39 protein-coding genes and 1 pseudogene are annotated in these 43,209 nt (G+C 45.0%); 23 read left to right on the top strand and 17 right to left on the bottom strand.

Annotated elements, in window-relative coordinates:
* Nucleotides 1-775: 775 nt before the first annotated feature.
* From R7F64_RS21085 to hemC, 4 genes are read right to left on the bottom strand one after another with little or no spacing between them, the layout of a single operon-like run.
* Entirely contained in the window at nucleotides 776-1,957 is a 1,182-nt protein-coding gene (locus R7F64_RS21085; RefSeq protein ID WP_005383375.1) for a heme biosynthesis protein HemY, read from the bottom strand.
* Complete coding sequence (locus R7F64_RS21080; protein ID WP_318072062.1) at nucleotides 1,957-3,168, bottom strand: uroporphyrinogen-III C-methyltransferase; 1,212 nt, start codon at nucleotides 3,166-3,168, stop codon at nucleotides 1,957-1,959. The genes R7F64_RS21085 and R7F64_RS21080 overlap by 1 nt, the downstream gene beginning before the upstream one ends.
* A gap of 17 nt (nucleotides 3,169-3,185) precedes the next feature.
* On the bottom strand, nucleotides 3,186-3,914 hold the full coding sequence (locus R7F64_RS21075; RefSeq protein ID WP_318072061.1) for a uroporphyrinogen-III synthase: 729 nt from the start codon (nucleotides 3,912-3,914) through the stop codon (nucleotides 3,186-3,188).
* A gap of 2 nt (nucleotides 3,915-3,916) precedes the next feature.
* A complete protein-coding gene (hemC, locus tag R7F64_RS21070) occupies nucleotides 3,917-4,855 on the bottom strand; it encodes a hydroxymethylbilane synthase (RefSeq protein ID WP_005383388.1) in 939 nt (312 codons plus the stop codon).
* Nucleotides 4,856-5,201: 346 nt separating this feature from the next.
* On the opposite strand from hemC, the gene R7F64_RS21065 reads away from it, so the two are divergent.
* Nucleotides 5,202-7,730: a class I adenylate cyclase gene (locus R7F64_RS21065; protein WP_042523920.1), complete on the top strand. Its 2,529-nt coding sequence runs from the start codon at nucleotides 5,202-5,204 to the stop codon at nucleotides 7,728-7,730.
* Nucleotides 7,731-7,799: 69 nt separating this feature from the next.
* Here the strand turns inward: R7F64_RS21065 and cyaY are convergent, their stop codons facing one another.
* Complete coding sequence (gene cyaY / locus R7F64_RS21060) at nucleotides 7,800-8,114, bottom strand: iron donor protein CyaY (RefSeq protein ID WP_047104004.1); 315 nt, start codon at nucleotides 8,112-8,114, stop codon at nucleotides 7,800-7,802.
* 74 nt (nucleotides 8,115-8,188) lie between these two features.
* Between cyaY and lptM the strand changes: the two genes are divergently transcribed.
* The 7 genes from lptM to R7F64_RS21025 all read left to right on the top strand — a co-directional run bounded on the left by lptM (nucleotide 8,189) and on the right by R7F64_RS21025 (nucleotide 15,434).
* Nucleotides 8,189-8,305 carry an LPS translocon maturation chaperone LptM gene (gene lptM / locus R7F64_RS24560; protein WP_005378746.1) on the top strand — a complete coding sequence of 39 codons (117 nt, stop codon included), beginning with the start codon at nucleotides 8,189-8,191 and terminating at the stop codon, nucleotides 8,303-8,305.
* 61 nt (nucleotides 8,306-8,366) lie between these two features.
* Nucleotides 8,367-9,620: a diaminopimelate decarboxylase gene (gene lysA / locus R7F64_RS21050; protein WP_005378745.1), complete on the top strand. Its 1,254-nt coding sequence runs from the start codon at nucleotides 8,367-8,369 to the stop codon at nucleotides 9,618-9,620.
* A 10-nt stretch (nucleotides 9,621-9,630) separates the two neighbouring features.
* Nucleotides 9,631-10,461 (top strand): diaminopimelate epimerase, encoded by an 831-nt coding sequence (dapF, locus tag R7F64_RS21045; protein WP_005378744.1) that lies wholly within the window; start codon nucleotides 9,631-9,633, stop codon nucleotides 10,459-10,461.
* A complete protein-coding gene (locus R7F64_RS21040) occupies nucleotides 10,455-11,186 on the top strand; it encodes a DUF484 family protein (protein ID WP_182016945.1) in 732 nt (243 codons plus the stop codon). The genes dapF and R7F64_RS21040 overlap by 7 nt, the downstream gene beginning before the upstream one ends.
* On the top strand, nucleotides 11,152-12,084 hold the full coding sequence (gene xerC, locus R7F64_RS21035) for a tyrosine recombinase XerC (RefSeq protein WP_005378742.1): 933 nt from the start codon (nucleotides 11,152-11,154) through the stop codon (nucleotides 12,082-12,084). Before R7F64_RS21040 ends, xerC begins: the two co-directional genes overlap by 35 nt.
* An 8-nt stretch (nucleotides 12,085-12,092) precedes the next feature.
* Nucleotides 12,093-12,809 carry a 5-amino-6-(5-phospho-D-ribitylamino)uracil phosphatase YigB gene (gene yigB, locus R7F64_RS21030; RefSeq protein WP_047104010.1) on the top strand — a complete coding sequence of 239 codons (717 nt, stop codon included), beginning with the start codon at nucleotides 12,093-12,095 and terminating at the stop codon, nucleotides 12,807-12,809.
* Nucleotides 12,810-12,947: 138 nt separating this feature from the next.
* Nucleotides 12,948-15,434, top strand: coding sequence for an EAL domain-containing protein (locus tag R7F64_RS21025; protein ID WP_318072060.1), 2,487 nt, complete (start codon nucleotides 12,948-12,950; stop codon nucleotides 15,432-15,434).
* Between the two features lie 83 nt (nucleotides 15,435-15,517).
* Here R7F64_RS21025 and R7F64_RS21020 read toward each other — a convergent pair whose 3' ends face one another.
* The gene (locus tag R7F64_RS21020; RefSeq protein WP_054575535.1) at nucleotides 15,518-16,114 is read right to left on the bottom strand and encodes a tRNA-uridine aminocarboxypropyltransferase; all 597 of its coding nucleotides are present in this window, start codon (nucleotides 16,112-16,114) and stop codon (nucleotides 15,518-15,520) included.
* Nucleotides 16,114-17,664, bottom strand: coding sequence for a COG3650 family protein (locus R7F64_RS21015; RefSeq protein WP_213906368.1), 1,551 nt, complete (start codon nucleotides 17,662-17,664; stop codon nucleotides 16,114-16,116). Before R7F64_RS21015 ends, R7F64_RS21020 begins: the two co-directional genes overlap by 1 nt.
* Before the next feature lie 47 nt (nucleotides 17,665-17,711).
* On the opposite strand from R7F64_RS21015, the gene R7F64_RS21010 reads away from it, so the two are divergent.
* Nucleotides 17,712-18,182 carry an EVE domain-containing protein gene (locus tag R7F64_RS21010; RefSeq protein WP_005378735.1) on the top strand — a complete coding sequence of 157 codons (471 nt, stop codon included), beginning with the start codon at nucleotides 17,712-17,714 and terminating at the stop codon, nucleotides 18,180-18,182.
* A 50-nt stretch (nucleotides 18,183-18,232) separates the two neighbouring features.
* Here the strand turns inward: R7F64_RS21010 and R7F64_RS21005 are convergent, their stop codons facing one another.
* Nucleotides 18,233-19,057: a Cof-type HAD-IIB family hydrolase gene (locus R7F64_RS21005; protein WP_017636084.1), complete on the bottom strand. Its 825-nt coding sequence runs from the start codon at nucleotides 19,055-19,057 to the stop codon at nucleotides 18,233-18,235.
* A 244-nt stretch (nucleotides 19,058-19,301) separates the two neighbouring features.
* The gene (locus R7F64_RS21000; RefSeq protein WP_005378733.1) at nucleotides 19,302-20,312 is read right to left on the bottom strand and encodes an alpha/beta fold hydrolase; all 1,011 of its coding nucleotides are present in this window, start codon (nucleotides 20,310-20,312) and stop codon (nucleotides 19,302-19,304) included.
* A 65-nt stretch (nucleotides 20,313-20,377) separates the two neighbouring features.
* Here R7F64_RS21000 and rhtB point away from each other — a divergent pair, with 65 nt between their 5' ends.
* From rhtB to R7F64_RS20965, 7 genes are all read left to right on the top strand, one after another.
* On the top strand, nucleotides 20,378-20,995 hold the full coding sequence (gene rhtB / locus R7F64_RS20995; protein WP_005378732.1) for a homoserine/homoserine lactone efflux protein: 618 nt from the start codon (nucleotides 20,378-20,380) through the stop codon (nucleotides 20,993-20,995).
* A gap of 24 nt (nucleotides 20,996-21,019) precedes the next feature.
* Nucleotides 21,020-22,243, top strand: a complete 1,224-nt coding sequence (locus R7F64_RS20990; RefSeq protein WP_005378731.1) for an EAL and HDOD domain-containing protein — start codon at nucleotides 21,020-21,022, stop codon at nucleotides 22,241-22,243.
* A 154-nt stretch (nucleotides 22,244-22,397) separates the two neighbouring features.
* Complete coding sequence (locus R7F64_RS20985; RefSeq protein ID WP_005378730.1) at nucleotides 22,398-22,733, top strand: metalloregulator ArsR/SmtB family transcription factor; 336 nt, start codon at nucleotides 22,398-22,400, stop codon at nucleotides 22,731-22,733.
* Between the two features lie 41 nt (nucleotides 22,734-22,774).
* The gene (locus tag R7F64_RS20980) at nucleotides 22,775-23,776 is read left to right on the top strand and encodes an ArsJ-associated glyceraldehyde-3-phosphate dehydrogenase (RefSeq protein WP_005383630.1); all 1,002 of its coding nucleotides are present in this window, start codon (nucleotides 22,775-22,777) and stop codon (nucleotides 23,774-23,776) included.
* A gap of 12 nt (nucleotides 23,777-23,788) precedes the next feature.
* Nucleotides 23,789-24,283, top strand: a complete 495-nt coding sequence (locus R7F64_RS20975; RefSeq protein ID WP_005383629.1) for a cyclin-dependent kinase inhibitor 3 family protein — start codon at nucleotides 23,789-23,791, stop codon at nucleotides 24,281-24,283.
* 254 nt (nucleotides 24,284-24,537) lie between these two features.
* Nucleotides 24,538-25,755, top strand: coding sequence for an organoarsenical effux MFS transporter ArsJ (arsJ, locus tag R7F64_RS20970; protein ID WP_137282442.1), 1,218 nt, complete (start codon nucleotides 24,538-24,540; stop codon nucleotides 25,753-25,755).
* A 283-nt stretch (nucleotides 25,756-26,038) separates the two neighbouring features.
* A complete protein-coding gene (locus R7F64_RS20965) occupies nucleotides 26,039-27,052 on the top strand; it encodes an acyltransferase (RefSeq protein WP_258669000.1) in 1,014 nt (337 codons plus the stop codon).
* Here the strand turns inward: R7F64_RS20965 and R7F64_RS20960 are convergent.
* Nucleotides 27,049-27,378: a DUF2500 domain-containing protein gene (locus tag R7F64_RS20960; protein ID WP_005378719.1), complete on the bottom strand. Its 330-nt coding sequence runs from the start codon at nucleotides 27,376-27,378 to the stop codon at nucleotides 27,049-27,051. The two genes, R7F64_RS20965 and R7F64_RS20960, sit on opposite strands and share 4 nt — an antisense overlap.
* A gap of 327 nt (nucleotides 27,379-27,705) precedes the next feature.
* Here R7F64_RS20960 and R7F64_RS20955 point away from each other — a divergent pair, with 327 nt between their 5' ends.
* From R7F64_RS20955 to R7F64_RS20940, 4 genes and pseudogenes are all read left to right on the top strand, one after another.
* A complete protein-coding gene (locus R7F64_RS20955) occupies nucleotides 27,706-28,074 on the top strand; it encodes a hypothetical protein (protein WP_005378717.1) in 369 nt (122 codons plus the stop codon).
* 1,081 nt (nucleotides 28,075-29,155) lie between these two features.
* Complete coding sequence (locus R7F64_RS20950) at nucleotides 29,156-29,776, top strand: lysoplasmalogenase (protein ID WP_005389670.1); 621 nt, start codon at nucleotides 29,156-29,158, stop codon at nucleotides 29,774-29,776.
* A 69-nt stretch (nucleotides 29,777-29,845) separates the two neighbouring features.
* On the top strand, nucleotides 29,846-30,067 hold the full coding sequence (locus R7F64_RS20945; protein ID WP_005378711.1) for a YecH family metal-binding protein: 222 nt from the start codon (nucleotides 29,846-29,848) through the stop codon (nucleotides 30,065-30,067).
* A gap of 107 nt (nucleotides 30,068-30,174) precedes the next feature.
* Nucleotides 30,175-30,420: pseudogene (locus R7F64_RS20940) on the top strand (MarC family protein); the annotation flags it as partial.
* Between the two features lie 148 nt (nucleotides 30,421-30,568).
* On the opposite strand, the gene R7F64_RS20935 reads toward R7F64_RS20940, so the two are convergent.
* Nucleotides 30,569-31,174 (bottom strand): YhgN family NAAT transporter, encoded by a 606-nt coding sequence (locus tag R7F64_RS20935; protein ID WP_025558739.1) that lies wholly within the window; start codon nucleotides 31,172-31,174, stop codon nucleotides 30,569-30,571.
* A 683-nt stretch (nucleotides 31,175-31,857) separates the two neighbouring features.
* Here R7F64_RS20935 and R7F64_RS20930 point away from each other — a divergent pair.
* The 3 genes from R7F64_RS20930 (at nucleotide 31,858) to R7F64_RS20920 (ending at nucleotide 34,419) form a co-directional block, all read left to right on the top strand.
* Complete coding sequence (locus tag R7F64_RS20930) at nucleotides 31,858-32,025, top strand: hypothetical protein (protein WP_154218569.1); 168 nt, start codon at nucleotides 31,858-31,860, stop codon at nucleotides 32,023-32,025.
* 653 nt (nucleotides 32,026-32,678) lie between these two features.
* Nucleotides 32,679-33,305 (top strand): hypothetical protein, encoded by a 627-nt coding sequence (locus R7F64_RS20925; protein ID WP_259346076.1) that lies wholly within the window; start codon nucleotides 32,679-32,681, stop codon nucleotides 33,303-33,305.
* Nucleotides 33,298-34,419, top strand: a complete 1,122-nt coding sequence (locus R7F64_RS20920) for a hypothetical protein (RefSeq protein ID WP_182101335.1) — start codon at nucleotides 33,298-33,300, stop codon at nucleotides 34,417-34,419. Before R7F64_RS20925 ends, R7F64_RS20920 begins: the two co-directional genes overlap by 8 nt.
* Before the next feature lie 303 nt (nucleotides 34,420-34,722).
* Here the strand turns inward: R7F64_RS20920 and R7F64_RS20915 are convergent, their stop codons facing one another.
* The 6 genes from R7F64_RS20915 to R7F64_RS20890 form a co-directional block, all read right to left on the bottom strand.
* Complete coding sequence (locus tag R7F64_RS20915) at nucleotides 34,723-35,016, bottom strand: hypothetical protein (protein ID WP_318072059.1); 294 nt, start codon at nucleotides 35,014-35,016, stop codon at nucleotides 34,723-34,725.
* A 649-nt stretch (nucleotides 35,017-35,665) separates the two neighbouring features.
* Nucleotides 35,666-36,154 (bottom strand): hypothetical protein, encoded by a 489-nt coding sequence (locus R7F64_RS20910; RefSeq protein WP_318072058.1) that lies wholly within the window; start codon nucleotides 36,152-36,154, stop codon nucleotides 35,666-35,668.
* Nucleotides 36,155-36,536: 382 nt separating this feature from the next.
* A complete protein-coding gene (locus R7F64_RS20905; RefSeq protein ID WP_318072057.1) occupies nucleotides 36,537-38,666 on the bottom strand; it encodes an AAA family ATPase in 2,130 nt (709 codons plus the stop codon).
* Nucleotides 38,663-39,100: a VPA1267 family protein gene (locus R7F64_RS20900; protein ID WP_025558745.1), complete on the bottom strand. Its 438-nt coding sequence runs from the start codon at nucleotides 39,098-39,100 to the stop codon at nucleotides 38,663-38,665. The genes R7F64_RS20905 and R7F64_RS20900 overlap by 4 nt, the downstream gene beginning before the upstream one ends.
* Nucleotides 39,100-39,759: a gamma-mobile-trio protein GmtX gene (gene gmtX, locus R7F64_RS20895; protein ID WP_140274682.1), complete on the bottom strand. Its 660-nt coding sequence runs from the start codon at nucleotides 39,757-39,759 to the stop codon at nucleotides 39,100-39,102. Before gmtX ends, R7F64_RS20900 begins: the two co-directional genes overlap by 1 nt.
* Nucleotides 39,746-43,209, bottom strand: a 3,464-nt coding sequence (locus R7F64_RS20890; protein WP_318072056.1) for a VPA1269 family protein, incomplete at its 5' end; no start/stop codon positions are given. The genes gmtX and R7F64_RS20890, both read right to left, overlap by 14 nt.

Here is a 43,209-nt window from a genome sequence, read left to right as displayed (position 1 = left end):
GGTTGAAAGCACCGGTCTTGAAAACCGGCATACGTTAATAGCGTATCTAGGGTTCAAATCCCTATCTCTCCGCCACTATTAAGAAGCCTCGCTAGAAATAGCGAGGCTTTTTTCATTTCCGCACATCTTTATTACTCTATCTGTGCTTGCCAAAAATCAATTCCATATGCGATCTACTTTTGGACTAAGTAATATCGGTATCGGTATCGGTATCGGTATCGGTATTGGTATTGGTTGTGACGTTTTGATTTTTGCTAAGAAGTGCAGTTGCTTCTAAAGCTGTTCATCCTCATCACTGCATGCTGTCCCGATAAGGTTGTTGGAGATGCTTTGTTAAGGTGTTGAACCATCTATTGCCTTATCGTTCTCTTAAAGCACTACCATTGCTTCTCTAGCCCATTTTACCGGATAGACCGAACAAATAAGCATACTCAAATAGCCACTGTTTCACTGATGTATCTTTTTGTTTTACTCAGTCTAGCGACGCGTGTGCTCTATTGCCTAAATCTAGCTACGTCTTAAAACCATACATCAACAGGCTAAAGTTACGTATTCCTGCATCTTTTAAAATTGTTTTGGATTCTGCTGGAATGACAGGATCAGAGTAGTCAAAAGAGAAGAGGAAAGTGAAACGATAGTGAGTTGCTAGGAAGTTGAGAACTACTTGGGAGCCAATGAATTGGATAAACATATTGATGACTAAGGACTGAAGGGTTAATAGCAGGCAATAAAAAAGCCGACAGGTAAGCTGTCGGCTTGGTTAGGTCATCTTAAGTTAGTCATTCTGTACGAGCGTGAGAGCTTTACGAGAGACTTCGTGAGCAGCTTTGGTTAGATTTTGCTTCTCTAGTGTGTCTGCTAGGAATGCATAGTCAGAGACGTCAGAGCGAAGCTTTAAGGCGATCTCAAAGTGATCCTGGGCTTCTTGCCACTTCTCTTGACGGAAATAGAAGTGCGCTAATGCGCTATGGGCAGCGGCGTTATCCGGTTCTTTCTTCACTACTCCCTCTAAGAAGACCACGACAGGGTGGGTATCTGGCAGATTTAGATCTGGCAGTAGTTGATAAAGCTCTGGGGCTGGTTGTTTTTTTAATGCTTCTTTTAGCACGGTAAAGGCTTCTGCATCAGCTTTTCGTGTGATGAGTTCTCGAGCAAAACAGGCAACGAGGTGTGTGTCTTGTTTCACTTTACGTGAGAGGCTATTCCAATGGGAGATTAGCCCTTCGCTACCCTGTTGCTGCGCTACTTCATGGAGTAAGCCGCACTGCGCCTTTTGAATCAGCTCTGCATGTTCTTCGTCCGAGATGAGTTTTGCTTTGGTTAGTTGTGGCAAGAGGTCAATAAGAGGTTGCCACAACTTTAGCTGCATGTACGTTGTTTTCAGCAAGTTCAATACAATAGAGTTACTCGCATACTGACTTTTTAACGATTGCAAGGTATCGAAAGCGGACTCGAACTCGTTGTCGCGGATAAATTGTTTCGCTCGAGTCAGCTCTACTGCGAGATGGGCGTTCTCTTGTTGGCTCGCTAGCTCTAGATAGTGATCTCGTTTTGCTTTATCACCTTGACCTTGTGCGGCTTCAGAGGCAACTAAGTAGCAAAGCAGCGGCATATCGTGATGATTTGCCCAGCGAGTTACTTTTTTCTCAGCACCTTTCCAGTCACCTTCTAGAAGTTTAATAATGCCTTCATTGGTGTATCGGCGGGAATGGCGCATTTTGCGAACACTGAAGTAGTTCCATGTTGTAGAACTAGCATAAACTAACTTCTTAATCAGGTACTCAAGCAGAAAAAGACCTGCGAGTGCTGCGATAACGAAAACCACTAATGTCGTTACGCTCATCTCGATCGTTTTCTCGGCAATGGAGATGAGTACATAGCCTTGCTGACCAGAAAACTGGGTGCCAACAAATAGTCCTGCGCCTAGTACAACAAATAGGAAAATAAGACGAAACATTACTTATCCTCCATGCCTGTCATCGTTGTGACTTCACGACGTAGGCGTTCACGGATGACATCTGATAGTTGAGACTGACTTTGCAGTTTTGTTGGGTATTCCACTTGAATATTTTGCTGACTTAGCAGGTTAACCGTTTTGTTGAACTCTTTAACGGAATTATCGTCTTGGTTGAAGAAAGCTAATGCCCATTTGTCGGCTGTTTTTAGAGATGTGGTGTAAATTTCACCTTGTTCTTGGTACACCGCTTTTATTGCCGTTTCCAATTTGGCTTTGATGTTTTCTTTCAGGTAAAAGTGTTGCTCAGGAGAAAGCAGTGGAATGACGTTACCATCGCGCGTGCGGAAGGTAATGAAGTTTTCTGAAAAGTCCTTCAAAGAGGTCATTAAGTTATCTTGCCAGTTTGCGATATCTTCAGACACTTCAGTGTTTTCTACGGCTTCAGCTTCAGGTAGCAGTGCATTGGCGAGAGGGAGCTTGTCTACTTGCTGTTGCAGGGCAGTTAAGCGTAGTACCAATCCATCACGGTCAATTAGCGGGATAGTGCGAAGTTTGGTGATATCGTTTGCCATTGCTTTACGTAGTTTGACGAGACTAGGGTCATTCAGCGCTGCAATGCGTTGGTCTGCACTTTCCATCAGTTGAGTCGCGCTTTCTACATCGTGCTCTAAGAACAATTTACGGCCGGCTAATTTGACGAGGTAATCGGCTTCCGCCAATAGCCAGTCGTTTGGTCGACGACCTTTCACATCGGCAACGGCGAGCTGTAAGCTTTCAATGCTCTTCTGTTGCTGTCCAAGTACCACTTCCGCTTTGTGTGTCACGTTTGTTGCTTTCTCGATGGTTTCTTCTTGTACCCGGCTGAGCTCTTGCTTCATGGAAGCTTGAGTGCTTTCTAGCTGACTTTTTAGTTGGGCGATCTGCGCTTGGTAATCGGCTTGCTGTTGATGCAGCTTGTACGCGAGGCCACCGCCAAAAATAATCGATAAGATGATAGCGACCGTGCCTAGTTTGACACCGCGTTTACCTTGTTTTTCTTCAAACTCGACTTTGGTTGGCTCTGCTGTTTTTGGGGGCTCGGCCGCTTGTGGTTGCTCTTTTTTAAGGTCCGCATCCTGCTGCGATGTGGTTTTTTCGACTAGCGGTGCCGATGAGGTTTCTTCGGAAAGGTTTTTATCGTTATTTTTTTGGTCGTTATTTTTACTTGTCATGCCTATATCCTGTGTAGCTAGGGCTGGAGAGCCGCCAGTAATTCTTGGTTGGATGCGCTTCCCGTGCATCTCACGCGAGTGAACCCCCTTTGAATTGCGATGTCAGCGATACGCTGACTGGGGATATACAACTCTTGTTGATTAAGCCAAGTCAATTGCTCCGACGTCAATTGGCTGCACAAATAATCCAGTTGTTCACCACTGGTGACAATAATCTGGTTAATTTGTAGGTTTTTCCATAGTGAGATACAGCTTACTGGATCGAATGGGATGAATTCTCTCTTGTAAGTCTCACTATAGTGAACTTTTGCGCCACGCCTCACCAATGCATCTTTGATCAGCTCTCTTCCGCCGTTACCACGAAGGATAAGAACTTGTTGTTGTGCCACATTGTTGAGCTCTGGCAGTCGCAATAAGTGTTCACTATCACTGACTTGGGGATAGTGTACTTTCTGTTGGGTACATTTGCTTAAATAGTGTGCTGTTTTTTGACCAACGGCAAGGTAAATAGCTTGTTTCGGCCATGACATCCCCTTGCTGGCTAAGATTTGCTGTGCACATTGCACTGCATGTCGACTAACAGCGATAACAATTTGAGCTTGATGTAGATGTTTAGAGAGGTGCGTGTCCGTGAGATCGGCGACAATGTCGATCAGAGGATGGTGATATGCGGAAATGCCGTGCCTTTCGAGCAGAGAGCAAAGCGCGTTGCCTTGCTCTCCCGGCCGAGTGACCAACACTGCCATGGTTATTCGTGATCTGCGTACAGCTTAGTTAGGATTTCACGAGCGCCGTTATCTAGCAGCTCATTGGCTAGCTGCACTCCTAATGCTTCGCCATCTTTACGATGGCCACGAATTTCACCACGCACAATTTCGCTGCCATCTGGTTCGCCAACTAATGCGCGTAGCCAAATGTTGTCGCCGTCTAGCAGGGCATAGCTGCCGATAGGTACCTGACAGCCGCCTTCTAGCGTAAGGTTCATTGCGCGCTCACACAAAACGCGGTCTACGGTGTCTTGGTGGTTAAGTGGCTCAAGCAGCTTAAGCAGTCTTTCATCGTCAAGGCGGCACTCAATACCGACAGCACCTTGCCCTACCGCTGGTAGTGATTGCTCTGGTTCGATAAAGCTACGAATGCGCTCTTCAAGCTTCAATCGTTTGAGGCCAGCCGCAGCAAGAATGATTGCATCATACTCACCCGCATCTAACTTACCAAGGCGAGTGCCCACATTACCGCGAAGCTCTTTGATGATGATGTCCGGACGATATTCTTTCAGTTGGCATTGACGGCGCAAACTGCAAGTACCAACCACGGCACCTTGAGGGAGCTCATCAATGTGGCTATAGGTATTAGAGACGAAGGCATCACGAGGATCTTCACGCTCACAAATGGTCACGAGGCCAAGGCCTTCTGGGAAATCGACGGGTACGTCTTTCATTGAGTGAACGGCGAGGTCTGCACGTCCTTCTAGCATCGCGATTTCAAGCTCTTTTACGAACAAGCCTTTGCCGCCAACTTTTGCTAGTGGTGTATCTAAAATCACGTCACCTTTGGTCACCATGGTTACTAACTCGACTTCCAAGCCAGGGTGAGCGGCTTGAAGGGCGTCTTTAACAAAGTAAGCTTGCCATAAAGCAAGAGGGCTTTTTCGAGTTGCAATGCGAATCGGTGTGGATTGTGTCATGATCTTCTCAATGCTGTTTGGATTTGGGTTTATCCTACCATTCTCATCAAGAAATGCTTACTGTTAGTTCGTTATCTCTGAAGGCTATGAATGGAATTACATGACGTTATGAAAATAGTGTGACTGGATTCTCAATTAGACTAAGGACTATTATTAGTAATAGGTAATAAGAGCGACACTACCGCGCGATTAATTTTGTGACTAAAGTATGGTTTTGTATCCAGAGTGATACGCGGGCGTGAAGCTTTACCCGCACCAATAAAAGTGTTAAATTGATCACGTTTTTAAGCCATTTTGGTTTAAAACGTCAGCAGATTTTCGTGATTGTTCAACCAAGGAATTCCCCTTGCAGGCTTACACCCAAAAAATCATCCAGCGACTAGATAATTTGAATCAGCAGCGAGTTGATCGCGCGTTGGCGCTTATGGATTCGCAAAGCCAGCAAGTCTTCCACTTGATTCCTGCCTTGTTGAACTACAACCATCCTGTAATTCCTGGCTATTATGATGCCGATGTCCCGTTTGGTGTGCATGGGCTTGAACTAAATAGCATTCAGCAACAATTCATAGATGATATTCAACTTGCCATTGGTCAGCCGCTCAAGACGGTAGAAAAGCCCGCTATATTGGGTTTATACACCATGGGCAGTACCTCCTCGATTGGTCAAAGTACTTCCAGTGATTTGGATATTTGGGTGTGTATCTCGCCCGATATGGATTGTGACGAACGCGAGTTATTGACCAATAAATGCTTACTCATCACGGATTGGGCACAAAGCAAAGGCGTGGAAGCGAACTTTTTCTTAATGGATAAAGAGCGCTTTAGAAGCAATCATTCTGAGGAGATGACAGGTGATAACTGTGGTTCATCTCAGCACTTACTTTTGCTAGATGAATTCTATCGTAGTGCGGTGCGTATTGCCGGACAGCGTTTGTTATGGCAAATCGTGCCGCCAGAAATGGAAGAGTGTTACGACGAGTACGTTTCTCAACTGTGCAGTGATGGTTACATCGACTGTAGTGAATGGATCGACTTTGGTAAATTGAACTGCATTCCTGCTGAAGAATACTTCGGCTCGAACTTGTGGCAGTTATACAAAAGCATCGACTCTCCCTACAAATCGGTATTAAAAGCCATCTTGCTAGAAGCTTACTCGTGGGAATACCCGCATACTCAATTGTTAAGTATCGACACTAAGCGTCGTTTCTTTGCCCATGAGCCTGACCTCTATGGCATGGATGCGTACTACTTAATGTTGGAAAAAGTAACCCGTTACTTAGAGCGAATTCAAGACGATACACGTTTGGATTTGGTGCGTCGCTGTTTCTATCTCAAAACCCATGAAAAACTATCTCGTGAGCCGAATATTGGCTCAGTAGCTTGGCGTCGTGAAGCACTGAGCGATATGATTGCAAAATGGAATTGGGATGCCAGTGTCGTTGCAGAGCTCGATGACCGCCGTAATTGGAAGGTTGAACAAGTAAAGGTGGTACATCATGCATTGCTGGATGCGTTGATGCAAAGCTACCGTAACTTGATTCAATTTGCGCGTCGTAACGACATCACTTCTGCTATCAGTCCGCAAGACATCAGTATTTTGGCCCGTAAACTCTACGCTGCTTTTGAAGTATTGCCGGGCAAAGTAACGTTACTAAACCCACAGATTTCACCTGATCTGCACGAGCCTGACTTGAGCTTTATCGAAGTGAAAAAAGGGGGGGTAAACAAGTCTGGTTGGTACCTCTATAAACAACCGCTTATTGCGCACCGCATTTTGGGGCAACCATATCTAGAGCATCATGAATACTTGAGTAAGTTGGTTGCTTGGGCATTCTTCAATGGCTTGATCACTGAATCGACTCGTTTACATGCCGTGGTACGTGAAGCGCAGCTAGATATTGATAAGTTTTACCAAATGGTGAGTGACTTACGAAATACTTTTGCGTTGCGTAAGCGTCGTCCATCTATGCAGGCGCTAGCGAGTCCTTGTGAAATAAGCCAGCTTGCGATGTTCATCAACTTCGAAAATGATCCGACGTCTGAACTTTCTGGTCGTTCGTTGAAAGTGGATGTTAAGAACACCGATATTTTTAGCTTTGGTCCAGAACATAAAAATTTAGTCGGCAGTGTTGACCTTGTTTACCGTAACTCTTGGCATGAAGTGCGTACGCTGCATTTCAAAGGGGAAACGGCGATGCTGGATGCACTGAAAACCATTTTGGGCAAAATGCACCAAGATGCGTTGCCACCAGAATCAGTGGATGTGTTCTGCTATGCGAAGAACATGCGTGGTGTGATGCGTAATATGGTTTACCAGCTTTTAGCTGAATGTATCGACTTACGCTTGAAACCAGTAGAGCAAGAGAAACGTCGCCGCTTTAAAGCGATGCGTCTTGGTAACCAGACTTATGGGTTGTTCTTTGAACGTCGTGGTGTGTCGGTGCAGAAGCTAGAAAATTCCATCGATTTCTACCGCAGCATTTCTACTAACAAACTCAAAGGCTCGCCGCTGTTAATGCTCGATCGTGAGCAAGAATATCAAATGCCGGAAGCGGTGGATGGGTTTGCCAGTGAAGGTCTGGTGCAGTTCTTCTTTGAAGATAACGAAGATGGCTTCAATATTTATGTGTTGGATGAGTCAAATCAAGTAGAAGTGTATCACCAATTTAGTGGCTCCAAAGATGAAATGATTTCGTCTGTAAACAGTTTCTACACGTCGGTAAAAGACGATAGTCGCGTCGCGTCGAAGTTTATTAATTTTAACCTGCCTCAGTACTATCAAATTATTCACCCTGAAGAGGGGAATGCGTATATCATTCCTTACCGTAATGACGGTTGTTCACCGAGTCGCCCGACCAAAACTGTGAACGCGTAATTAAACCCTTATCAATAAACAAAAAGAGCACTTCGGTGCTCTTTTTGTTTTGGTGACGATTGACCAGTATTATACCCAATCAATGGCTTCGCCCGCGTGCTTTTCACACTCTTGCTTCACCATTTCAAATAGCTCCATACCCGTTTTTGAGCAGGTCCATTTACCTTCAATAAGCTTGAAGTGGAAACCACCAGATTTGGACGCTAGCCAGATCTCCTGCATCGGCTCTTGGCGATTAATGATGATTTGGCTGCGGTCTTCAAATTCCAATGTCATTACGTTGCCAGTGACTTCGTAATCAATGTCTGCGCCTGAATCATCGATGGATTCTTCGATGATTTGCATCTGCGCATCCACCAGTTGATGAAATTCAGTATCGTTCATCCGTCTATCCTATTGCTTTTCCTGAGTGTGGTGCGATTATAGGGGGCATTGATTCAATAATCACGATATGCGAAATGAAAAAATTAGTTACTGTGTTGTTTGTGATGGTTGCCGCGACCTTAGCGGGGTGTGGTCAGTCTGGCTCACTATACATTCCAGATGACACTCAACAGAATGAGCAATCACAATAAATAACCGCACCTTAGGGTGAAATTAGGGTTCAGCAGTCGAATAAAATAAGGGAAGCGAATTTTGGATTACTTCAACTATCAGGATGATGGCCAGCTTTGGGCCGAAGACGTCCCACTTCAAGCTCTTGCAGAGCAATATGGCACTCCTCTTTACGTATATTCTCGAGCCACGCTAGAGCGCCATTGGAAGGCGTTTGATAGTGCTGTGGGTCAGCATCCTCACCTGGTTTGCTACGCGGTGAAAGCCAACTCAAACTTAGGCGTATTGAACACGCTAGCGCGTTTGGGATCGGGTTTTGACATCGTGTCGGGCGGTGAACTTGAGCGTGTGATTGCCGCAGGCGGTGATCCGAAAAAAGTCGTTTTCTCTGGTGTTGGTAAAACACCGGCAGAGATGAAGCGCGCTCTTGAGCTAGGTATCAAATGTTTCAACGTTGAATCTGAGCCAGAGCTAGAACGTTTGAACAAGGTTGCGGGTGAGCTTGGTGTGATTGCGCCAATTTCTCTGCGTATCAATCCAGATGTCGACGCGAAAACACACCCTTACATTTCGACTGGTCTTCGCGACAATAAATTCGGCATTGCGTTTGATCGTGCGCCAGATGTTTATAAATTCGCGCAAAGCCTGCCGAACTTGAATGTGCAAGGCATCGACTGCCACATTGGTTCTCAGCTGACCAATATAGACCCATTTATCGACGCGACAGACCGTTTATTAGCCCTGATTGATGATTTAAAAGCGCAAGGCATTAACATTCGTCACCTTGATGTCGGCGGCGGTTTGGGTGTGGTCTATCGTGATGAATTACCACCTCAGCCTTCTGATTACGCCAAAGCGTTACTTGGTCGTCTTGAAAATCACCAAGACTTGGAGCTGATCTTTGAGCCAGGCCGTGCAATTGCTGCGAACGCAGGTATCTTGCTAACGCGTGTTGAGTTTTTAAAACATACTGAGCATAAAAACTTTGCGATTATCGACGCTGCAATGAACGACTTGATGCGTCCTGCGCTATACCAAGCATGGCAAGATATTGTGCCAGTTTCACCGCGAAAGGGTGAAGCTCAGACTTACGACTTGGTTGGTCCTATTTGTGAAACCGGCGACTTCTTGGGTAAAGATCGCGCACTCGTTTTGCAAGAAGGTGATCTACTCGCGGTTCGTTCAGCAGGTGCCTATGGTTTTGTGATGTCTTCGAACTACAATACTCGTACCCGAGCGGCAGAAGTGATGGTGGACGGTAAACAAAGCCACTTAGTTCGCCAGCGTGAGGAGCTGACCAGTTTGTGGCAGCTGGAACAGATTCTACCGGAGTAACACACAACAAATGCATTTCCACTTTTCCAAAATGCACGGTTTGGGCAACGACTTCATGGTCGTCGACTGTATTACCCAGAACGTGTTTTTCTCGCAAGACCTGATCCGCCGCTTGGCGGATCGTCATACTGGCGTTGGTTTTGACCAATTGCTTGTGGTAGAGGCCCCGTACGACCCCGAAACCGACTTCCATTATCGGATTTTTAATGCCGATGGTAGTGAAGTTGAACAGTGTGGTAACGGTGCACGCTGTTTTGCCCGCTTTGTTCGCTTGAAGGGGCTGACCAATAAATACAGCATCAGCGTGAGCACCAAGAAAGGAAAGATGATTCTCAACATCGAAGATGATGGGGAAGTGACGGTCAACATGGGCGTGCCAGAGTTTGAACCGAACAAAATTCCTTTCAAAGCGAAGCAAAAAGAGAAAACTTACATCATGCGAGCAGGCGACAATACCTTGTTTTGTGGTGCTGTGAGCATGGGTAACCCGCACGTAGTGACCGTGGTCGACGATGTGGATACGGCAGAAGTGGAAACTCTCGGTCCGCTGCTTGAGTCGCATGAGCGTTTCCCAGAGCGCGTCAACGCTGGCTTTATGCAGGTGATGAGTCGTGACCATATTCGTCTTCGAGTTTACGAGCGAGGCGCAGGAGAGACACAAGCTTGTGGTAGTGGTGCATGCGCGGCAGTCGCGGTTGGGATTCTGCAGGGCTTGTTGGATGAAAACGTTAAGGTTTCTCTACCTGGTGGTGAATTGCGAATTGCATGGCAAGGCCCTGGCAAGCCGTTGTTTATGACCGGACCTACAACGCATGTATTTGATGGTCAATTGTCTTGCTAGTTGAAGAAAAAGGAAACGCTTTGTCTCAAGTAGAAGCAGATGCCTTAACGGCTGAAGTAGTGGCCGAGTACCTCAAAGATCATCCAGACTTTTTTGTGCAACGTCCGGAGCTTGTGGATCGTTTATCTTTCCCACACTCAGACTTAGGCGCGGTATCTTTGGTACACATCCAAATGAATCGCCAACGTCAGCGCATTGAAGAGTTAGAGGAAGAGATCACTACACTAATGTCGCTTGCGGCGAACAATGATCGCACCTTTTACGAATTTATGGATTTGCAGGGGCAGATTCTAAAGTGTGGTGACTTTAAACAAGTCATTCATTCTATCGAAGAGAAAGCCAAAGCATTGGGCTTACGTGCGTTTGTTCGATTGTTTAGTCAATGCGACGCATCGATTCAATTGAGTAAGGAAAGTTATCAACGCTTTGCGACCACTCACTTAAATGGCAAAGATGCGTACTTAGGACGTCTTCGCAAAGTGGATCGTGAAGCTTTGTTTGGCAACATGGAAGTGCCGGAAATGGGGTCCTATGTGGTACTGCCGCTCGTGAAACAGCAAACACTGGGCGTGCTTGCTTTTTCTAGTGAAGATGGCGGCCATTTTCAGCCAGATATGGATACCTTGTTTTTGCGTCACCTATCATTAGTAGTGGCACATCTCGCTCAAACACTGGTATGGCAAAGTTACGATGACGACAACTCCCAACACTCCTCTACCAAATAGTCTGCAAAAGCCTCTTGAGCGCTTCTATGAATTCTTACGAAGCGAAAAGGGGCTTAGCCTACATACTCAGCGCAATTACAAACAGCAGCTAGAAACTATGGCGCAGCACTTAGCTGAAATGGGGCTCAAAGATTGGTCTCAAGTGGATGCTGGTTGGGTGCGCCAATTAGCAGGTAAGGGCATGCGAGAAGGCATGAAAGCCAGCAGTTTGGCAACGCGACTCTCATCGCTGCGTAGTTTTTTCGATTTCCTTATTCTGCGTGGCGAGATGTCGGCTAACCCAGCCAAAGGGGTTTCAGCACCTCGCAAAAAACGCCCGTTGCCCAAAAACCTCGATGTTGACGAAGTGAGCCAATTACTTGAAGTCAACGAGGACGATCCGTTGGCTGTGCGCGATCGCGCCATGATGGAGCTGATGTATGGCGCCGGCTTACGTTTGGCTGAACTGGTGGGTGTGGATGTACGTGACGTACAACTGCGTAGTGGTGAGCTTCGTGTTATTGGTAAAGGCGATAAAGAACGTAAAGTGCCGTTCTCTGGGATGGCAACCGAGTGGGTTGGGAAGTGGCTACGCGTTCGTGGTGATTTAGCCGCTCCAGGTGAGCCCGCCTTGTTTGTATCTAAGCTCGGAACGCGTATTTCGCATCGTAGCGTGCAAAAGCGCATGGCTGAATGGGGGCAGAAACAGTCTGTCGCAAGCCATATTAGTCCGCATAAATTGCGTCACTCATTTGCGACACATATGCTCGAATCAAGCAATAACTTACGTGCGGTGCAGGAGCTTTTAGGGCACGAGAACATTTCGACGACCCAAATCTACACGCACTTGGATTTCCAACATTTGGCGCAAGCCTACGACCAAGCCCACCCACGCGCACGCAAAAAGAACGGGGAGTGAGCCGAAGTATGAAATTTTATCGCCGTATCGAGCCTATTAAGGCAATGACCTTTGACCTAGATGATACCCTCTATGACAACTATCCTGTGATCGTTCGCATGGAGCGTGAGTTGCTATCTTGGCTCAAGCACCATCATCCAGCGGTTGCTCATATGAACAAAGCGGATTGGTTTGCTCTCAAACAGCGAGTTGTGCAGCAACAACCCGAGCTGAAGAGCGATGTCACTTTATGGCGTTTAGTGCAACTTCAGCAAGCCTTCTCCCAAGTAGGCTACGACGAAGACGCAGCACATGCCGCTGCGAAAGCCGCAGTAGACGTTGCGTTGGACTGGCGTAACCGTTTTGAAGTGCCGCAGCAAAGCCTCGATGTACTGGAGGAACTCACGCAGCACATCCCGTTGGTGGCAATCACCAACGGTAATGTGGATTTAGACCGCATCGGTCTTACGCCTTATTTCCAACAGGTACTTAAAGCAGGACCAGATGGATTGGCGAAACCCGCAACCGATATGTTTACTAAAGCGAAGCGATTCTTGGATATCCCTGCGGAGAATATTCTGCATGTCGGTGATCACCTAACCACGGATGTGCATGGTGCAAAGTTGGCTGGTTTTGCAGCCTGTTGGTTTAATGATATGAATAAAAATGTCATTAACCATTCAAAAACACGTACTTTACCTGATATTGAAATCAATAGTTTGCAGCCGTTACTCACACTTTTTTAATTGCTTTCGCATTAATCCATTCTAATCTCATTTTGTGTCTAGAAAAGCAGCGCAAAGCCACGTAAATTATTCTCTATTAAATAAAAATAGTAACGCCACACGTCGTGGTGAAGATAGTGTTACGGCAGTGGTAGGTCCATGCGAGCTTTTTCAAAACTGGTTCACGATGTCAGTCAACTGAATGACTTTTTAGTCACTTTTCCAATTTCCTCAGATAAACAATATTTAGTACAAATATTGTCGACGCAATCGCGCGAATTTACGACCACACTTGCAGACGCCGTTTTGTCGTCGCTGCCGAATGCTCATGTTATGGGGCATAGTACGCGTAATGTAATTCTGGAAGGGGAGATATTTACCTCTGGTTGCCTAGTGAGTGTGATTGAATTTGAGCAAACCACGCTGACTTCTGCGGTACAAACATACTCTTACTCCCCTGACATTGATGGCGGGGAACTCAAGCGCTCTCTTCTAATGCAGCATAATTCACAGGTGATCCTCAGCTTTGCTGTGCAAATTGAACGACGTGACTATCCCTTGTTTCAAACCTTCGCCAGTGAAGAAGTCGTGATTTCTGGAGGGTTGGCGCAGAGTATTGACGATGGCTGCTGGGTGCTATATCAAAACCGAGTTTACGATAACGCTGCGGTTGCCGTAGCTTTGCACAGTGATACTTTGAAGCTATGGACTGATGCGTATTCGGAATGGAACCCGATTGGCATGCCACACAAAGTCACTCATGCAAAAGGAACGCGCTTGTATTGTTTAGGTGAGAAGAAAGCGCTGGACGTATACAAGCGTTACTTGGCGGATGGCCATGACGTGACGCTGAGTCAACTGCTCAGCTTTCCTTTATATCGAGAAAGCTTAGGGCGAAAGGAAGTTTGTACGGTAACGGAGCTACACGCTGATGGCAGTATGAGCTTCGACAGGCCCTGGTGTCTTGGTGACGAAGTGCAATTTTGCTATAACCATCCCTCGTTAACGCTCGAGCAAGTGCGGCATGGTGTGGTTGAGTTAGCCATGCACCAACCTGAAGTCGTGATGATTTTTAACTGCGCGTCACGGTTAGACTTTATTGACAGCAGCGACGAAGTCCAAGCATTCAAAGATATTGCGACGACGTTTGGTAGTTACTGTATGGGGGAGCTGCATGGTGGTATTGGTCAGCCCGAAATTCTTCATCACAGCCTGACGTATTTAGCGATGCGAGAGGGAGACGAAGTGCAAACATTGAACTTGCCTAAGTCGCCCGTTAGCTCCTCTATTTCACCGCTGTTTAGCTTGATTCGAAATGCGATCGGCGATCTCAACCATATGAACGCGCATATGGGATATCAACTCGATCGCCAAACGCGCAAGTTACAAGAAAGCTATCGACGCGACAGTCGCACGGGATTACAAAACCGGGTCGCATTGCAAGAGCGGCTGAGTAACATCGATTTGGATGAGCATTTGTTGACTCTAAAGCTACTTAACTTTAGTCATATCAACGAAAAATACGGCTACCGAGTGGGAGATCAATTACTCAAAGATCTCTCAATGCACTTTACGAATCGACTACGAAAGCGTTTCGGCATGCCAACGGCTTTGCAGCTTTATAGTATTGGGGTTGGTGAATGGGCGTTCATATTTAAAGCTGATCAAAGCAGCGAGACCATCAAACAGCACTTTACGCGTTTTGCTGACGCGGTAGAACAAACTAATTTTGAGCCAATTGGCCTACGTGAAATAGATTATCTTTCTATCTCGCTATGCGGCGGCTTAGTGAGTCGTCGAGATTTTCCATCCGCTTCAGTAGATGAGCTCTTACTCAAAGGCATCGAAGCGAGGCGCTCCGGTGTACGCAGTAATACCCATATCTGTAATGCGAAAGATATTGAAGTCAGTGAGGATGTGCGTAAAGAGCAACTTGGATGGCTAAGTTGCGTCAGTAGAGCCATTCTCAAACAGAATATCATCACTTATAGCCAACCTATTGTGCATGCGGGTAGCCACAAATTGGCAAGCCAAGAATGTTTGGTTCGTATTCTGGAAGCCGATGGAACGGTGATTGCGCCAGGGCGTTTTCTGCCAATTATCTCTGATACACATCTTTACACTCGACTAAGTCGGCACATGATTCATTCTACGTTGCATTATATGCGAGATAAGCAAGGTGACTTTTCTATAAACTTATCGCCGCAAGATTTGCTCAGTGATAAAACTTTAATGCTTTTAGAGCATGAAATTAGCCAGCTAAATGACCCAAGGCGAATTGGTTTAGAAGTGCTGGAATCTGAGCAGATCAAAGACTACGGCCGAATGATAGAAGTGTGCAGTCATTTTAGAAGCTTAGGGGCGCGTATCATTGTTGATGACTTTGGGTCCGGCTATTCGAATATCGATGAAATCCTAAAGTTGGAGCCAGAAGTCATAAAGCTCGATGGCAGCTTGATTCGTGATATTGATAAAGACTTAAAACAGCGCAAGATCGCTTCCCAGTTGGTGCGTTTGTGCCAGGTGTTTAACGCGGAGACGGTGGCGGAGTTCGTCCACAATCAGGAGGTGTGTACCATCGCACAAGACATGGGGGTGGATTATTTGCAGGGTTACTATCTTGGCGAGCCGACTCGACTGTTTTAATGATGTTTCACGTGAAACTTCTTGTCGTAAAAAACGCAGCGTAGGCTGCGTTTTGTGTTTGGTCCTTCTACTGAGCTTAATGTTTAACGCTTAAGAGCGTGTCCACTCTTTTCAGCTTGGAACAGAGCGAGGTAATGGGCAAAAAAGCGCTGCATTTGTTGTTGGTTGTTTTGTTCTCCAAGTTGCCCGAGCAAATGTGCAGCGACTTCAAACGTACACAAATTACCTTGTTGTTGGTTGCGTCGCAGCTGATATTGTGAGTCCGCCGACGCAGACAATCCCATAGTAGGGATACCTTCTAACCAACGGCTCTTATTGATCATCTTGCGCGCCTCTTGCCAGGTGGCATCCAAAATAATAAACAGCGGAGTTTTGGTTTGTTGCTGGCTTTGGAGTACCACATCTTCGAGTGTGATACTTTCTTCACAGGGGAAGAGCAACACCGGATACCGCGACGGATCAGCTAATAGAGAGAGTAATTCTGCTGGTGGCTGTTTGCGATCCCAGATTACTCGCTCAATGTTGAGTTGGCACTGCTCTAGTAGCTGGCCGGTATTAGTATCACGCTTCAGTTCATTCGGATGCATTAACAGCAGGATGTTGTGCTCACTGGTAAGTTTCGGCATTAGCGAGCACATACAATTGAATTGAAAACCGCAGGTTGGACACGGTTGTGACATTACAGACGAACTCCTTCGCGCACCGGGCTTATCCCATCAGAGAACAGACGCACACCACTGACTTGGTTCGGCGTTGCCGTTGGCGCCATGCTTGGATTGAGTGGGTAGCTAACCCCAGTGTATTGCATCACGTGTTGAGCCGCTTTAGCTCCGCCACCGCTGACATTAAAAATCAGATCTCGCCAACCATGAGAGGTTTGTTGGCCGAGCATAATCGGGCTTTGCACTAGTGTAATGCGGCTATTAAAGCGCCATTCCTTTTCGTGATGTTCAAATATCAGCAATGTACAGCCTCCGGAACCACACCAATCCAACTGTACCAATAGCTCTTCGTTACCATCGCTGTTGAGGTCGTAAGTTAGCCAACGGTATTGGTTATTGTTGGGGGTGGTTTGATGGATAAAGAAGTAGTTGCGCACCGCGGCATCTACTTTTGAATCAAACTCTGCACTAGAAGGGACGTCAGCACTACCGATGGGGTTGTTGGTGCGTTTTTCGGTTGGTTGCATGATGCCTTCATCACGAACGATGGCAGGATAAAGGACTAAACCACCATCGGCGATTGGGTATACTAAGTTACCGACTTTTTCTTTGGTCGCTTTGAGCTGATTGCCTTCTCGAGTAAACAGTCGTTCTGACATTAGCCTTTGCTGTTGATGATGCGTCATGACTACTTGAACCTGAGACGGACTTAACTGTTGCCAGTAACCACGCTCGATTAATGGTGCTTGTCCATTGGCGTAACGATATTTTGTTGTGGCGCTGTGGTCTGGGTTTAAGGTCATTTGTACTTCAAAGCCTTGTGATTGGGTTGAGGTCGCGACATAGGTATTAGCCCAGCCAAGCGTTGCATCGACGTTTGCAGCCATACCACAACCTTGATACGTCTCGCCATCATGTTTTAGTGTTGCTTTCCAGCCATACAAAGAATCGCTCATTGTGTCTGAGCAGAGGTTTTCTGTTAAGCGAAGCTCACCACCTTGCAGTTGATAAGTGCGCTGGCGAGGTTGAAGCTGACTGCTGTTAATCGCTAATTTTGTGGTTTGTTTGCCGATTTGCTGGAATGTTAGTCCATTAGCCTCAAAGCTTGCCGACCAAGAAGGCTCATTACCAAACACGCGAGTTGGTTTGTTTGGTTGCTGACAACGGTTTGGGTTTTCCGTTGTGAGGAAGTTCACTTGTTCCACGACAAAGTTAGCATCGAAATCAGCAGAAAACCCATCGATGCCCGGTGGGTTGAGGTGGCCGATAACCTCGCCATACATAGTCTGGTAAGGCTCGTTATTTAACTGAATTGCTTGTTGCATTTGCTGTGGTGATAGTTGCAACCAATATTGCTTGTCGCTGCCACAAGGCATGATGTATTGGCTCTCGTGACCGACGATCACTTTTCCGCGCAGCATAAAAGTTTGAGGTTGAATGGTTTCAGGCTTATCTAAGGTTGCTGGTGGAGAGGTTGGGTCAGCGGCACCAGATTGTGGCGACTGTGAACTACATGCTTGCAGAACCAGCAGGGTGGCAAGCGCCACTGGGTTTTTCAAAGCCTTCATGTTATATCTTCCTCATTATTGTTACTCAATCGGCATCGGATGGCATTATGGCATATTGGTTATTTAAAACTGAACCAGATACCTTTTCTATTGACACGCTTCGAACCCAAAAGGTTTCATGTTGGGAGGGAGTTCGTAATTATCAGGCGCGCAATATGATGCGTGACCAAGTGAAGGTGGGCGATTTAGTCCTGATTTACCACTCTTCTTGTAAACATGTTGGCGTGGCAGGTATTGCTAAAGTTGTGAGAGAAGCCTATCCCGATCATTTCCAATTCGATCCCGAAAGCGATTATTACGATCCAAAGTCAGACCCAGACAACCCGCGTTGGATTATGGTGGATGTCGAGTTTGTACGTAAAACGGCGCGAGTGATTCCGTTGTCGGTGATGAAAGCGATGCCAGAACTTGAGAACATGCCGTTGGTGAAACGTGGAAATCGCTTGTCGATTATGCCCGTGACAGAAGAAGAATGGGACGCGATTCTTGGCAAAGAGAAGCTGCCAAGTCAGCGATAAAAGAAAAGGGCTGCGAATGTGCAGCCCTTCATAATTTGGAGTATTGAAGCTTACAGCAAGTGTTCTTGTAGGTAGTGTGCAACCGCATCTTCCGCATTGCTGCCAATCACTTCATTATTTGGTAGAGCTTTCATCACTTTTTCGTGTGATGTACCCATAACTAGCCCTTTACCTGCCATCGACAGCATTTCTACGTCATTCATGCCATCACCAAATGCTACGCAGTTTTCTAACGTGAGGTCGAGTTTTTTCGCTACCGCTTCAAGAGCATGGCCTTTAGACACGCCAGCGCTCATTACTTCCAAACACCAAGGCGTTGAAAATGCGATGTTCAGCTTATCACCAAACTGCTCACGTAGTTTGTTTTCAAATACGACCAAACGTTCGTGGTCTTCTCCTGGATGCGTGAAGAAAACTTTCGCAATACCGTCAGTTGGGGCGTGGTCTTCATCAAATAAGACGTAAGTGAATTCATCGTGGAAGTCACGTAACGTTTCATCATCCTTGTTCATCAACCAGCTATCATTTTGATACATGTGAATAAGTATTTCTTGATCATGTTTGATCGTGTCGATCACGCCTTGTACCAGTTCCGCAGGGACATTCTCGCTGTACATTAGCTGATCTTCCTGGTCATGCACTCGGGCACCATTCGACGTGATCATATAAGCTGGAATGCCAACTTGGCGACGGATGCTCGCAACGTCTACGTGGTGACGGCCGGTTGCAAAGACAAAGGTATAACCCTTTTCATGCAGCGCTTTTAGCGTCTCTTTTGAGTAAGCACTGAGCTGATGGTTTGGTGCGAGTAACGTGCCATCCAGATCAGAGGCAACGATTTTGGTGATCTCTTTGCAAGGTAGCGATGTGCTCATGAAGTCCTCGTAAACGGTTTGGATAGTGTGGAACAGGTGAATTGCAAACGGAGTACAGCAGACTGACTAGATCGTACTGCTCCGAATGCGGGGGAACTTGGGCCCGTAGCACTATGCGGTTAAACACTGTGTCAAAGTAGCCAAGTTCAAGCAGTGTACGCCAAAATGAGGATGAAAAAGAGGGTAAATCGATGTGTAGACATTTCCTCTTTAATCTTAGTCGTGAAATGGTCGCCTAGAGTTCTTATTGTGCTTGTTCGTTTGATGGCGATTTAGGGTCATTCATAAAGCGGAAAATCGCATCGAGCGCTTGATTACGATACTTGTCGGTCTCGAACAAGATTTCATGCTGTGCGCCTTCGATAGAAAGCAGCTCCGCGTGCGGGTTGGTTTTCCGCAATTTATCAATAAAACGCTTTTGCGCGAGGTTGCTAACAATCCGATCGTTTCCGGCTTGGATTAGGATTACTGGTATTTTGACTTGGCGAGTTAATAAAAAGCACTGCTTAGCGGCCATGAGCCCTTGCCAAACCCAGCGAGTGCTTGGCCCACCGACTTGCAGTTCCGGTTTTTCCGTATATAGGTTTCGGAACCATTGGTAGCGGCCGTAACTTTGGCTAAGTGGGTTATCTTCAAAGGGCTTAGGGAAGTAGGCCTGATGTCCTGGTGCATAGCGTGGCAAAGTCGATACCGCTGACATAATTTGTGTGACCGGAATCGCTATTGGTGAGAGGTACCATGGCAGGTTAATGCCAAACATGGGCGCACTTAGAATCAAACCAGTAAAAGGGTGTTCTGGGTGAGTTTGCAGGTAACGTGTGGCGATCGCGCCGCCCATAGAGTGCGCGATGATGAAGCATTGTTGATATTCGCTAAGGTCGTGTTTTTTTACGACGATGTCCATATCATCAATATAATCAGTAAAGTCATAGACGTGACCCATATCTGAGTCAGATAATAAACGATCTGATAAACCTTGTCCGCGGTGGTCAAAGGAATAGACATCGAAACCTTGGCGGTAGAGATCGTAAAACAGCTCTTGGTATTTCCAGGAAGACTCAATGCGTCCATTTACGATGAGCACGGCTTTTTTATGCTCTGGGTTGGTTAGCTTGCACCAGTAAATGTTCTTTTTCTCAGTCCCTTTAACAAAGCCCTCTTGGCGAGTTTGCCAAAGTGCTGCGATCGGACCACCAATTGCTTGCTCAAATAATGTCTCTTGAGTATAAGTCAAAGGTGAATGGTTAGTCGCCATTAGTTGATTACCTGAAGATACGTTGTTTACGCGATGTATCATCGAAGAATTAGTGAGGAAATGCAATGGATACCCATGTCTGGTTAGCTTATGTAGTAACAGCAATCGTTTTTAGTTTGGCTCCGGGCTCTGGCACGGTGAACTCAATCAGTAATGGTTTGAGTTACGGTACCCGTAAATCACTGGGTGCCATTATTGGCTTACAAATTGGTTTAGTTATCCACATCGCGCTGGTGGGGGCGGGTATTGGTGCGCTTGTCGCGCAGTCAGCAACCGCATTTTCTGTCATTAAATGGGTTGGTGCCGCTTATCTGGTTTGGTTGGGGATTCAGAAATGGCGCGATACATCAAGCTTAGTCGCAGCTGAAAACCACAACGAGATGTCAGGCACGGCGCTGTTGTACAAGGCAGTGTTAATTAACCTCACCAACCCTAAATCGATTGTTTTTCTGGTGGCGTTGTTCCCGCAGTTTATTGACCCGGCAAAAGACCAAATCACGCAACTGTTGGTGCTTGGCGTCACTACGGTCGTGATTGATGCGTGTGTAATGTTGGGTTACACGAGCTTGGCAGCACAAATGGGACGCTTTATTCGCTCCGATAAAATCATGGGAAAAATAAACAAAGTATTCGGTTCAATGTTCATGGGTTGTGGTGCATTATTAGCAGCTGCAAAGTCATAAGCCATTTATAGGTCCTTCTTTAGCATGAATACAACGTATGTCGCTCGCCAGCCGATCTTTAACCGAAAAAGACAGACGCTGGGTTATGAATTGTTGTTTCGAGACGGGGAGAGTAACGCATACCCTTCACATATTGATTCAAATCGAGCGACATACCGACTGATCGTCGAAAACTTCCTATCACTGGGTACTAACCCAGTGATTGCCTCTTCAAGATGCTTTATTAACTTTCCTCATCAAAGCTTGGTGCGACGTTTGCCGCGCAGTTTGCCGAAAAACAAAATTGTCATCGAAGTGTTGGAAACGTGCCAACCTACGGATGAGCTTCTTGATGCGATTCGTGAGTTTTATCGAGAAGGTTACTTGATCGCTTTGGATGACTTCACCCTAACACCAGAATGGCGTCGTTTTTTGCCATATGTGCATATTGTGAAGCTCGACATTATGGCGATGGGGCTCGAAAAGGCCTGTGAACTGGTCAAAACACACCTTGCCAAACGCGTCAAATACCACTTTTTAGCAGAACGTGTTGAAACCGCAGAAGAGTTTGAGCAAGCGAAAGCGGCTGGCTTTAAATTTTTCCAAGGTTATTTTTTTAGCAAGCCACTCGTCTCGCAGACTAAATACGTCAGTCCTGAGCAAGTGTTGGCATTGCAACTGTTTCGTGAAGTTTGTGCTCCTGAGCCTGACTTTACTCGTATCGAGTCCATCATTACGCAAGATGTCGCGTTGTCATATAAATTATTGCGTTTTGTAAATACGCAAGCGCCGAATTTGGCTGTCGAAATCAGCTCTTTTCGTCAGGCATTGATTTATCTTGGCCAGGATAACCTTAAGCAGTTTGTCTCTTTGGTTGTGGCATCGTATATCTCCAGTAACAAGCCTCGAGAGCTGTATCACCTTTCATTGCAACGAGCTCAATTTTGCCAATTGATGTCGCGCTATCAGCCATTCTCTCACCTCAACGAGCAAGGTTTCATGGTTGGTTTGCTGTCGATTCTAGATGCGCTGCTGGATCTTTCGGTGGAATCTTTAGTTAGGCAGTTACCGCTTAGTCATTCAGTACAACAAGCGCTATTACATCGCAAAGGGGTTTATGGTGCACTTATTTCCCTCGAAGAGTGCTACGAGCGTGCCGATTGGTCAGGGGTTGAAAAAATCACGATGCAATTGGGGTTGCCTTTAGAGGAAGTGAAGCTCTCCTTAGGTGAAGCGGCTCGCTGGAGTCAAAGCATCGCGACTGCATAATTTCTTGTCTTATCTTTTATCTCTTTGAATCTCTCTCTTTACAATCAAGCTGTTCGTTAGATGTGAAACTTTTATGACGATGGACGGTTTCCTCTTGACGATATATCTTAATTAAATAAACATATACGCATATCCATATATAGGTATGTTCATTATGCTTCCACATCAGTTTTTTAAGCTGTTATCCGATGAAACACGCGTACGTTGTTTAATGCTCGTGGCCCGTGAAGGTGAAACTTGCGTTGGCGATTTGGCGTTTGCTCTACAAGAGAGCCAGCCGAAAGTTTCTCGTCATCTTGCTCAGTTACGATCCAGTGGCATCTTGGTGGATAAACGCCAAGGGCAATGGGTGTATTACGAGTTATCACAGCAATTACCAGGTTGGATGCGAAAGTTAATTGAAGACTTAGTGGCATCAAACTGTTTGAAGCAGGAATACCAAGACGACATCACACGCTTACACGATAAAAGTCGTGAGGCTTGCTGTTAACAGCGAATAGAGATTCAAGGTAGAAGATTAGAGGGTAAACTATGACAATTAAAGTAGGAATTAATGGCTTTGGCCGAATTGGTCGCTTAGCGCTGCGAGCGGCATTTGATTGGCCAGAATTGGAGTTTGTGTTAATCAACGATGTCGCAGGTGACGCCGCTACGCTTGGTCACTTATTAGAATTCGATTCAGTGCAAGGTCGTTGGCATCATGGAGTTCAGGTCGAAGGCAGTGAGCTCGTCATCAACGGCAAGCGTGTCGCCACGACTCAACAACGCGATATCGATGCGGTGAACTGGTCTGATTGTGATGTTGTGATTGAAGCGACAGGCGTACATCGCAAAACATCATTCCTGAATAAATACCTAGAGCAAGGCGTGAAACGTGTCGTGGTAAGCGCACCTGTGAAAGAAGAAGGTATCGCGAACATTGTGGTGGGCGTGAACGACCATATTTTCGACCCTGAAAAACATCGTATCGTGACAGCGGCTTCGTGTACGACTAACTGTATCGCACCTGTGGTTAAAGTCATTCATGAGAAATTGGGTATCGAACAATCTTCTTTTACGACCATTCACGACCTGACGAATACGCAAACTATTTTGGATGCGCCACACAAAGATCTACGCCGTGCAAGAGCATGCGGCATGAGCCTTATCCCAACCACTACGGGTAGCGCGAAGGCGATTGTCGAAATTTTCCCAGAATTAAAAGACAAAATTAATGGTCATGCGGTTCGCGTACCTCTAGCAAACGCATCGTTAACAGACATCATTTTTGATGTGAAGCGTGATACCACGGCAGAAGAAGTGAATGCACTGTTAAAAGAAGCATCTGAAGGTGATTTGAAAGGCATCCTTGGCTTCGAAGAGCGTCCTTTAGTTTCTATCGATTATAAAGGCGACCAACGTTCAACCATCGTTGATGCGCAATCAACCATGGTTGTGGGTTCTCGTATGGTTAAGATTTACGCTTGGTACGATAACGAAATGGGTTATGCAACGCGCACAGCAGAGCTGGTTCGTAACGTTGGTTTGGCTTAAAAGGGGGTCACAATGTCTCATCCTACATGGCAATTAGATTTGGACTCCGGTGCTTTAATCTTAACACCGTGCCCAGGAACGAAAGGTGTCGATTTGCATGCGTCGTTAGAACAGTTGAAAGAGCAGGGTGTTCAAGCGGTCGTTACTGCATTAGATGATAGTGAATTAGCTGCGAAGAATGTCTCTGCATTGGGTGAAGCCACTCAGCAACTGGGAATGAAATGGTTCCAGATCGAGATTGAAGACGACTGCGCACCAAATGAAGAGTTTGCGACGAAGTGGCAACAAGCCAGTCCGGAACTGCACGCGATTCTTGCTCAAGGTGGCAAAGTTGCGATGCATTGCATGGGTGGTTCGGGGCGCACAGGTTTGTTCGCTGCTCACCTACTCCTAGAAAAGGAATGGCAGTTAGAAGATATCGTGCGAGAAGTGCAGGCATTGCGCCCTGGTGCATTTACAAAACCTGTGCAAGTTGAGTACATCGAACGCGTGGCTCAAGACGCTTGATCAGCTTAAATAGCTTTTGGTTCATCATGATCCAAAAGCTAAATTCGAGCTTCTTCAGGATACGACTGTTTACAAAAAATGCCATTAATATTAACTAATGCATTGTTTTTAAGGTGTATTTTGCTTTTTATTGATGTTGGGGCATTTTTGGAAAATCACAGCAACATTATATTGGTCAATGTTGCTGTACAGGTTAGGAAGTATTTAGAACATGATGATCTAAATGCTTCTATCGCTGTACATATGAGGTCAATATGATTTCTCAATTAAGCAAAAGTATTCGTCAGTACATGTTAGTGACGTTTAACTATTGGAACTTTACGGTGACCGATGGCGCACTGCGTATGCTGGTGGTGCTCTATTTTCATGACTTAGGTTATTCCACGTTAGCTATTGCCTCACTGTTTCTTTTCTATGAATTTTTTGGTGTGGTGACAAACCTGGTTGGTGGTTGGTTGGGCGCAAGGTTAGGCCTAAATAAAACCATGAACATTGGTTTAGCGATGCAAGTGTTTGCGTTGCTGATGCTCGCAGTACCAAATGCATGGCTGACCATTCCTTGGGTGATGGCAGCGCAAGCTCTGTCGGGGATTGCCAAAGATCTGAACAAAATGAGTGCTAAGAGCGCGATTAAAACGCTAGTACCAGACGAACAGCAAGGTGCGCTCTACAAATGGGTAGCGATTTTGACTGGCTCGAAGAATGCACTCAAAGGAGCGGGCTTTTTTGTTGGTGGCTTGCTGCTGTCTTGGGTGGGTTTTCAAAACTCGATGTTTATTATGGCGGGTGTACTTACATTAGTGTTTGTTTGCAGCATGATCTGGCTAGAAGCGGACATGGGTAAAGCAAAGAGTAAACCTAAGTTTCGCCAAATATTCTCCAAGTCTGAATCGATAAACATTTTATCCGCAGCACGCATGTTCTTGTTTGGGGCGCGTGATGTGTGGTTTGTCGTTGCTTTGCCTATTTATCTTGGTAGCGTGTTTGGCTGGGATCACTTGTGGGTTGGTAGCTTTCTCGCTACGTGGGTCATTGCTTATGGGTTTGTGCAAGGCTTTGCGCCGCGTATTACTGGAAAAGCGCAAGGTCGCGTGCCTGATGGTAGTGCAGCATTAGTATGGGCAGGAATTCTTGCGTTAATTACGGCTGGTATTGCTTATGGTGTGCAAATCGGTTGGCAGCCTGAATTGGTGATTGTGGTAGGTTTGATGATTTTTGGCGCTGTGTTTGCCATTAACTCTTCGCTGCACTCGTACTTGATAGTGAGCTACGCTAAAGGCGATGGCGTCTCGTTGGATGTCGGTTTTTACTACATGGCCAATGCGATGGGACGTTTGATTGGCACGGTATTATCGGGTTGGATCTACCAAGAGGCTGGTCTTGCAGCGTGCTTATGGGTTTCTTTTGCTTTCTTGGCACTGACGACGCTGATTTCAATTAAGTTGCCAAAAGCTAATGTTGCTACTGCGTAACTACCCCCAGTATCGCTATCTGTAGATGGTATAAATGGCTCCAAATCGGAGCCATTTTTGTTTCTTATGCGCCGTTTGCTGTAATCAGATTGTTTCGGTTTGGCATCGAGAGTGAATACTGATGCTTGGTTTTTGGTTCTCGTTAAGTGATTAGAGTGGTGATGAAATCCCCGTTGTAGGTCATTGTTGAGTTAAAAATAAGCAAAAACAGATTGTTAACTATTTCACTGGTTGAGATTTACCCTATGCTATAAACGATAAGCGACTCAAAGTAGGGAAAGGTATGAGAGAAAGGGTTCTGTTTTTTGATTTATTGCGCTGCTTCGCAGCGGTAGCAGTGATCGCCATTCACGTCTTGGCACCGTATCGAAATGAGTTAGGAGTGATTCCATTTGACCAATGGCTGACAGCGGTAGGCGTGAATAGCGTAACCCGCTGGGCAGTGCCAGTTTTTATTTTGATCACCGGAGCGCTAATGCTCAGTGACACTCGACCATTTGACGGTAAGTATTATATCAAAAGGCGTTTGGGCAAAGTTTTAGTTCCATTTCTTATTTGGTCGATGTTTTATGCATACCTTTCAGGCTGGACTTCTCAAGGCTTTGATTTTGAAACCGTAAAAGAGGTATTAAGCAATAGCCCATTCCACGCAACGTATTACCATCTCGGCTTTTTCTATTACTTTATACCACTGTATTTTGTGATTCCGCTGTTTCAATGGATGGTACGCAACGTGGATGACAACGTCTTGTATACCTATCTCGCATTTTGGCTTTTCACCAGCACTCTGTTCTTGTTCAAGATTGATGGCCCTTGGAGTAATCAGATGTGGCTTTATATGGGTTACCTTCCACTGGGGTATGCTTTATTTCAAAAGGTACCTTTGAATCGCTCTATGGTGACCTTATTTGTTGGGCTAGGACTCGTGGCGTTGGCAGTGACCTTTACGATGGTTGTGACAAATAGCTTAGAGGCGGAGAAGTATACGGTTGGGCGCTGGCTCTCTTATAAAACACTGAATGTGATTCTAGCGGCTTCGATGATTTTTATGATCGGGCGTTACTTTGGTGAAGGCTTATCACCAAAAGTACAAAAAGCGGTCAGTGTGATCAGTCAGCACAGCTTGGGGATTTACTTACTTCACCCTATTTTCTTATGGCCGATGAAAGAGTTCGGTTGGTACACAGGACATCCTGCTTGGGTGATTCCAGTCTGGATCGTTCTAAGTGGATCTGGAGCCTTGGCGATGAGCTATCTCTTTTCTCGTTCTGCCAAGACTCGTTGGTTACTGCCTTAACGTTTGATAGCGAAGTGAAGGAACTTGTTGCCGCGATAGGTCAGTGTTCCCTTATCTCCAGGGTTGAGTGCATGGTAGTAATGCACTCCAATTTGGAATTCACGCTTTGGACCGATAGAACCACGTTGAACGTAAATCCAATACTCTTGATCGTCTTGACCTGGTGGTGCGTTTGGTATGTCTATCGCTTGTTTATCTAAAACCGTTACCTGCGCGCTTTGCTCTGGAGCGTCTTCGCCCACATAGTGCTTACTATAAAAACGGAAAAACACCCACGCGCCCAAGGCAATAAGGGCGAATAGGGCGAAAATAAGTGAGATTGGCATATTAACCTCCAATGTTTTATCGGGTCCCATTCTACAGAACTCGCTGACGAAACGATGAGTTGAGGTAACTTATTCATAATCTAATGAAAGGGATATGGAGATTATTCGGCGCACTTCACGATTTATCTTAATGATGCACGATGAAATCGTCGCTTCATCTGCAAGCGAAGTCACTAAAGCTGAACGAAGCGGCTTTCACTTGTTAGGCTATATGAGCTCAAGGGCACAAATTGAAAGTAAAATTGCACTTAACGGCTCGAAAAAGCTCTAAATTTATAGAAGAATAAAAATAATGAACATAGGAAGGGTCTGGTAAGGAGGGTTACGATGTCAGATATTGAAAAAGTAGTCATGCGTACCCGAACGATCGAAAAACTTTTGCGTACTCAGTACCATGCAGAAGGGAAAGGGTTGCACCAACTTATTAATAGTTGTGAAGAACGTTTACCGCATGACGTGATAGCAAAGCTTCGATTCATCGCAACCGTGCGTAACAAAGTGGTGCACGAAGACGATTACAAGCTGGATGATCGTAAAGGCTTTATGGCGGCATGTGATGCTTGTGAAAAAGAGCTGACACCAAGAAGCTCTCGCTTTATTTGGCGTACAGCAATTTTGCTAATGACGTTGATTACGCTGGCCGCTCTTGGTTTCTACTATATGCACTGGGATATTTTGTCTAAGCACATTCAGTAGAGCTATACAGATAAATAAAAAAGGACGCATTTGCGTCCTTTTTTATTTTAAATCATTGGGTTAGTACATCATTGGCAGTGTCATTAAACCCACAACCACTGCAATCATAACCAGCCCTTGTTTTTGAGAAGATGAAATCATAACACTACCCCTTAATCTTTGATGAACTCGATGAATTTAATATAGCACTGTTTTTGGGGTTTGATCAACATATGCTCGTTAATCTTTTCAAAAACCACACTTAACTTGTCTGGTTTTACGTGATTCTGACTAATGAAACTATGTTTTTTGTGCTGTATTTAAAGTGTTCACATTGTTTTATTTCTATCCTTTTTTGTTTTAAGTATATGATTTTATAATGTTAAATGGTTTGTGATGTTGGCTTTGTAATTGTTTTTTGTTTCGAATGGTATGTTGGGTGTTTATTTTGTCTGTATTTCTCAAAAATTGAGAAAATTAAAAAATGTGCTATGAGGTTGCATCGTCAAATCGAAAGCATGGAGTGAGATTTTCTTATCTTATGAGAAAATATGGGCTTCAAAAGTGTTTAGTGATTTTATGGTTTATGAAGTCCGCACTTTTATCTGTTATTGAAATTATGGTTTTATTTATCATTGACTTACTTTTATTGTCTGATGTTTTTTTTACTGAATTAAGGTCGGTTTTCTTAGTTTTTACCCCTAGTCATCAGTGGTTTCTCCTCTCTTAGAGCGCTACTAAGACTATTTTCTATTTTGTGTCTGTTATTTATTCTTGTTGCCTGCATTACATACATCCTGGTGGTTTAATCGTCAGTTTGTGAAATGGCGGCTTACCTGGAGCACTTATCTGTTTTTCAGTTAAATAGTTTTAGAAAGCGTTGGTTATTGTGTCGTGTGATTTGATGGGTTCGGCTGATGAGCAAAGCTTGGCCCCAATGTTTAGTGGCATCATTCAGGCTCATCGGCTTTATTATTACGTAGGCTGAGGGTTACAAAATGTTTCGAATCGCTAGCGAGATCCAACTTTCGTAGATTGTGTCTTTACATCAAAACTGGTCTACCTAGACTAGCGGCGAGTTTAAGTAAAAGGTGTATACTGCATGTGGAGTTGGCTGGCGATAGGGCTATCAGGTGTGTATTCCGTGTTGGGAGCAAAGCAAGCTAACCCGACACAATCCCTCGTGTTTAAAATCTTTACTCTGCTACTTCTTCTTGTGTTGGTGTTAACTCAAGGTGCATCCGCAACATATACCTACTGGATTGCGGGTGGGCTTATTGTGTCTATGGTGGCAGATACGCTGCACTCGTTTAAAACTCGTAAGCTAATCTATTTTACGGCTTATCTGGTTGCCCAGGTATGCTACAGCAAGTCATTTTGGGTGCAGCTTAATGGTGAGATTGTCTGGTGGCTGTTGGCCCTGCTGCTTGCAGCGAGTATCGTAGCGTTCTTTTTGTTGCTACCTCAACTCGACTCTCTGGTATTCCCCGTTGTGATCATGGGGATGATGCTGGTTCAACTTGCTTGGGCTGCCGGTGAAGTTTGGTTACAAGTGCCGAGTTACGCCAATGCTATCGGCTTTAGCGGAACCTTAGTTCTGATCTATTCGGCGCTGGCATACGCGATACACGGTTATCGAAAACCGATGAAACACGCCTATTTGTGGGTGAGTGGCAGTTACTTTTTTGCTCATGCCCTCATTGTTGCCTCAATCATTTACTAATTTAAGTCAAAGCAGCTCTTGAGGATTTCAGTAAACTGAACGCATTGTTCTTAATAACTGGAGTCAATAATGAGTGAAATCCATGCTCACGAGCTGCTAAACCTACTTAGAGAAACGCCAATGGATCGCGAAGCCCTCACACAGCACTTTGGCGCTAGCGTTCGCTTTCACACCTGTAAACTGAATGATCTAGACTTAGATGCATTACTAGCATTTTTGCTCAAGCGCGACAAAATTCGTGAGCTTGAAGGTAAGTTTGTGGTCAATATGGCGCGAGTTTGTAATCACTAAAACGGCGGCTAAGATCGAGGGTGAATATGGTGTTTTCGCCCTCAGTCATATACTCATGTTGTCAGTTTGCTATACACTGGCCGCCATTTTTTAGGTGAGGCCAGAATATGGACATTCTTTCTGCAGCGACCATGCTGTTTCTAATCATGGACCCTCTCGGTAACTTGCCGATTGTGTTGTCTATTCTCAAACATATCGATCCCAAGCGTCGTCGTAAGGTATTGATTCGTGAACTACTGTTTGCCTTACTGATTTTGATGCTGTTTCTGTTTGCAGGACAAAGCATCTTAAGTTTTTTGCATGTCCAGCCAGAAACGCTCAGCATTTCTGGTGGCATTATTCTCTTCATAATTAGAGCTACCCCTAAAACTATAATAATCTACCGAGTGAGTGAGTGGGTGAGCAGGAATGTAAAGGGATTGGTGGGTAAATCAAAAATGTTATACATAACATTTTGTCATAATATTTCTGCTCACCAGAAAAACAGTTTCTCCGAACCCCTTATGGCGTAATCGCTCTAATATGATCTAAATAGCTATGGATACCATTCAAGAACATCTGTACCGCAATCATCAATAGCAACATTCCCATCAATCGTTCTACGGCCTTCAGGCCTCGTTCTCCGACTAACCGATCGAACACTTCACCAAACATTAAAATAACGGCTGAGGCTCCCCACGCTAAAACTACCGCTATTGTCCAGTCCAGCATTCGGCTTGTGTCTTGATGCGCAAATAAAATCAGGGTAGCTAGTAAAGATGGGCCAGCAAGCATAGGGATAGCAAGCGGCACAATAAATGGTTCATCACCTGCCGCAGTGTGACTGTTTGTGTCATGAGACGGAAATATCATCTTAAGCGATATTAAGAACAGAATGATCGAACCAGCAATAGAGATAGCTTCACGTTGTAGTGACAGAAAGTTCAGGATTGACTCTCCGGCATACAAAAACAACAACATAATTGCGAGTGCAATAAATAGTTCTCTAGCAAGAACAATACGACGCCTTTTCTTCTCAATATGACGAAGAATCGATGAGAAAACAGGTAGATTTCCCATTGGGTCCATAATCAAAAAAAGCATGACAGCAGCGGAAATTGTATCCATAGAACAGCACTCAAATTAACAGGGTCGAGAAAGTCGCCACTATACACCATCAAGATGGTCACTTTTACCTGCTTTAGGTTAATTTTGTATTGATCTAAATGTGCGGATATTTGTTAGGTTCTGGGCTTTTATGGCTCTGTTATAGTTACGTATTGTTGGTAACAACGCCATGAAAAGTACCATTTACTAGAACCATAGGGGGTAGATGAACGGGTGGCGTGACACGTTTTTGGACATATCGTTGTAGAGATTGATCTTTAGAGTATTTTTCGCGAACGTAGGTTCTAAGTGGTTGATAAGGCTGCCACTAACTCAAGAGTAGACATTTGCGCGTTTGATATATAAATTTCATTCCACTCACTAAGTTCGACTGCTAATGCAAATCCTGATCTGGTTTAATGCAAATCCTGATCTGGGAGCTACTTTAATGCAAATCCCGATCTGGTTTAATGCAAATCCCGATCATCAGTGATAGTGAATGCTAATCTCAGTTAGTCCATATTTCGTTGAGGGGGTGTTGCGCTTTTCGTGAACATAGGAAAGATCGCACATGGACTACATCATTGATAGTAAAACGTATCTGGACAAACCTGAGCTCGGTTAGAGCATTTCATTCGTTGTTATCCGAAAACGAGGATTGTTAGAATGATGAGCAACGCTATTGGTACTGCAAGGAGTCAAAAATGGAACTGGAACTGACAGATGAGCAAGTGCAAATATTATTGCATCTAATAAAAACAGAGATGAGCGGTTTTTGCGGTGACGTGGGGTACGCAGAACTTTCAAAAATACGAAACATCTTAGAGCGGCAACTAGATAAAAACACTATAGATGAGCCCTCTATCTCATAACGAGGCAAAGGTGTGTTTGCCGTGATCGGATCAAGCACACATCAGGACAATACCTTGGTGGAGGCTTTGCTAATTTAGCATTTAACGGATTAACAGCGGTATTGAAAATACTCTAATCTGATGGCCAAATTCACTCATCCACTGAACTAAGCTCTATCTAATTTTGAAAATCAAAATGTCGCTTAACGACGTGTCCAAACTTGCTGGTGCAGATCATTCTGGTTGGTAGAGGGTAAAAGGGCTTATTTTCTTCTTTCTCTCTATCCGCAACAACCTTACGAATTACCATCACATAATTAACTCAGGTCAATAGTCTAATACATTGAAATAAAATAGAATAATGTGACTATTGTTCAAAGATGCGTAATGTTATGGGTGAGTTTTCAAAGTATGTTGGTGAAGTAGGCGAAGGGATTGTCAATGACTTCCTTACCTTATTCAGGTGGAAAAACATGTGCAAAAACAAGGAGTTACCTTGTTGTACTCCTGCTCATAATAAAAAGACCCACGGGATTGACTCGCTTTTTATCTATAATTCACCATTGCAGAAGCAATCACTCGTAAGTGTAGTGGTTTCAACAAAATACTCGTCTAAACCTTATGATAAGGTTAGTACAACTTTTGGTTCACATTTCAGGGACATAGCCCATACCGTGGAATGCTATGGCAAGTCTCGTCTTAAAAGAGATTTAACCAAGGGGTTCAAAGGCAGCTCTCGCAAGGACGATGTAGGTGTTCTATTTTACATCAATAATGATAACAGTGGGACAAAAGACGACATCAAGCAGGACATAGCCAAGCGTCGAATTGGTGGTGATTTGAAGTTCAATACCATCCATGTGATTGACAATGCAAGAGCGGACTTCCTGTATGAATCACTGAATTTCATCAATAATAAATACTCGTCCTATGAGTTCTTCTGTTTAACGACATCACTAAATGTAGCAGCAGATAACCAGACAAACCACTCGCCGATAATGCCTGTCGAGTACATCACATCACCAATCATTCCTCTATCTGTATCAACCGATTCAGGCAAGAAGTTCGTAATGCTATGTGATTTTGCATTCACACAAGAATCTCTAGTGCTGGTCTACAAACTTGCACGTAAGTTGTGTGCTGAGTTTGCCAACCATTATGAAATCTATTTCCAAAACTACAACGCACTAGAGCATGACCCTATCCGTGATGAGGTCAAAATGTCCTCTGAGTCAGAAGCAGAAATCGAGCTATTCGTTGGAAGCTACAACAAGAACTTTAGGAGTGAAGTTAATGGCTGACACCAATTTCATACCGTGGGGTGAGAACCTGAAAGGCTTAGTTAGCCAAACCAAGTGTACCGCTCCGACAATCAATGACATTCTGCGAGAACGTGGTGTATTCTGTTCATCCTCTGAGAAGGTCAACACTGTGCCAAACTTGATTAAGTCACTACTTAGTCCAGCAGAATCATACGAGTTACTAAACGGTATCAAGACCAAAGAGAAGCTAGATAAGGTCAACTTTCGTAGCTATGAGGTTAAGCAAGATAGTGACCTTCTTGATTTGGTAAGTGGGCTAATGGATACCGATGACCTTCAATCCAATGATTACGTAAATTATCAGATTTCCGACTTTAATGACTTCACATCCCTAGACGGAACAAGTTCTAACTCCCTCATACTTGATTTCGAGGTCTGCCGTAAGGACATCCTTGATGATTGGTATGAATCAGAGAAGTTCTTCAAGGGTTCGGTTGAAATCAAGAAAAGCTCAGATGACAACAAAGCCATAAGCATGAGTGTTAAATTGAATCACTCATCACCTGAAACTAAAGAAGTAGCGGATAAAGTCATCTCTATCGTAGAAAAGTCCCTTATTGAAGATGGTGTGATTGACGAGCCAAAGCAAGGCGGTCGAGTTCTCTTCGATGACTTTACTAACGAGAACAGGATTAATTTCTTGAACTCTCTTGCTTCTCAGCACACTGGCTACGACTTCTACCACACGAAGATTGATGATTTCAGCTTCACCCCAGATAAGGATTTGGACACAAAACACCTCAAACAGGATACCAACCTTCTTGAGAAGGACATCAACAGACTCCGTGTATCAGGTGATTTAGAAAAGATTATTACGGTGAAGTGGAAGCACATTCACCCTTACATTAAAGCGACTAAGGTAGTCGCCACTTACACTATTGACCATAAATCCTATTCGGGTGAATGCAGGGTCTCTTACGAGTTTAGTGACTACAACAAAAGGAAGTTGATTAACCCAGAGTTGTGCATCAACTTTGTCAATCTAAAGCTCAAAGGCGCACCACCATCTGTTATTCATGACGTCCAGTCAATCATCATGAGAGAGATTGAAACCCGTAAGAATGAGTTACTGGCAAAATACAAGAAGCCATAAGCCCCAAATATAAAAAGGGAGGTGATTAAGCCTCCCTATCTTATTGAGCAAAAATTACACAACACGCTTAAATGCTGGTAGAATGTACAGGCATTTTGCAAATCACATTAACAACCCAGAGGTGACATTATGGGAAGAAAGCGTGTAACTACTACTCAAGAATCTAGTAGCGGAAGAAATACCAAGTTTCGTGACAATTACACTGGCGAAAGCATGACTAGAAGTCAGTTCGTTAAGAAGATTGAGAGTGGTGAATATTCCAAGTACCACGTAAGAGAAATCAAAGGTGTTAAAACTCCAGTATCAAACCCAGACCCAAGCAAAGACAATAACTTGGACTAATCCACAACCTGTAGGGAATGGAGTCCCTAGCATTATCCCACCGTCTTCTTTACACGCTGCACTAACTAACACCCCACAACCTAGCTTTTCAGCGATCTTGAAACTTTTCTTATCACGACCAGCTTGAGCACTAGCAACGCGCGCTAGTAACGTCAACTGCCCACCAACAAGCATGTCCTCAGTAGCCTTACCTATGTATTTAATCACTAACTCTTTGTTCATTGTCTTCAATACAACACCACGCTTGCCAAGCATTTGAGCCATTTCCCTAGCATCGTGATAGTTACTACCAAACGGTCACACCACCACACCATTAGCTCGTCGCCTCTGCGTAACCCCGTCACCTACAGATCACTCAACCAGACGTTATGCCATTAGCAAAAGTACGGGAAAAGGAGAGTCAGCTACCAGTGTGGAGTATCTGCTCTAACGAAGAATGGGGCACTTTTGAGTTACATGAAGTTACTAAGCTAACGAACGTTAGCCTAACATCCGTTAGCTTAGTGAAGAGGTTTGGTTCGACTATCCATGCCCTCGGACACGTTTTAAAGCCAAAACGATCTACACCTTCATAGCATCAGTAAGCCAGCAATATGTAAGTACAACAGAGCTTTTTTATGGGCGCTACTCACTTAGTTGATGAATGGCGTATGTGAACATAAAACAGAGGGCTGGTTATACATTTCAGCTGTAACACGTCGACTTGTAGCGGTGGCAAAAATTGTTACTTCGAAAGAAGGTAAAGAAGAAGTACTTGAGAGTTAAGAGAAACATACCTAATATTAAGTGGCTACAATAACCGTGTCACTAATCCCAAAGATGTTGCCGCATCAGTTGGGCTGAGCTGGGAGTTTGGCGACTCCCAGCATTCGGCAGTCTCTTTTTGCTCATCTCGAAACGTGTGTCAACAAGCCTTAGTAGCAATTATCTGTGATATCAGAGCATCACTGATACCTTCATCAAACTTACTTACTAGATAGCGATTCGGAAATGACTTGAAACGTTCATCAGACGCTATATCACCACAGACGTACCACTGCGCACCCAAAGCACTAGCATGAGCAAACATACGCCGAACTGGATCGCTGTCATCAAGTCGCATTTTCCAAGATAAGTCTACAAATGGTGCTAGTTGCCAATCGAAGAAAACCCTGTGCTTTATTAGCAACTCTCTAGTGTAAGAAGTACCTGTCGGATATAGAAGTAGATTTGCTTCATGTGCGGCCTGCGCCAGCTTTTGAGCGCCTGCTCTGTCTGGTTCAACATTTCCCAGTAAGGTGTCTGTGGAGCAAAATTGCTTTTGCGACTTAAACGAATTAAACACATCCTCGTGTTTGTTCAAGTAGTCAATTGAATACAGGAGCGCATGTAGGTCAATGTACAGAATTCTCAATAGTATCTCCTTAAGTCAAGGTAATTGGCTCAAAGGATTTGATTAATGATACTTGATAATCTGACCTTTTCATCAGCATCACCTTCCTGTTTGAGCTTCTTGGTAGAACTGGGGAGCTGCAACTCCCCAGTTATTAAGATTCACTCACCTTGCGATGTGCTGCAATATCCAATGACAAGGCTATTGTAGCAGGGTAATGACGTCGTTATTTGGCTATATAGCCAACTTTTTACATTGTGTGCGTTGTGTGTCGGTAGGGGCTTGGCAGGGGGCGCATTGCTGCGCATGTAACTTTGCCCCATGAATAGTGTAGGGTTTCGGGCGGGGTCTAGGCTTGGCGGCCTCTTGAACCGCTTTTCCGCCCTTATATCGCTGCGCGATGTTATGCAGCCAACAATCGATGTAATGTTGTTTTACGCTGCTCTGCTGCGCTAGTCCGTCGAATTGCATCCTCGAATTGCTGTGGGGTGCCAACAATCTCAATGTGCGTTTCTGCTCGGGTCAGGGCTGTATAAATCCATGAGCGGTCAATCATTCTTGAACCTGTTAGTGCCACGATCACTCTCGGGAACTGGCTACCCTGAGCTTTGTGTAGGCTCACAGCATAGGCTGGCTGTACGATGTTGATTAGCGATTCTGTCAGTTCCACTGTACGCCCATCATCCAGCTCAACCATACCGAACTGAAACTCCTCGCCAGTGCTAACTAAGCGTCCCATGGTGCCGTTTTGAATATCGTTATCCCATTCGTTTTCGGTGAAAATGATTGGGTCATTTACTCTGATGTTTAGATACATCCGGTCACCAAACAAATCGAACTCTAATCGCTCACCTGTCGGGTTACATTGTTCCTGACATAGATTGTTCAGAGTATTGATGCCGCCATGGTTTGCGCTGTATGTAGCACCTACAATCTGAGTGTTACTTGGATCTTGAGCATATAGTTCTGTGATTTTCTGGTTCAACGATTCAGGCTGGGCAAAATGGAACCTGATATTGGGGCTGGTGAATGTGGGAGCTTGCCCATTCCGAACCGCTAGGGTGAACTCAGGGATGCCCGTTGAACCCTTCTGACGCTTAACGATATTCAGTTCTGTTCCGGCAATGGATGAGGTCTTAACAACATCATGCAGGATAAGGCCATAGCCGATTGGTGACAGCTGTGCTGGGTCGCCAACCAGCAATATTCGAACGTTACAATGCAGAGCCATTACCAGTCGATACATGGTGTGTAGGTCAACCATGGACGCTTCATCGATAACGATAATGGCCTGCTCATCATCCGATATCTCAACATTTTTCAGGAATCCAGCAATGGTGCTAGCGTGGAAACCTGTACCTTCCTTAATGCGCTTAGCTGCACGGCCTGCGAGTGCCATCGGATAAATCTTGTAGCCGAGTTTTTGATAGGCTCGGAGGATAACTCGGAGGACTGTGGTTTTGCCCGTCCCGGCCCCGCCTGTGAGCACTGAAATGGGATTCAAAAGACTCGAACAAACCGCATCAACCTGCCGCTCTAACAATGGAAATGCTAGGTTTTCCATACCATGTGCAAGAGCCTCATCAAACCGACCATCCCATGTTTCATTCTGACCTGCTAGATGTAGGAAGCGATGAGCTACAACCTTTTCCATCACCAATGCAGCTGTTGGGTGGTAATTGCCGTCGTCGTCGAGAATAAAGTCGCCGTTCTCATGTGATGTCATCATCGCCTGTTTAGCCAGTTCAGAACAGTCTAGGACTCGATTTAAGATGGTTTTTAGATCACTGTGGCTAGCAACCGTATGCCCCTTCTTGGTGAACCTATAGAGTGACTCCTCAACTGCCGCAACCAGCCTGCGGGAGTCGCTTTCTGCTATCTGAAAATGGCTTTTCACCATCTCATCAACAGCACTAAAATCCATACCGAATGACTGGAGGATATATGGGTTCGCTTTTACCAGCTCAATAGCTCTTTCATCGTGATACTTCATAATGTTAGAGCTGATGCTAGGTGGTACGGCATGTTCAGCAAACCAGTGAAGATGCTTCAAGTTGGAGTACTTTTTCCATGCCTCGACCATCGTTTGGGCGGTTTTTGTGGTCAGTACCATTTCCAGCATTTCTACATCACCAGATTCGAGGATTTTGTAGATACCAGTTTGGAACTTATCCCAGAGTTTCCTTGCGTACACATCGCCAACACCAACAAACTCCTTGTCCGAAGCTACAAATTCGACAAAGTTATCGCCAGTTTCTGGCATGGTTACCCTCAGTCGAGTTGCCTGAACATCCACTTGAGTTTGAATAAAACCACCACGTTGCACCTGTCCTTCTGTTTTTGTGCCCGATATACGCCAGTGCTGGCCTCTGACGGGCAGCATAGGGAGCAACTTGATGTTGGCCTTAACTACAATGACTTTCTTTGCAGAGGCTCGTTTGGAGCCTTTTAGCGGTACACCACAGAAAGTGATGATTTCATCCTTAGTGTTCCAGACCGAAGTTACACGAATATTGAAGCGGCTGATTTTCATCGTGGCAGCCTCCCGACATCGGCCAATGCTGAGCTCAAAGCATCAAAACGCTCTAACTTACGCTTTAACTCTGCGTTTTCGGCCTCCAGTTCGACGACTCGTTGCTCTAGGCGACGTGTGTGAACCCCTTGTTTGTCGCGCTTAATCTGCGCTTGGTCTAACTCCTGTGGTTCATTGTCAGAGCTAGACTTTTTCTCATTTAGCGATGGAAGCACACCACGGACGCGCAGATCTGACTCAAGTTCGCCAAGCAGCTTTTTTACTGCTGGGTTTTGCTGCAATACGGATTTGGCAAAGCCACATCCTTTGGCTATTGCACTTCGTTTAAGGTTGCCGCGATATTCCATTTCACGATAATCATCATCAGTCAGAGACGCACGCCAACTCTCGAACTTTTCGATGTTTTCCTTCGCTATCTCTTGCCCATTAGCCATTATTCAGCTCCATTAACGTCCAATGTCTTTTCAATCGCTTTTACAAATCCCGGTTTAAAAACAGGTTTGCCGTCTGAACCGATAATTTCACCGCGCTCACCGATACTCAGTCCTTTGCGCCTTAGGTGGTTGGGGTCGATAGCTGACCTGAGAGCATTAATCTCACTATCTGTATAGCTGGCCTTGCTAGGCAGAGCATCCAACTCAGGGTTCAGGGCGTTTTTACTGACCACCTGAATTGGCACTTCCGCGTTGTGTAAGTCGCTTTTTAGCTGGTTTACCTCTGCTGTCAGTGCTGTCTTCGCAGCTATCAAATCACGAACTAACCACTGTATAGTCGGGTTTTCGATACCATTAACCCAGTCGTGTTCTTTGTTTCGAATAGCCGGAGAGACTGACTTTGCTACAGATTCGGCATAGACGTTAATCAAGTCCCGATATAGTTGCCCAGACGTATTGCGAATAGCCTGCGTGCTGGGACCACCTTTCATCTCAGAGTACGCCCCGATATTTGCTATAGAGAAATTAATCTCACCGGATTGCAATTGCTCCAGACAAATATCATTAATAATCCCAAGGCTCTTTCGAGCCTTGTTGGACTTGGCTTGTTCGCAGATCGCCTCATAAGCGACTTTGATTTGATTATTAGGCGTATTCACGAGAACGATCCTCTAATTTATTAACGTTTTCTAGTAAGGCTTTAACATCTTCAGATAGCGGAATTAGGTCTGAATCACTGGTATGGCCTAGAACATCCAGTGGGCGTTTACCATCAAGGACATTATTAAGCTCACCCCAGCCGCCGAGGCGAGCTAGCATGGTTTGTGTTAGGTGGTTACCTAGTGCCAACTGTTGCTTCTCATTGAGCCTGAAGAACTGAGGGGGAATGCCGTTTGCTTCTAGCATTTTGTCCATCATTTGGCTGCGGCGAGGAAGGGCACTATCGGCATTAGCAGACATGAAGATTTCTGCGTTTTCACACACCTCAGCAAGAGCTTGGTGGTGTGAAACTTCATCAACACTAATCGAGAGCTTATCGGTATTCATAAGCATCGGTACTCTCTCGCCATTGGACACAGGTTTGTTCAGTAGCTCGATAGCACTATCGGTTAATTGGAATGCTGACAAGAAGTCACAGGACAGCATGTCACAACGAGTTTGCTCTTGTTCAAGCAGATTGTTGAGTCGCTTGTATTCCATTTTGACTTCGGCAGGCGCTTCTTTCCCGCTTACTTCAAAGTCGTAGACCTGCTCATCCAGTCTTTCGATTTGATCGTTAATATCCAGCGTCTTGTTTAATACGTGCTGTCTTGCCTCAGCGATTTCGTTGCCTTTGGCGACCAGACCACCAATGTAGGCTGCACCAGTGACAAAATGCCTGCATCGGAAGCAGTTTTGACGCCCTAAGTATCCAGCGGGAACGGGGTTAAAGTAAGTGAGGTTGGCGTTTTTTTTGGTTTCTTCTCGCTCTTCGCCACCATCATGACAGCGAGTTCCTCCGTATGGACAGAGTCCATAATCGAAAAACTGAATAGACGCTTTCGGCCAGTCAGGGTCGTGCAGAGCTGAGTCGTCTGGGATTAGCAATTCGGCTTTGTGATTATGGATTTTGTCTTCCATAAGCAGGGCATTTTTACGGTCTTGTGACCGTTCCAATGCTTTTTTCTCACCTGCGCCGACCTTATGAGCAATGTCTGCGTGCGTAACTTTCGTGTAATGCATGGTCATGATGATTTGTGCATGACCAACTACCTTCATCAAAACGTGCAGAGGCACATCCCCATATAGCACCAGCGCAGTAATCAAGGTTACTCGCATACAGTGAGGGGTGTATTTTGAATTGTACTGAGAGCTAACTTTCTCCGCTAAAGGAAACGATTCATCCTGAATTTCGTACAGGACTTTGGCTAATGCATTAGCGAAGATGCTCTGACTGTAGGGCTGATAACTTGCTGCATCCGCTGAGCGGTTGCTGTTCGTTGGGTTACGGAACAGAAAACACTGAGTACCACGTCTGGCTAACACAGCGTCGGATGGCCTTTGCTTCTTAGAAAAATGAACATCCATCCAACGTGTTGGTTCTTTCAAAGGATTGTATTTAGACTGCCAGTCTCTTAAACGGATAATCCAAGGAATAATGCGGGTGGGAATGTATGACGAAACAAATGGTTTGCCCGTTTTGTTCGTGTTGGTGAACATACCAATTTCGTCACCCATCTTATGCAATACGCCTAGGTTTGGCTTTTTTTGCATACCAACAAGCGGATTATCATTTTTGACCCACTCAAAATCGGGTACAAGCTGAATTTTCTCATCCAGATTAATTGATTTGAAACCTTTATTGACGAGCTTGAATTCATCGGCTTCTCCAGAGTCGAGCCAAAGAATTTGCTGGCCGCGAGTGGGTAGGTTCAGCAGGCAGTAAAGCGCCACAGCACGTACTGGTGACCACATTTCATAGACTGTTATCTTGCAGCGTCGCTTTCCTTCAACCTTTTTGGTTTTTTCACGTGTACGCCAAACGCAATTTGGGTCATCCTTGTCGATGATGGATTCATCAACTTCATACCAGTCGGCGCTATTAAGCTCTTGAGCAACACTCAGTTGATTAAAGTATTCACAACGGACTTGTTTGCCATTTTCCTCTACAAATTCAGGTATCAAATGCTCGCGAGCCTTAACGACGTATTCATAAGGCAAGTCCGGCTTGTTGGTTCCCGTTTTGTTATCGGTGTCAGTGTCGATATCCACGTTCAAGTAAGGGATATGGTACAGACCAAAGCCGCCGACAGGGGTTCGCTCACCAGTATCTTCATCTTCGATATAAAATGACTTATCGAAGACATACTTCAAGAAGCCAATAATCATGTTCTTTTCAGAGTTTTTTTGTTGGCTTTTAGGCAGCGAGTTTATGTAGTTTTCAATAGAGGGCACTTCATACCTACGCTCAAAAAATGGCGCTACCATATCCACGGCACCAACTTTAGAGATAAATGGCACGCAGCGTATTAGGTAGTGCCCAATCCGAGCTTGGGTTGCGCCAACATTGCGTTTAAGCGAACTACAATAATCTTCGGCAAGTTCTACCCATGTAGTCATGCCAAGATCTAAAAGAGGCTGGAATGTTGCTGGCTCCCACAGGATGTCTTTCGAATTTTTATAGCCATCAATCTGATTTGGATTAACTTTTAGCTTCGGATGCAGATGAGCGTGTTCTTTGTATTCCCTAATTTTGGAAATTCGTTTTTCTTGGCAATATTGCTTCACTTCTTCCAGTGACCAATACTGCAAGTTAAGAAAATCTTTGTATGAATCAAAGCCATAGTGAGATGATGGGCTTGACGGTAAGCGTTTGTTGCTCTTGTAGTTTTGGGTGTATTCGGTACGCGTCCACAGTTCTCGTTCACGGCAGAACGTTCTGGCTTCCGCTAGAGTGTATTTTTCTACAACCTCTCTGCCAAAGAACACATCCCAGCACGGGAAATCTGGGTAATGTTTATCAGGATTTGAATGAAGCTCTGGGTCTTGTTTGTAATACCTGCTATAGCCAGTTCTTGTCTGCTCCTGCACAGGCACAATTCTACGAGCGGCCTGAGATGCCTCCTGCCATGTGTTATAAAACCGCTGACATAAAAATGACGACCAATTAGGTAAGCCATAGCTATTAACTGGATCTACTGGTAGTTTTTCGTCCATTGAGCAAATTGCAGCATACGCAAATATTGTTGGTTCGGCGTCACCAATCAGTATCTTAAAACGATTAAGTGCTTCTTTTGCGGTAGGGTAACAATTTGTTTTGCCGAGGAACTCAGGATATGAGGTGAAGTTGTTATAACTTTTTTTTGGCTCTACAGGGAGCCTTGGGTCTTCCTTGTAATGCTGTTTGTATGAGCTAAAAGTAGGCTCGATGCCAAGTCTATTGAATAGAGCCATCGCAGCAGCCGAGGCTTCTTCCAGTGTTTCGTATTTTTTTACAGGCGCTTCTTTGCCCAAAAATTCAGGCCATGAGGTGAAGCTGTCATAGTTCCTATCTGGGTGTGATGGGAGCCTTGGGTCTTCCTTGTAATGCTGTTTGTATGAGCTAAAAGTAGGCTCGATGCCAAGTTTAT

This window comes from Vibrio sp. Vb1980 (assembly GCF_033338615.1).
Classification (GTDB): domain Bacteria; phylum Pseudomonadota; class Gammaproteobacteria; order Enterobacterales; family Vibrionaceae; genus Vibrio; species Vibrio alginolyticus.
This window is presented reverse-complemented; position numbering and strand designations above follow the sequence as displayed.

What these genes read in the sequence shown, in the direction of transcription:
- R7F64_RS21010 (WP_005378735.1), top strand. Translation starts at nt 17,712, where the DNA reads ATGGCATATTGGTTATTTAAAACTGAACCAGATACCTTTTCTATTGAC.
- xerC (WP_005378742.1), top strand. Translation starts at nt 11,152, where the DNA reads ATGACGACAACTCCCAACACTCCTCTACCAAATAGTCTGCAAAAGCCT.
- R7F64_RS20975 (WP_005383629.1), top strand. Translation starts at nt 23,789, where the DNA reads ATGTCTCATCCTACATGGCAATTAGATTTGGACTCCGGTGCTTTAATC.
- R7F64_RS21020 (WP_054575535.1), bottom strand. Translation starts at nt 16,114, where the DNA reads ATGTCACAACCGTGTCCAACCTGCGGTTTTCAATTCAATTGTATGTGC.
- R7F64_RS20950 (WP_005389670.1), top strand. Translation starts at nt 29,156, where the DNA reads ATGTGGAGTTGGCTGGCGATAGGGCTATCAGGTGTGTATTCCGTGTTG.
- R7F64_RS20915 (WP_318072059.1), bottom strand. Translation starts at nt 35,016, where the DNA reads ATGCTTGGCAAGCGTGGTGTTGTATTGAAGACAATGAACAAAGAGTTA.
- hemC (WP_005383388.1), bottom strand. Translation starts at nt 4,855, where the DNA reads ATGACACAATCCACACCGATTCGCATTGCAACTCGAAAAAGCCCTCTT.
- R7F64_RS20960 (WP_005378719.1), bottom strand. Translation starts at nt 27,378, where the DNA reads ATGCCAATCTCACTTATTTTCGCCCTATTCGCCCTTATTGCCTTGGGC.
- R7F64_RS20920 (WP_182101335.1), top strand. Translation starts at nt 33,298, where the DNA reads ATGGCTGACACCAATTTCATACCGTGGGGTGAGAACCTGAAAGGCTTA.
- R7F64_RS20985 (WP_005378730.1), top strand. Translation starts at nt 22,398, where the DNA reads ATGCTTCCACATCAGTTTTTTAAGCTGTTATCCGATGAAACACGCGTA.
- R7F64_RS21005 (WP_017636084.1), bottom strand. Translation starts at nt 19,057, where the DNA reads ATGAGCACATCGCTACCTTGCAAAGAGATCACCAAAATCGTTGCCTCT.
- dapF (WP_005378744.1), top strand. Translation starts at nt 9,631, where the DNA reads ATGCATTTCCACTTTTCCAAAATGCACGGTTTGGGCAACGACTTCATG.
- arsJ (WP_137282442.1), top strand. Translation starts at nt 24,538, where the DNA reads ATGATTTCTCAATTAAGCAAAAGTATTCGTCAGTACATGTTAGTGACG.
- yigB (WP_047104010.1), top strand. Translation starts at nt 12,093, where the DNA reads ATGAAATTTTATCGCCGTATCGAGCCTATTAAGGCAATGACCTTTGAC.
- R7F64_RS21075 (WP_318072061.1), bottom strand. Translation starts at nt 3,914, where the DNA reads ATGGCAGTGTTGGTCACTCGGCCGGGAGAGCAAGGCAACGCGCTTTGC.
- R7F64_RS20965 (WP_258669000.1), top strand. Translation starts at nt 26,039, where the DNA reads ATGAGAGAAAGGGTTCTGTTTTTTGATTTATTGCGCTGCTTCGCAGCG.
- R7F64_RS20955 (WP_005378717.1), top strand. Translation starts at nt 27,706, where the DNA reads ATGTCAGATATTGAAAAAGTAGTCATGCGTACCCGAACGATCGAAAAA.
- cyaY (WP_047104004.1), bottom strand. Translation starts at nt 8,114, where the DNA reads ATGAACGATACTGAATTTCATCAACTGGTGGATGCGCAGATGCAAATC.
- R7F64_RS20935 (WP_025558739.1), bottom strand. Translation starts at nt 31,174, where the DNA reads ATGGATACAATTTCCGCTGCTGTCATGCTTTTTTTGATTATGGACCCA.
- R7F64_RS21015 (WP_213906368.1), bottom strand. Translation starts at nt 17,664, where the DNA reads ATGAAGGCTTTGAAAAACCCAGTGGCGCTTGCCACCCTGCTGGTTCTG.
- R7F64_RS21025 (WP_318072060.1), top strand. Translation starts at nt 12,948, where the DNA reads ATGCGAGCTTTTTCAAAACTGGTTCACGATGTCAGTCAACTGAATGAC.
- R7F64_RS20930 (WP_154218569.1), top strand. Translation starts at nt 31,858, where the DNA reads ATGGAACTGGAACTGACAGATGAGCAAGTGCAAATATTATTGCATCTA.
- lptM (WP_005378746.1), top strand. Translation starts at nt 8,189, where the DNA reads ATGAAAAAATTAGTTACTGTGTTGTTTGTGATGGTTGCCGCGACCTTA.
- R7F64_RS20990 (WP_005378731.1), top strand. Translation starts at nt 21,020, where the DNA reads ATGAATACAACGTATGTCGCTCGCCAGCCGATCTTTAACCGAAAAAGA.
- R7F64_RS20945 (WP_005378711.1), top strand. Translation starts at nt 29,846, where the DNA reads ATGAGTGAAATCCATGCTCACGAGCTGCTAAACCTACTTAGAGAAACG.
- R7F64_RS21085 (WP_005383375.1), bottom strand. Translation starts at nt 1,957, where the DNA reads ATGTTTCGTCTTATTTTCCTATTTGTTGTACTAGGCGCAGGACTATTT.
- R7F64_RS21000 (WP_005378733.1), bottom strand. Translation starts at nt 20,312, where the DNA reads ATGGCGACTAACCATTCACCTTTGACTTATACTCAAGAGACATTATTT.
- R7F64_RS21080 (WP_318072062.1), bottom strand. Translation starts at nt 3,168, where the DNA reads ATGACAAGTAAAAATAACGACCAAAAAAATAACGATAAAAACCTTTCC.
- R7F64_RS20905 (WP_318072057.1), bottom strand. Translation starts at nt 38,666, where the DNA reads ATGAAAATCAGCCGCTTCAATATTCGTGTAACTTCGGTCTGGAACACT.
- R7F64_RS20980 (WP_005383630.1), top strand. Translation starts at nt 22,775, where the DNA reads ATGACAATTAAAGTAGGAATTAATGGCTTTGGCCGAATTGGTCGCTTA.
- rhtB (WP_005378732.1), top strand. Translation starts at nt 20,378, where the DNA reads ATGGATACCCATGTCTGGTTAGCTTATGTAGTAACAGCAATCGTTTTT.
- R7F64_RS20900 (WP_025558745.1), bottom strand. Translation starts at nt 39,100, where the DNA reads ATGGCTAATGGGCAAGAGATAGCGAAGGAAAACATCGAAAAGTTCGAG.